This is a genomic window from Flammeovirga pacifica (assembly GCF_000807855.2).
GTDB classification, from domain to species: domain Bacteria; phylum Bacteroidota; class Bacteroidia; order Cytophagales; family Flammeovirgaceae; genus Flammeovirga; species Flammeovirga pacifica.
Genome location: NZ_JRYR02000001.1, coordinates 695805 through 753475 on the forward strand (window position 1 = coordinate 695805; position 57671 = coordinate 753475).

Here is a 57671-nt window from a genome sequence, read left to right on the forward strand (position 1 = left end):
TTAAAATTACCTGTAGCACCGCCAAATTTTGCAGAATAAGGAACGGCTTTTAAAGTATCTAATTGTTTCTTTAAACGGTAAGTAAATACTTTAAATTCTTTACCTAAACGTGAAGGTGAAGCAGGTTGACCATGTGTTAATGCCAATATTGGTTGATCTGACCAATCGTCTGCAAGAGTATCAATTAGAGCAATCACTTCTTCTAACATAGGGATCATTACTTCTTCATTTGCCACTTTAAGTGATAAAGGAATAGAAGTATTGTTTACGTCTTGAGAAGTCAAGCCAAAGTGAACAAATTCTTTTTGTTCTTTAATACCTAAAGCTTCGAATTTTTCTTTGATGAAATACTCAACAGATTTCACATCGTGATTGGTCACGCTTTCAAATTCCTTTACTTTAAGGGCATCTTCCATAGAGAAATCAGTGTAGATTTTTCTCATTGAAGAGTATAAAGAAGAATCAAAATCTTTTAATTGAGGAAGTGGTTTTTCACACAATGCAATAAAGTATTCAATTTCTACCCATACTCGGTAACGAATTAATGCAAATTCAGAAAAGTAGTTTGATAAAGATTCAGCTTTACTTCTGTAACGACCATCAATAGGAGAGACCGCTGTAAGTTGATTAAGCTCCATTTTTATATAGGAATTTGGTGATAAAAATAATCAAGTCGCAAATATAAGGTGAACGGTCTTATAAAAAAATATTTAATGATCTTTCACCAATCATCCCTTGTTAAATAATCTTCTAGTACTATTCAAAGATGTTAGATTAGGATCATAACTGGTCGTCTTTAGCCAGAGGTATATTTTAAAAAATCTTTTTGATCAATCTTGATTATTGTAATGCAATTATATTAGTTAATAATCAGAATCAACATCATCTGAATCAGAATTTTGTACCTTAACAGGTTTTAAATCAACTAAAGACCATTTAACTAAGGCACCACATAAAGCGGATAATCCTCCAGTTAAACCACCAATGATTGCAGTGATTAATCCAATAAAATCATTGGAAGGAACTTGGAACATGGTGGATATTCTTCTACTTAATTCTGAACCTGTATATAATTGAATAAAGGCTGCGTATAAACCCCAAAGTAAACCTAGAGCAATAAATGCGATACAAAATGTTTTAAAGAAATTGGACTTTTCATTAAGTATACCAAAGGTAAAACAAGGGATAGCAATAATCCACCAAGGAAAATAAAATTGTAAAAGTGCACATATAAAAAATAAAGTGGCACCGTATATTATTTCGTTTTTATTTATCATCACTTCTTTAGTATCTCGATTTTTATTAAACCTTCTGGTGGAGTAGCAGATATAAAGGTGTCTTTTTTGAAAAAGTCTACCTTGAATAACTCACCTTTATTAAATTTTTCTATTTGATTATCATAGAAAGGACTTCCTGCATTACCAGATTGTCCTCCAGGAATAACTTGATAAGCAAGAGGGCCATTTTTTGTCATTTCTACTACCATTCTAAAGCTTGGACCATGTCCTTCTTTAGTGGCATTAATAATTCCTTTATAACCACCGTTATCAATATTCAAAGCATGAAAGCCTGGCAATAGACCCATGTGTTTAATTTTTGTGCCTTTATATTTAGACCACAACAAGTTTTCTTCTTTATTTTCTTGTTTCCATTCTTCAACATAATTCACAGAAGAGTGAAAAGTGTTATTAATAATGTCAGAAATACTTTCGATTTTGGTGGTTTCTAAAGCATCAAAAAAGTAAAGAGAAGAATCATGTTGTAATAAATAAAAAGTGGTTTCTCTTGTAGGTAATCTATAATCTTTGGTTGGATGATTATGAAATTCATCCCATATATCTGCCATTAAGTGGTTTACCCATTCTTCAAGATAAATCGGAGCAACATCATCTTTGTTGTAGTGATAATCCCATTTTGATAAAAGATCATAGACCTCTTTCTCTGATGGGTTAAACTGCATTTGATCTAAATGATTTAATAAGAAATGAAGGTTTTCTTTGGCAAATAAACTGTAATTGTCATTTAATATTTTAGACATATCATTTACTGTGAAATTCTGACCGGAATCCAATAATTGATGTAAACGTCTATTTCTGTAATATTCATAATATTGTCCATAAGTATAATATGGATATTCTTTCCCTGCAGGATTTTCATTAGCTGAACTAACAAAACCTTTTTTCGGATTTAAGACATTGATATTATGATCTTGAGGTATATAACCCTGCCATTTCATATCTGATCGGGCACCATTCATCACAAACTTTCCTTGATCTACCCACTTATTTGGGAATCGCCCTTGAATATTCATGGCTATATCATTGTCACTTGATATGAACGCGAAGTTTAGAGAAGGACCAGAAAAGAATTTTAATGAATTACTGAATTGCTCATAATTCTGAGACTTATTCATTAAATAGATCGATTTTAATTCGCTAGAAGGATCATGTGCTGACCATCTTAATGCATATCCTGCTCTTTGTTTTTCATTTCCAAAAGATTGGTCATAAACAATAGGGCCCCAAATAGTATATCGTATTGTATCAAGAATAGATTCCCTTTCTCTAATTTTTATTTCTTCAATATTTAATTCAAAAGGTTCATATTTTCCATCTACTATATAGGTAGATAAATGGTCATGATCACTGTATAATATTTTATACCAATCTTTATCATCTCTTCTTGCACTTGTTACTCCCCAAGCAATTTTATCGTTATAGCCCGAAATGACACAAGGAATACCAGGGATACTCATCCCCATGACATTCATTAATGGAGTGGTAAGCTGATTAGAAAACCATATTGATGGCAGTGATAAATTTAAATGTGGGTCATTGCTTAAGATGGGGTTTCCATTTTTTGTTTTACTCCCTGCGACAGCCCAGTTGTTACTACCATTATCAGGGTCAGGTTTGTAGTATACATTTTTCTTTAAACCAGATAAAGGTTTGAAATCACTAGGTTTTTTTGGTTGAACTATATCATCCCATTCAGCCCAGATACTATCGTTATTGACAATAGGTTCTTGACCAGGTAATATGTTTGGGAATAATAAATCAAAGTTTTTCTGACCAATTTGCTTTAAGACATTAGTGTTTTCAAAATCATAGTCAGTGCCTGATAGTGAATATTGGATAAACTTAAAAATCAAACCTATTTTAAGTGGTGTCCATTCTTCAGGTTTATAATTGAAAAATTTATATTCTACAGGGTAGTCTTTAAATTCTAATTGATTAATGTAAGCATTGACACCTTCAGAATAAGACTCAATAACTTTGTATATTTTTTTATCTTTTTTAGTTTCTTCAATAAACTTCTCGGCAGCCATTCTTATTCCTAATCGTCGCATTTTTTTGTCGTAATCTACCGTAGCTTCTCCAAAAACTTCTGATAAACGACCACTAGCAGCCATAGCTTGAAACTCCATTTGCCACAGACGGTGTCTAGCAGTTATATATCCCTGTAAAAAATAAAGGTCATGCTCATTTTCTGCGTAGATATGAGGGATTAACAATGAATCATAAAAGATCTTTGCCTTATTATTAAGGTTTGTGGTATGAATCTGACTTTTTAGTTTGTCGTCATTTATTTCATTCTGCCAGAATCCATGAAAAGGATCCAAAAAACGACCAAAAGGAGGGAAGTTGTTTATTTTAGAGTCTAATGCAACAATACAGAAAAAAGTAAATGCACAGATTATTCCTGCTATGGATGACCTCATATTTATATTTTAATGCGAAGGAATTTTTTTCAATTAAAAAAGTATCGCAAATTAATTAACCTATTCTTCCAAATCAACACCTTAATGGGTTATTAATGGAATAATATCGTCTGGATGATGAATTAAATGAGTTGGATTTTCTTTTTTTAAAATCGAGGCATGATTGAAACCCCAACTTACAGCAATAATATTCATTTTTGCTTGATGACATGCAATGATATCCCTTACTTCATCTCCGATATAAATGCATGACCCGTGCTTCTTCATTATTCTTTTTAATGTTTTTTCTTTTTTGAAAAGTCTCGGAGCAGCATAAATTTCATCTATATAATTATTTAACTGCTGATGTTCTAAAAATAATTGAATATTCTGTTTAGAATTTGAACTTACTATGACCAAGTTAAAACCTAAATCATATAGTTTTTTAATGGCATTTTCAATCCCTTCTACTAATTGTTGATCAACTATCTGTTTGTTCATTCTTTTTTTAACCTCATAAATGAAAAATGGTAGTTTCCACTTTTTTATTTCTATGGCTTTAAGTAATTCTTTAGCCGAAAGTTTACTGACATCTCGACTATTTGTATCTATTTCTTTGAGTCTATATTTTTTACTTAATGACCGTACAATACTTTCAATTAAGTGGTATGATTGCACAATAGTGCCATCAAAATCAAAAACAATAGTTAAATTATTTTTCATCTGAATTAAATAATTTATGTTCGCAGTATGATTGAGAAAACAAAGTCAATTCCCTTTAGAATAGCTTTCTTAGGATTAGCAATAATACCTTTTTTTTTACTGAATATCAGTATTGGTTCTTCCGAGATTTCATTGAGCAGTATCATTAATGCTGTGATACACCCATCAGAAGAAACTAATGGAATATATACAATTTTTTCTTTAATAAGGTTACCTAAGGCAATAGTTGCTGTTTTGGCAGGTGTCGCATTATCTATTAGTGGGTTATTAATGCAAGCTTTATTTAGGAACCCTATGGCAGGACCCTCTGTTTTAGGGATTAATTCTGGAGCCTCCTTAGGTGTTGCTTTTGTGTCATTATCGGCAGGTTTAGGTATCGGTACTTCTGCTTATTTACAATCTTATGGTGCTTGGCTTACTATTTTAGCTTCTTCTATCGGAGCAGGTTTAGTCATGATGATCATTTTGATTATAGCACATAATTTAAAAGATAATATAGCATTACTTATAGTTGGTATTATGGTCGGAGCATTAGCATCTTCTCTTGTAGGAGTAGCTCAATACTTTTCTAGCCCAGATGCTTTACAAGAATATATACTTTGGACTTTTGGCAGTTTAGGAGGTATAGTGTACGATCAGATTATCGTGATGATGATTATCATATTTGTAGGCATAATTATAAGTGTGACATTATGTAAATCAATGAACCTGATGATCCTTGGAGAACATTATGCAATATCAATGGGGTTGTCATTAAAAAGGTATCGTTTTTTAACTATTTTGGCTGCTAGTTTATTGGCAGGAAGTGTCACAGGATTCTGTGGTCCAATTGGTTTTATAGGCATTGCAGCCCCACACTTAGCAAGAGTATTGGTAAGAACATCAGATCATTTTAAATTACTCCCATTGTCAGCATTTATTGGAGCGATAGCAATGCTTGGTTGTGACACAATTTCTCATATTAGTGAGTCAGGAATAGTATTGCCAATAAACTCAATAACATCCTTGATTGGTGCTCCAATTGTTATTTTAGCCATGTTAAAAGGTAGAAAGTCATCATGATTACTTTAAAGATAAACGATTTAATTACAGGGTATCATCAAAAAAATAAGGAGAGCCATAAAGTAGGGCATTATCCCTCTTTAAGTTTATCATCAGGAGATTTTGTGGCCTTAATTGGACGCAATGGTATTGGTAAATCAACCTTATTAAAAACGTTGTCTGGAGACCTTGAGCCGTTAAGTGGTGAAGTGTTAATCGACGATCAATTAGTGCATCAGATGTCGAATGTTGATCGCTCTAAATTGATTAGTTTTGTATTACCTAATGTTCAATTAAATGGTAGATTAACAGCCAAAGAAGTAGTGATGTTAGGGCGTTATCCCTATATAAATTGGTGGGGAAAATCCTCTGAAAAGGATCTTCAGAAAGTAAATGAATCTCTTGATAATGTAAATGCATCACATCTTAAAGATCGGGACGTGAATACGTTGAGTGATGGAGAAAGGCAAAAGGTCATGATAGCAAGAGCTTTGGCACAAGATACTCCAATCATTTTTTTAGATGAATCTACAGCTCATTTAGATTTACCTAATAGAGTTGAAATATTTCAACTTTTGAAACAGATAGCACGAAAACAGAATAAAACTATCTTACTTTCGACGCATGAAATAGAAATGTGCCTACAAGTAGCAGATTATTTATGGTTGCTTCAGGAAAGTAAGTGTATATACGGAACTCCAGATGTTATTATAGCAAATAACAATATTAATGAGGTATTCAACTCTAATTTTGTTGGTTTTGATACTAAAAGTGGAGTTTTTAATTTTTGTTCATTTGAAAAAAGGTTTTCTTTTGGCATAAAATTAGACGTAAGTAAAGCAGATTATATAGGAAGTCAAGATTTAGAAGTTAGAGTTCATTGGCTACATAAAAAATTGATATCGGAGGGATGTGTGGAAAATGATAATCCGATGATCCATATTACTTTAAAGCTAGCTGATAATAAAGAACTTCTAGAATGGCACGTGAATAATACGGGTAAAGAAATGGTGTATCAAGATCATAATAGTCTTAATTTACTTTCCTTAATTACTGAAGACTTTAATATTTGATATTAAATACTTCAGTAATAATTGATACTATATTTAATCAAAAAGTTTATATTTGCTTAGTAGCGAATAAGATATTTACAATTTTTTAATATTTAGATCTCAGAATGGAGGTTAATAAACTATTTAACAAATTATTCTTTTTTACTCTGATTTTTTTTGTTCCATACTTAGCTATTGCGCAAAATCAGACCATTAAAGGGGTAGTTCTCGATGAGGACCACAATGGAGTATCATCTGCAGTTGTATATGTGGATGGCCAGAAAGTGTCAACCTCAAATCTTAAAGGGCAATTCACTTTTGAAACTGCTGATAAGAATAAGATCAAAAATATTAATGTAATAAAGACAGGGTATAAAATGCAGACTTGGGCCACTAATGGACCTAACAAGATTACTGTCTTATTATCCTATGCTCCAGTTTATATAGAAGGTACTGTATTAAAAGGTAAAAAGCCTCTTAAAAATAAATTGGTAAAAGTAAGTGGAGCCCCATTTACAGCCGTAAAAACAAATATTGATGGTAAATTTAAACTTAAAGTAAGCCGTAAATTTATTGTTAAAACTTCTACTGTTTTTCTTGTAGATGGAGAACCTGTTTCTTCTAGTCAATTCTTTTTTAGTAAACAGCTAAATAATGTAACGATAAATCTTCCAGAAGATAAAAACTCTCCAGAAAAACCAACAGTAATTGCTAAAAATTCAACAAAGACAAAATTAAAAGCAACTACACTAGTAGAAGAGAAAGAAGAAGATATTTTTTTAGATCCAATTTTAGTAGTTGTAGTCTATGATGAAGATATATCCCCAGCAGATTCATTATTGGTCAATGTAGATCAACAAGAATTTGTTACAGATAGAAATGGTGAATTTGAAGTTTATGCTGATTCGTTAAATGAGAATACACTAACTATAGATAACTATGAGATTGTGAAAACAAAATATGATTATGAAGATAATTATATGTTTGTTTACATCAGTAATAATGATGAAAACGGCGGTCTCAAACAAGAACCTAATATTGAGTATTCAGAAAACTTCCAAACAGTTTTCAATACGTTAGAAGCTGAAAAGCAAATATTACAAGAAACAGGAGTGAGTCTTAGAAAAGAGATTCAAAAGATTTCTGAAAAACTGGAAAAAGATCAAGATTCAAGAAAGAAAGAGGCGGCCTTAAAAGCATATCTAGAACGATTAACTACCTCATTGATTGAAAATGAATTGGCTTATGAAGATGCACAATTCAAAACAAATCAAATGATGGAAAGAATGAGGTCTCAGATAAATCAGCAGACAACAACGATTGAGCAGATCGAGATAGAAAAGGAGTCGGTTGAAAAGGAAAGAATGCTATATTTTATTATTGCAGCCATTTCATTAATCCTCATCTTTATTTTCTATAAGAACCTTCAGAAATTAAAAGAACAACGTGATGATCTTAGAGAGGTGACCGAAAGATTACAAGAAGCAAAAGATGATGTGATTAAATCACATGAAGAAATGCTTTCGGTAAAAGATATTGGTCAAAAATTCACCTCTCAATTAGATTTTGAGAATCATATGGTAGAACTTCAAGAGAGTGTAAATGAATTATTACCTTCATCAACATTTGGTATTGGAGTCTATAATAAATTAGAAAGACGTATTGAGTTTAGAAACCAAGTATCGGATTTGGGTGTTGAAACATTCTATTCAGAATCAATCGATAATCCTTATAGTCTTGCATCTTGGTGTTTTAATAATGAAGTAGAGTTGATTATCAACAATTTCGATACAGAAACAAATCTTTATATACCACAATCAAAAGAGAGTTTAAGTAGTAGAAACAAGTCGGTAATTTACATGCCATTAATAATTGATTCTAAAGCGATTGGAGTGATAACAATTCAGGCTGTCAATGAAAATCAATATGAAGAATTAAATGTTTCTACATTAAAGTCATTGGCTTCTTATGCATCAATTGCGGTATCCAATAATATTGCATTTAAAGAATTAAAGGAGAAAAATAAGAGTATTTACGATAGTATGCGTTATGCTAAGACTCTCCAAAATGCGATTTTACCTTCAGATAAAATATTAAAACAAAGCTTTAACGACTTATTCTTACTTTATAGATCTAAAGAATTAGTATCAGGAGATTTCTATTGGTACAAAGAAAAGAATGTTGATGGTAAAGTTAGGAAGTTAGTGGCAGTTGTTGATTGTACAGGACATGGTGTTCCAGGTGCATTTATGTCTATGATTGGTAATGCATTACTAAATGATATTACTAACACTAAGACAAAAATTCCTACAGTAGATATCCTCAATGCACTGAATGAAGGTGTACAAGATTCTCTAAGACAAGAAGAGTCTTTAAATGATGACGGTATGGATTTAGCTTTAATCAGTATTGAAGAAGGGGAGAATGATGAGATGGATATTGAATTTACTGGAGCAAAACGTCCATTATATGTTTATCATCAAGATCAGCATGAGTTAAACGTAATGAATGGAGATAATAAATCTATTGGTTATTCAACTCGTCGAGTAAAAGAATTTACATCTACGAAATTCAAATTAAAGAAAAACGATATCATTTATCTTACTTCTGATGGGTTTGTAGATCAAAATAATATTGGTAGAGAAAAAATTGGTTCATTGAAGTTGAAAAACTTACTCAGTAATAATGCTAACCTGTCAATGGATGAGCAAAAGAAATTACTAGAATCAACTTTAGATCAACACCAACAAGGAGGGGTGGAACAAAGAGACGACATTACAATAATGGGCTTGAAATTGTAAAGCTTCCTTTTCAAAAAGTAAAAAGGCTATCTCAAAATTTTGAGATAGCCTTTTTATTTGATCTATTTTTTAAGATGATTTCCTTAAACTATAATATTCCAATTAGTGAAAAAAGAATATTTAAAGACCTAAGTTGTTGAACTAAGGTTAGTAAGAAAAGTTATGTAACATGATAGGCATCACTAACATAAGAACATCTTCTGTTTCTGGTTGATCTTCAGGAACAATAAGACCTGCCATACCTGGCTCAGATAGTCTTAATGTTACACGATCAGAAGAAATATTGTTCAATATTTCGATTAAAAACTTAGCGTTAAAACCAATTTCTAAATCTTCACCATCATGTTCACAGAATAAACGTTCTTTAGCTTCATTAGAAAAGTCTAAATCTTCCGCAGAAACAAATAATTCATTGTCTTGAACCTTAAAACGAACTTGATTAGTTGTTTTGTTAGCGTAAATAACAATACGTTTTAAACAACCTAATAAAGCTTGACGATCAAGTGTTACTAAATTATTGTTGTTTAAAGGAATTACATTTTCATAATCTGGGAATCTCTCATCAATTAATCTAGAGATTAGACGCATTGTACCAAAAGTAAATACAGCATATTGCTCATTAAACTCTAAAGATACATTTGTTTCATCTGCAGGTAAGATATTCTTTAATTGAGTCAGTGCTTTTTTTCCTAAAATGATAGGTTGCATCATTCCAGAAACCTCAATGTCATTTCTTCTGTATCTAACTAAACGATGTGAATCTGTAGCTACAAAATCAGAATGCTCTTCAGTTAAATTAAAGAAGACGCCATTCATGTTTGGTTTCATGTCATCGCTACTCGTTGCGAATAGAGTAAATCCAATGGCATCTAATAAAGTAATAGAAGACATTGATAATGCACTTGACATATCAATATTTGGATTTGAAGGATAATCTTCAGCGTTTTCACCTGCTAATTTATATCTACCGTTATCAGAGGCGATTTCAATAGTGTAGGTGTCAAAATCAATAGAGAAAGTAACTGGTTGCTCTGGTAAGTTTTTCAGGGTATCAGTTAACATTCTTGCAGGAATAGCTACATTTCCATCAGAGTCTGCTTCAACATTAATTTCAGAAATAATTGTTGTATGCATGTCAGATGCAGTAATTCTTAGTAAACCACCTGAGATCTCGAAAAGGAAATTTTCAAGAATAGGCATAGATGGATTATTAGGAATGACCCCATTTAGCATCTGAATTTGCTTCAGAATGGTAGATGTTGAGGCTGTAAATTTCATTTTAAATCTATTTTTAAATATTAGTAACCAACAATTGTTCGAACTTCAGCTAATTTTTTGTGAGCAATTCGTCTTGCTTTTTCTTCACCTACGCTAAGTTCTTTTTCTAATTCGTCTAAATTAGACATATAATAATCAAACTTTTCTCTAGCAGTTTCATACCTATCCAAGATCAAGTTTAATAAGGCTGTTTTAGCATGACCATAACCATAGTTACCGCCTTCATAATTAGCTCTCATTTCAGCAATTTGCCCTTCAGAGGCCATTAATTTATATAAAGCAAAAACATTACAAGTATCAGGATTTTTAGGTTCTTCTAAAGGAGTAGAATCTGTTTGGATTCCCATTACTTGTTTTTTCAATTGTTTTTTAGGTAGAAAAATGTCAATCACATTTCCATATGATTTACTCATTTTACTGCCATCTGTACCAGGAATAGTCATCAATTGTTCATTGATAACAGCTTCTGGACTAACAAATGTTTCTCCGTAAGTTCTATTAAATGCAGAAGTAATATCTCTAGTAATTTCTAAATGTTGCTTCTGGTCTTTTCCAACAGGCACTTTTTCGGCATCATATAAAATGATATCACATGCCATTAATACAGGATATGTAAATAAACCTGCATTCACATCACTTAATTTGTCTGATTTATCTTTAAATGAATGGGCATTAGCCAACATTGGAAAAGGAGTAAGACAACTTAAATACCACGTTAATTCACAAACTTCAGGAATTTTAGATTGACGATAAAAGATATTCTTATTAGTATCGAAACCTAAAGAAAGCCAAGCAGCAGCAGTTGCATATACATTTTCTTTTCTAGTTTCTGCATCCTTTATGGTTGTCATAGAATGTAGATCAGCGATAAAGAAGAATGCTTCGTTGTCACTTGATTTTGATAGTTCGATAGCAGGTTCGATTGCACCTAGAACATTTCCTAAATGTTGTCTGCCAGAACTTTGTACTCCTGTTAGAATTCTTGCCATTATTGTGTTATCTGACTTGTCTAATTAGTTAAATTTTCAATCTGTAAAATTAATAAAAAAAAGTGTTTTCATGAATAAAAAAGATAGAGTTTAAAAAATTTAATGATTAAGTGATTTAAAACTCAAACGTATGAAAACAATATATGATAAGTAGCCTTTTATTAAGTCTTCTTAAAGAGCTTATAAGGATATAACTTAATTTTAAAGTCATTAAAAATTTACAAGTTTAGTGATGAAAAACATTGATTTAAACAGTAGGCATTAATTACATTGTGTAAAAATTAAATTCAAAAATTTATAAATGATATATGGCACTAATTAAAAAAGTAAAAGGAGTTGCTCCCGAAATTGGAGAGAATTGTTTCTTAGCAGAAAATTGTACTGTTGTAGGAGATGTTACAATGGGGAAAGATTGTAGTGTGTGGTTTAGTGCAGTTGTAAGAGGGGATGTAAATACTATCAAAATTGGAGATAAATGTAACATTCAAGATGGTGCGGTTATCCATGCTACTTATCAAACGTCTGCTACTACCTTAGGTAATAATGTTTCAATTGGTCATAATGCTTTAGTACATGGCTGTACTATTCATGATAATGTACTAGTAGGAATGGGAGCAATTGTTATGGATGATGCTGTAGTAGAAGAAAACGTTTTGATTGCAGCAGGAGCAGTAGTTTTACAAAATGCTAGATTAGAATCAGGATATTTATATGCTGGAATACCAGCCAAAAAGATTAAACCATTAGATGATAAATTAAAGGCTGTTTTTGAAAGAACGGCAAATAATTATGTGATGTACAGTAGTTGGTTTGATGAAGAATAAATAAAAAAGGGAAGCAATTTGCTTCCCTTTATTTTTTTTGCTTGACTTATTCGTCATGCAGCCATTCTTTTTTTGCTGTAAGTTCTTCTTCAGACTCTCTGTAGTCAGGATCGTCTACACAACAATCTACAGGACATACAGCAGCACACTGTGGTTCTTCATGGAAACCGATACATTCAGTACACTTATCAGGAACGATGTAATAGAACTCATCAGAAACAGGTTCTTGATCTGCATCTCCTTCAATAGAGGTACCATCTTCTAATTCAATAGAAGTTAAACTTGTGCCGTCACCCCAAGTCCATTCAACTCCACCTTCATAGATGGCAGTGTTTGGGCATTCTGGTTCACAAGCTCCACAGTTAATACATTCGTCGGTGATAATGATCGCCATATTGAAATTTTATGTTTTAAAAAGCGTCTTTTGGTTAGTGGTTCGCTAACGATATGAGACGTTTTGTTTGTTACACAACTAAACTAAGATCATGAATAAAAGTTTATTTTGATCTTCTACTTTTACAAAGGTGTATACTTAAATATAAAAAATCAATACCCTACCACAATAAGGGACTAAAAAAGTTGAATAAATCACTACTTTATTATCATTTATTATACAGATATAACTTTTAGTTATAAAGAGAACCTTGAAATAGTTCAATTGAGGTTTGTATTATTATTATAACGTGTTGTATTTATTTGTCAAAAATGAACTTCACAAGATAAATGTTTTAGAAAATTAAAAATTATAGGTATTATTAAATAAACGTTAAAATATTTATCAATTAAACTCTTATATAATGTACAAACTCATTAGATATGCCCTAATTTTCAGCTTATCAATCTTAGCTTTCTCTTGTGATGAATCAGAAGATGAAAATGAGTTCTTCAATACATCTCCGATTACTGGAGATTGTAGTTTGTCTTCTTATACTTATGTTCAAAGTCTAGATAGTGCGAGTGTTAATTTTAGATATATTGAAATCAATAAAGATTATGAATATACAGAATCGCAGTTAACGTCATATACATATGATTTAGAATACACTGTTCTTGATACGAATTACGTAAGACAAAGTCAAACTAGAGCTTACAAAATTGATTTCTCTTACAATTCAGACGGAACTTTTTCAAATGTTTCATCGGGAACAGAAGAGCTTTTAGAAATTGTTAATGTTGATGGTAGATTATATTCTTTAAAAGGATCTTCAACAACAGGTTCGACATTTGAACTAGTATTTGAATATGATGCCCAAAATAGAGTAGAATATATAGTAAACGCTGAAGATGTTTCTTCACCAAAAGAAGATATAGATTACTTAAAAATGACTTATAATGACATGGGTGATGTGTCTAAAATGGCATATATGGATGGTGATTTTGAAGCTGCCTACAACGAGTTTAGATATAATGATGAAATGAGAAACCCTACTCAAGGTATGGTATTTTATATCATCTCTATAATAGAAGCTGGTTCATATGATATTTATGGTGACCCAAGTAAACTTAGTAGCAGTATCAGTGAATTTTTCAGATTGTATCAATATAATCCTCAAAGAGAAGATTATGATTATACTGATTGGATTCCTAAAGATTACATCATGGAATTTAATTATGAAGTAAATGATAAAAACTACCCTGTTTCATCAAGTTACAAAGAAGATTATACAGATGTGATTCGTGAGACTTATAGCGAAACATTCTCGTACACTAATTGTCAATAATTGTAAATAAGTAGTTTAAGTGTTATATTTACAAATACACTTAAACTACTTTTCTAATTATGGAATTAATTATTGGCATTATTCTCATCTCAATGCCGATTCTTTTTGCTCTAGGTCTTTTGGGGTTTATGATGACAGGTCCGAAAGAAGAGCCTAAAATGAATCATTTAAATGTTGAAGATAAAGAAGAAAATCACCCTTCATTTGAAGTAAAAAAAACGATCGCAAGTTAATGCAATCGTTTTTTTTTGTCGTAATAGATTTAGATTGAGCTTAATATAATCTTTCATATGAATCATCCCATAAGGAGTGATTCAATTATTTTTTCTTCTCTTTTTTATCCTTTTTTTGGTGAAGCGTATAAACTATACCAATATTTAAGGCGTGTTTAAATTGAATAGCTTGACCTGTTGTGTTATCGTCTTTATTAACTTGAACGTCTGGATCGTAAATTAATTGTGTTCCAAAATTACATGATAACCAATTGTTGACTTTCATATCGATTAGTAAGTCCCAATTGACTACCCATTCGCCTAAACGATCATATTGTGCAAACATGTTATATGTAGATGTTAAAGCAACATTTTTAACGATTTCCTTTTTGATGCCAAGTTTAAAATTCATACCTGTTTGATCTCTAAATTTCTCTCCAGCATTTAAACCGTATTTTTCAGAGAAAACAGTATCAGCAACAAACGTCATTCTATTTGCCACAGGAGAGTAGGTAGCATAAATCCATTTAGCAGGAGTATAGGTAATACCAATGTTAGCATTTAAATAACCTGGAGCCATAAATGCTGAAATTTGAGTCTCCGTTTCTTGTTTAATAGTTTTACTAGGGTCCGAAGGGTCAGGAATATCTTCTGTTTTGTATTCATAACCTTTATCAAATTGAGACCTGAAGTCTATAGCAGCTGTAAACAAGAACTTTTTTTTCCATTTATAACTATAATCGAATCCAATGATTAATTGGTCATCGGTTTTTTTCATTGGAAAAGTAGATTCCGATTGATTGATCATACCATAAGCCATGTCAGTATGTATTCTTGTGATAGCATTATCGGTTTCTCTAGATAATTTATAAATAAATGTACCACCGAAAGAATATGAACTAGTACCACCACCGGCCCAGTTCACTAGACCTACATTAGAAAGATTGGCACCAATTTTACCTTCTTTCTTCCATGGACCTTGTGGTTTAACTGCTGTAGAATCTTGAGCGAAAAGGTTTGATGTTGCAAAAGTGAAACTTGAAATCAAGCAAATGAATAGGATTTTCTGGATTTTCATTAAGGTTTTATTTTTGGAATTTTTTGTTTTCAGTGTAAACATGTGAAAAAAAATTAAAAAATAAAATGTATTTCATGAATGATTCCTTTTTGTAATTCATTATATCTACAAATAATTCTTTTTTTACGGATATAATAGGTTAAATGAATCTTAAAAAGATTTTATCCGTACTATTAAAGAGTGACTATTTTTTATTATTTTTGATATAAGACCCATTTCGATTTTAATATCAATGGAGTAAAGTCATTACTTATTCTTATCATATGAAATATTTATTATCCCTATTCATCATAACTCTTTTTTCATTTAGTTTTACTGCCAAAGAAATTATCGAATGGAAAAATATTAATACAGCTATAGATCAATCTGATAAAGATGATAAGCCAATTTTTGTAGATGTTTATACAGATTGGTGCGGTTGGTGTAAAGTTTTAGATAAAAAAACATTTCAACATGATGAAGTTGTTGAGTATGTAAACGAGCATTACCATGCTGTAAAATTAAATCCTGAAAAAGAAGGTTCATTTTCATTTAAAGGAAAAGATTATACCTATGATGAATACATGAAAAAGCATGAGATCAATAGTTATCCAGCTATCATTGTATTACATCCAGATGGTAAAGAAAAAGTTTTTATGGGTTATAGAGACTCAAAAAGCTTCTTAGAAATATTGAAAAAGTATAAAAAACAAGTGGATTAATTCGTAATTCAATATTTCTCTATATATTAGTATATCATAGATTAAATTAATTATATATGTCAAAAAGAAAAAAGGCACTTTTCTTACCTGTGCTACTTGTAGGGTTGGGGTTATTTGGATTTTCAATTTTAGCTAGAATTGATGCACCCGAAAATAGCAATAAGAATATCATTAAGAGAAGTCTGATTTTTACAGCTTTAGAAAGAATACACTATAATTCTATAGAGATAGACGATACTTTTAGTAAAAATGCTTTTCAACAATACTTAAAGATATTAGATCCTAATAAAAGGTATTTTTTAAACTCTGATATAAAAAAGTTTGCAAAATCTGAGGATAAACTAGATGATGAGGTAATCAATAGCGGAGAAACAGATCTTTATGAGTTATCTGTAAAAGTTTTTGATGAAAGAAGAGAAGAAGTAAAAAAGATTACTGAAGAGATTCTTGCCAAACCTTTCGATTTTAACAAAAAAGAAACTATTCAGTTTGATGCTGATGAAATGAAGTTTCCAAAAAATGAGAAAGAACGTTATACTCGTTGGAGAAAAACATTAAAATATGCTGCTCTTTTAAGAATGAACTCTAAGCTAAAAGCGGAAGAAAGTAAAAAGAAAGATGCAGAGGAAAAAGGAGAAGAGTACAAGGCAACTTCTTACGACGAAATTGAAGCTGATGTAAGAGAAAAAGTTCTTTCTAACTATAGAGATGTATTTGATTACATGGAAAAGCAAGATGAAGAAGATCATTATGCTAATTACCTAAATTCAATGATTTCTATTTATGGCCCACATACAGAATATTTTGCGCCAGAAAAGAAAGAACAATTTGATACCGAAATCTCAGGTCATTTTGAAGGAATTGGAGCACGTCTTCAACAAACAGGAGGAGAAGTGAAAGTAGTGAATATTATTACTGGATCAGCTTCTTGGAAACAAGGCGATTTAGAAGCAAATGATATCATCCTTAAAGTTGCTCAAGCTGAAGAAGAGCCTGTTGATATCAGCTCTATGTCTTTAAAAAATGCTATTAAGTTAATCAAAGGACCAAAAGGAACGGAAGTTAGATTAACAGTAAGAAAGCCAGATGGTAGAATTACTGTTGTTCCAATTATTCGTGATGTGGTTGTCATCGAAGAATCTTATGCAAAATCAGCAATTATTGTTGATGAAAATTCTGGCAAAAAGATTGGTTTAATTGACTTACCAAGCTTCTATGTTGATTTCAATGATAGAAATGGTAGAAACTGTGGAAACGATATTAAGCAAGAGATCATCAAATTAAAAAATCAAAATGTTGATGGTATCGTTTTCGATTTAAGAAATAATGGTGGTGGTTCTTTAGGGGATGCTGTTCAAATTGTAGGTCATTTTGTTGGTAAATCACCTGTAGTACAAGTGAAATCAAAAGGAGCTGGCCAAAAAACTTTAAAACCTGAGGACAATAATATTCTATATGATGGTCCATTAGTAGTAATGATCAATAGAATGTCCGCTTCGGCATCAGAAATTGTTTCAGCTGCCTTACAAGATCATGGTAGAGCTGTTATTTTAGGTTCTAGATCTTTTGGTAAAGGTACCGTTCAAAGATTTATTGATTTAGATAGAATGACTAGATCGGAAGATTTAAAACCATTAGGTTCTTTAAAATTAACGATCCAAAAATTCTATAGAATTAATGGTGAAGCCACTCAAGTAGATGGTGTAACTCCAGACTTATTATTGCCTGATACTTATGGTTATTTAAAAGTAGGAGAAGAGGATCTTCCTTTTGTTCTTCCTCATGATAGCATTGAAAAGGCAAAATACAATATGTGGGCTGAGCAATTACCAATAGCAGATCTTAAGGCTAAATCAGAAGTTCGTGTGGAAAAAGATAAAGTTTTCCAAATCATCGAAGCCAATGCGAAACGTCTGAAACGTCAAGAAGAAAAGAAATTCTTTACATTAAATTTAGAGGAGTTTAAAGCTGAGCAAAAGAAATTAGACGAAGAGTCTAAGAAGCTTAGAGAAGCTGAATCTGTTCATGAAGAATTTGATGTAAAAGTAATGAAAGATCATTACCCATCTTCGAAACCTGATTCTGTAATTCAAAAATCAGAAAGCAAATGGGCTGAAATCATCCAAAAAGATGCTTACATTAAGGAAGCAACAATGATTATTTCTGATATGATGATTCAATAAGAATTGAGTATAAAAAATAAAAAGGCCTGTTACATTGATAGATGTAGCAGGCCTTTTTTTGTCATTACCTTAACTATTATAAATAAAAAAAGGTTGTCTTAATGAAAAGACAACCTAATTATTGTAGCGAGAACGAGAGTTGAACTCGTGACCTCCGGGTTATGAATCCGACGCTCTAACCAACTGAGCTACCTCGCCGAGTCGTGCGGACAAATGCACTTATTTAAGTCATCGTAGCGAGAACGAGAGTTGAACTCGTGCCCTCCGGGTTATGAATCCGACGCTCTAACCAACTGCGCTACCACGCCAAGTAGTGCGGACAAATGCACTTATTGATGTCATCGTAGCGAGAACGAGAGTTGAACTCGTGCCCTCCGGGTTATGAATCCGACGCTCTAACCAACTGCGCTACCACGCCAAGTAGTGCGGACAAATGCACTTATTGATGTCATCGTAGCGAGAACGAGAGTTGAACTCGTGCCCTCCGGGTTATGAATCCGACGCTCTAACCAACTGCGCTACCACGCCAAGTAGTGCGGACAAATGCACTTATTTAAGTCATTGTAGCGAGAACGAGAGTTGAACTCGTGACCTCCGGGTTATGAATCCGACGCTCTAACCAACTGAGCTACCTCGCCATTTCGGTGTGCAAATATGGGGTGATTATTCTAAAAAAGCAACATTCAAAAACCTTAAATTTTTAAATTATTGTAAAGAGCTTTATAAGTCATTAATCTTGAAGTAAATAAAAGTGCACTTTGAAATACAAAATTAGTATGTTTTGATATAAATCTATTTAAACCAGCATAAAATGAAGATGAATCTATTTTTCCTTTCATAAAAAGGAGAAGTGTTTGAAAATTATTCTTTATTATCTGTTTTAGGGTTGTTACTTAATGACATTTTTAGGATAATTGTAAACCATAAAAATATCATCTAATATATACCTAATATCGAGTTATGGCAAAATTCAAATATCAAGCAGAATATGAGTTTAGGGTACCATTACATAAGCTATACCCTTATTTTATCATGCCTAATTTATTGAAAGATTGGTTTGCTGATAAAGTTATTGAAGACGCTGAACAAAAGACGATTACTTTTGATTGGGGGAATGACCATAAAGTGGGAAAAATAGCGGTTAGAAGACAAAATCAGCATATTAAGTTTGTATTTAAAAGTGATGAAGAAGAAAAAGCTTCTTATTTAGATTTTAAATTTGAATTTAGTGAATTAGCACAATCATCTTTTATCACTGTAACAGACTTTTCGGATATGGATGATATTGATGAGTTGAAAGAATTGTGGGATGAGTTTTTTGGTCGCCTACATGAAATAATAGGTGGCTAATTAAAGATTGAATAGAGAAAATCTATTTCGATCGATAACAGAAGAAGGAATATATGTCATTTGAATTTTCAAATAAATATTTAAAACAATTAACTCGTGCTGTTGAGCAAAATGAAGATGAGTATATCATTAATGAATTTGATGGTATGCACTCTGCAGATATATCAACAGTAATGGAGGGGCTTAATGCCGAGGATTGTAAATATATTTTAGAATTACTTCACCCAGAAGTAGGTGCTGATGTAATTTCTGAGATAGAGGATGATACAAGAAATAATTTCTTAACCTTATTTACTCCACAAGAGTTGTCCAAATATATGGACAATACTGACTCTGATGATGCGGCCGATATTCTTAACGATATGCCTGTTAAGGTAAGAGAAGAGGTATTGGCAAGTATGAATAATAATGAAAAGGTGCAATATATTATTGATCTTTTACATTATGAGGAAGATTGTGCAGGTGGGTTAATGGCCAAAGAATTAGTGAAGGCCAATATTAATTGGAACGTTTCTCAATGTATTGAAGAAGTAAGACGACAAGGGCAAAATGTAGATAAAATTTACACTGTTTATGTGGTTGATGATCATGATATCCTTTTAGGAAGAATATCAATGAAGAAACTTCTTATTGCAAATGATGACACTAAAGTGTCGGATTTGTATGAGCCAGAGATTGTGAAGATATATTCCTACCTCGATGAAGAAGAAGTGGCTGATATCATGCAGCACTATGATTTAGAGGTTATTCCTGTAATTAATGTCCAAGGACGTTTATTGGGCAGAATTACAATTGATGATGTTGTCGATGTAATTACTGAACAGGCAGAAAAGGATCAACAGGCCATGTCTGGTTTATCCGAAGATGTAGAAGAAACGGATAGTTTGATTGCAATGGCAAGGGCAAGATTGCCTTGGTTAATTGTTGGAATGTCTGGTGGTCTTTTAGGAGCAAATTTCTTAGGAGGATTTGAAGAAGAGTTAAGTAGAATTCCTGCCATGGCTTTCTTTATTCCTCTAATCACAGCTACAGGAGGTAATGTAGGTATTCAATCCTCTACTATTGTCGTACAGAGTTTAGCAAGTGGTGGCTTCCAAGGGTCTTCTTTTAATCGTTACTTAAGAGTTTTAGTAATTGCCATTTTAAATGGTTTGACTTTAGCTTTATTAGTATATGGTTTCAATATGATCTTTTCCGATAATCATCAATTAGCGTTAGTGGTATCCTTTGCTTTATTCAGTGTAATTATGATTGCCTCCTTTATGGGGACAATAACACCTTTAGTATTAAGTAAATTCGGAATAAATCCAGCTTTAGCCTCAGGGCCATTTATCACTACATGTAATGACCTTATTGGTCTTGGTGTTTATTTCATGGTAGCTAAAGCACTGCTTCATTAATTGTAAATGACGGCTACTTATTTCAAGAAAAAATTACTTATTCCAATTCAGGTTTATACCTTTGTAATATGTCAGAAAAAAATAGAACAGAAGTAGATCAACTAGGAGAGTTTGGTCTTATTGAGCGTATATCAAAAGACGTTGAAATTAATCATCCAACTACTATCAAAGGTATTGGTGATGATGCAGCAGTTATTGATTGTGGAGAGGATTATATGGTGGTATCTACCGATATGTTATTGGAAGGTATACATTTTGATTTGAGTTTTATGCCATTACAGCATTTAGGTTACAAAGCCATTGCTGTTAATGTTTCAGATATTGCGGCAATGAATGCATTGCCAGAACAAGTTACAGTTAGTATTGCGATTACTAATAGATTCTCAGTAGAGGCTATTGATATGATATATCAAGGTATTAAAGCAGCTTGTAAAAATTATAATGTTGATTTAGTAGGAGGAGATACAACTTCTTCTCGAGCAGGGTTAGTAATTTCTGTTTCAGTTACTGGTAGAGTAGCAAAAGATAAAATCGTTTACAGATCGGGAGCTAAGAAAGGTGATATTCTTTGTTTATCGGGTGATATTGGTGGTGCTTACATGGGACTTCAAGTATTATTAAGAGAAAAGAAAGTTTATGAAGCCAATCCAGAAATGCAACCTAAATTAGATGATTATGAATACATCGTAGGCCGTCAGCTAAGACCTGAGGCCAGAACAGATGTGATTCATGATTTGAAAGAAATTGGTATTGTACCTACTTCTATGATTGATGTTTCTGATGGAGTAGCATCAGAGATTATGCACCTTTGTAAGGCATCTGGAGTTGGAGCGGCTATCTATGAGCAAAAACTACCAGTAGACCAAAGAACATTTGATGCTTGCCACGAGTTTAAAATTCCATCTGTTACACCTGGATTGAACGGCGGAGAAGATTATGAACTTCTATTTACTATTGATCAAGAAGATTTCAAAAAAGTAGAAAAGAACCCTAATATTTATTTCATTGGATATATAGATGAAGCTGAAAATGGTGCTAGAATGGTTACAGTAGGTGATCAGGTAGTTCCTATTTCTGCACAAGGATTCAAACATTTCTAATTTATGGCAGGACATAGTAAATGGGCCAATATAAAACATAGAAAAGGAGCTCAAGATAAAAAGCGAAATAAGTTATTTACAAAGTTAGGTAGGGAAATAACAGTAGCGGCTAAAGAAGGCGGTGCTGACCCAGAAATGAACCCAAGGTTGCGTCTTGCAATACAAAATGCCAAAGGTTCTAATATGCCTAAAGACACTATAGAAAGAGCCATAAAGAAAACTCAAGGTAATGATGATATTACTTTTGAGGAGTTAACTTACGAGGGCTATTCTAAAGGTGGTATCGCTATTTATGTAGAATGTAGTACGGATAATACAAGACGTACAGTACAGAATGTAAAGAGTTATTTTGCAAAACTTGAAGGTTCTTTAGCAAAGAACGGTTCTCTTGAATTCCTTTTTGATAGAAAAGGAGTGTTTACTTTTGAAATCTCTGAAGAGTGGGATAAAGAAGACCTAGAGTTAGAACTTATTGATGCTGGAGCAGATGAAATTGAATTTGAGGATAACTTAGTTCAAGTATTATCTGCAATGGAGGATTTTGGTACAGTCAATAAAAAGTTAGAAGAACTGAATATTGAAGTGTCAAGTGCGAATCTTCAACGTATACCTCATACCACTAAAGAAGTAGATAATGATACTTTTGATTTGGTCATGAAATTAATCGATAGACTAGAAGATGACGATGATGTTCAACAAGTATTTCATGATCTTGAAATGACTGAAGATCAAGCAGAACGTCACTTTTTAGAATAAAATCTTAGATTTGATAAGTCTAATAAACACCTCATGAAATAAAAATTTGTGAGGTGTTTTTTTGTGTCAAAAACAAACAGTTTCAATCATCCAATTTTGACTAAATATTAGATCTAATTTAGATCATGAACTTATAAATGCAGTATAGAAATAAAAAAAACTCCTGAGAAATAATCACTTCTCAGGAGTTTTTTAATGGAGTAATTTATCAATTACTTTTTATTGACATTGATTCTATGTAAATCAATTTCTTCATCTTCATCTTCAAAGTAGAATGCATCTGTACCTTCAATTACAGGTTGCATTGCATCTTTGTTGACATCAAATGTATATAATAAACAAGGCAATAATGTAAGGTTAGTACTCATGGCAACAATTAATGTGACAGAGGTAAGTAAACCTAACGCTTGAGTTGCTCCAAAAGTAGATCCCATAAATATGGCAAAACCACAGAACAATACAATTGATGTATAAAGCATCGATGCTCCTGTTTCTCTCAGCGCCATGATAATGGCACGTTTCATATCATAGTTATGCAAGATGATCTCTTGTCGATATTTTGCTAAGAAGTGAATCGAATCATCTACAGAAATACCAAAGGCAATAGAGAATACAATGGCAGTACTTGGTTTAAGTGGAATTCCCAAGAATCCCATCATTCCCAATGTAAACAATAAAGGAATCATATTCGGAATTAACGAAATAACGATAATTCTAAGGTTGCCAAATAATGTACCCATGATAATTGCAATTAGTATAAAGGCAATTACCATACTTTGTTTCAAGTTCTTAATCAAGAAATCATTTCCTTTGATAAAAATGAGTGTCGAACCTGTAACCGTTGCTTCTATATCCGTTTTTCCTTGGATTTCTTTTAATTTAGGACGAATCACATTATCCACCAATTCATCCATTTTTAATGATCCAACATCAGCCATAGATGTGGTTAAACGAATGTATCTTCCGGTAGAATCCATCATGGCATTGGCCATTTTTGACGTTTCACTATCAGTACTATTTCTAGCATACTTCATAATGTAAGTCATTTCACTTCTAGATGGAATTTTGAAATACGCAGAGTCTCCACCATGGAAAGATTGATTTGCGGCTTTCAAGAATGTAGTCATAGAAATAGGAGGAGACACTTCATCTAATGATCCGATGAATTCTTGCATCTCATCTATTTTCTCTAAATATCCTTTTTTCATATACCCTTTTTTACGTTGGGTATCAATAAGGATTTCTAAAGGCATTACACCACTGAACTCACTTTCAAAAAACTTTAAATCTTGTTTTACATGGTAATCTTCAGGAAGATCATCTACCATATAAGACTCAGCAGTTACTTTATACGAGCCATAGATAGACAAAGCTATCATTGCAGCAGTAAAGAAATAAACTACTTTTCTATAATGTAAAACTAGAATTTCTAACTGATGGATTAACCAATTAGTTGGCTTAAATTCTAGATGTTTTAAGTGTCTTACATCTGGGGCAGGTAAATAAGAAAATACAATTGGAATAAAGGTAATAGAAATGATAAAAGTGACAGCAATGTTAATTCCTGCTACAATACCGAATTCCATCATGGCTTTAATACCTGTTGTAATCAATACCATAAATCCAATAGCTGTAGTTGTATTTGTAATTAAAGTAACTACACCTATTTTTTTAATAATAAGTCCAAGAGCATCTACTTTTGATAATCCATTGGCATAAGCCTGATGGTATTTATTGAGTAGATATATACAGTTCGGAATACCTATTACCACCAGAACAGGCGGAAGTAAACCAGTAAGAATAGTAATTTCATAATTGAATAAGGATAGGGTACCCATAATCCATACAATCACAATTACAATTACTAAAAGAGGGTAGAATACAGGAGAAAAAGATCTAAAGAAAAGGAACAATACCAAGGCTACTACACCAATTGATATGCCCAAAAAGATCATTGTTTCACTCTTTACTTTACTAGCCATAATAGAACGAACATATGGCATACCTGCATAGTACAGTTGGATATCAGCTTCTTTTGAAAAAACTTCCGCTTTTTCTTCCAACTTCATCATTACAGCAGTTCTGTTTTTGGAGTTCAATACTACTGGGTCCATATTAATGACCATAGCTGTAGCGCCTCCTTTAGAGATTAATCTATTTTCATAGGCTTTAATCTCTTTCACTTTAGATAGGATACTATCTAATTCTGCTTGCGACGTAGGTTTCTTTTTGAAAAATTGCTCAATTTCAAATTTTTGATCTTGCCTGTTGGCAATCAAGTTAGGAACATCAGCGATAGAAAGTACATTTGTGATACCTTCCAACTCTCTAATCTCCTCACATAAATCAATAAACTTATTGAAATTTTCTAACTGAAATAATTTGGGGTCTTTCACACCGATGACAAAAGAAGAAGCATCTTCACCGAACTTCTCTTGAAAATCGTTAAAAGCAATCATATCAGGATCGTCATCAGGTATAATTCTGATGTATTGATAAGACCACTTTACATCTTTGGCTTGATACCCCATAAATACTGTAGTCAATGCAATGACTACTAAAATTGGAATACGGTTACCAAGTATAAAACTTGCAATTTTTTTCCACATAAGTACAGAACAAAAAAAGTGAGGGAAACCCCTCACTATTATATTTTTTTATTGATTGAAACCTAACATTTTAATGGCCGCAACTGCAGCCTCAACTCCTTTGTTTCCATGCTTACCACCAGCACGGTCAAAAGCTTGTTGTTCTGTATTTGGTGTTAAAAGACCAAATACAACAGGCTTATTGTATTTTAAAGATACATTAGTTACACCATGTGCAACAGCATCACAAATAAAATCAAAGTGTTTTGTTTCTCCTTGAATCACACAACCTAAACAAATAACAGCATCAACTTCTTCGATTTGAGCCATTAATTGAGCTCCAAAAGTTAATTCAAATGCACCAGGAACATCTTCTCTATAAATATTTCTTTCAGAAGCACCTTCTTTAAGAAGAGTTTCTACTACTGCACCATGTAACGAATCTGTAATCTTTGGATTGTATTCAGAAACTACAATAGCAAATTTTTTATTAGAGATGTCTATATTTTTCTTCTTAGAATATTCACTAAGACTTTTTAAAGCAGTGGCCATTTTTTGATAATTTTTAAATATAAATTTACAAGCTTACAAAGTTATCAAATTTTATGGCTTATAATAATGTCTTTCAGAAATTATATGACCAAAAATTCAAATAATTGTAAGCTTGTAAAATAACTTAAATTACCTTTTAAATTAATCCAATTTTTCTAATTTTTTTTGAGGTTGAATTAATTGAATGATGTAAGCGATGATAATCACTGATAGACAACCAATCACATTGAACCATAAATAGGGCACTTCTGTGAATTTAAATAGATAAATGATGATTCCTTCAGAAATTAATCCGCCAATGAAAGTGGCATTTGATCCAATTTTTTTGAAAAAGAAAGCAATCATAAAAACTCCAAGAATTACACCATATACTAGAGAACCCAAAATATTTACCGCTTCAATTAATGATCCTAATTGATTCGCAAAAGTGGCAAACAGAATGGCGTAAATACCCCAGCCAATACTTACTAATTTAGATACTTTTAAGTAATGCTTTTCATCGGCCTCTGGTTTTATCATCCTTTTATAAATGTCAATGATAGAAGTAGAAGCCAAAGCATTAATTTCAGAAGAAGTAGAAGACATACTTGCCGATAAGATCACTGCTATGAGTAAACCAATTAACCCTGCAGGTAAATAATTAATGACAAAGCTTAGGAAAATGTAATTGGTATCTTTAGTATCGATACTTTCATCAGTTGCAGCAATTTTGGAAATGATTTCAGCTTTTTGACTTTCGACTAATTCGTTACTATTGATCAATTGATTTTTAGTTGAATTGATTAGTCCATCATTACCGTTATTCAAAGCATCAGCGTAAGCAATAGCTGCTTTTTGTCTTTCTTTTTGAACCTGTTGATAATCTGATTCGTATTTTGAAAAGTTCTCTACTTTATTTTTAGCATCCTCTAAAGCTACTTTATTAAATAGAACAGGAGAGGTTTGGAATAGATAGAAAACATAGACCATTGCACCAATGAATAAGATCAAAAACTGCATTGGAATTTTGATCATACCATTAAACAGAAGTGCCAATCTACTTTGTGCAATTGATGCTCCACTTAAATAACGTTGTACTTGTGATTGATCAGTGCCAAAGTATGACATGGCTAAAAAGAAGCCTCCAATTAAACCAGACCATACATTGTATTTTGAAGTGGGATCAAATTTAAAGTCAATTGCATTTAATTTTCCTGATGCTCCAGCAATATGCAAAGCATTATTAAATGAGATGGAATCCGGCATCATGACCACTACAAGAATACCAGCTAACAGCATGCCTATAAATATTACTGCCATTTGTAGCTTTTGTGTTTGGTTTACTGCTTTTGTACCACCAATAACAGTATATGCGGTTACAATCACACCAATACCAATATTTGTATAATTGATGTTCCAACCCATTAAGGAAGATAAAATTAGGGAAGGAGCGAAGATGGTAAAACCTGCAGCTAAACCTCTTTGTGTTAAGAAGAGAATTGCAGCGAGTGTTCTTGTTTTAAGGTCAAACCTTTTCTCTAAATACTCATATGCCGTATAGACATTCATTTTATGATAAATGGGGACGACAACTATAGAGAGCACCACCATGGCTAAAGGTAAACCAAAGTAAAACTGAACAAAACGCATCCCATCAACAAATGCTTGTCCTGGAGCAGATAAAAAAGTAATTGCACTTGCCTGTGTAGCCATAATTGATAAGGCTACTGTAAACCATTTTGCTTCTTTGTTTCCAAGAAGATAGCTATTCATGTCTTTTTGAGCACGTGTTTTCCAAATGCCGTAGATAACAATAAAAGCTAAAGTACCCGTAAGTACGATCCAATCTATATAACTCACAATAGTTTAGTTAAATGCGTTAGAAAACCAAGAAAATAAGGTAATTAAGCCAATTAATTCAGCAATGACTACAATGTACAATTGCTTCCAACTTTTACCAACAGGAGGTTTTTTTTCATCTTCCATAATTATTTTCCTTTTTTCGGATGAGGTTTATAGTTTAACATATTAGCAAAGATTCTATAGGCTCCAGAAACACCTGCTGGTAATTCTCTAAACCAAGAAATTCCACTGTAAATAAATGCCCCCTGACCATAATCAGCGACAAGTAAAGCACCATCAACAGGATCTTCATTTGGATCTTGCATTCTCAGAATTGGTGTGTATTCTTCTCCCCATTCATTAGGGAAATACAAACCTCTTTCTTGTACCCATCCATCAAAATCATTTTGATTAATTTTGTTAGGATACACCATCAAAGGATGTTTTTTAGCCAGAATTTCAACTTTACTTTCTTCAACAGTGATTCTATCTCTTGAAAGCTTTAATTCTTTATATGGACCAATTTGTTTTGTTTTTAATCGATGAGAAGTATTGTATTGTACAATAACACTTCCACCATCATATACATAATCCATTAGAATAGGCTGTAGATATCTCATGTTTTCTAAAACATTATACGCCCTAATTCCAATCACCACCGCATCGTAGTTTTTCAGGTGATCTTTAGTGATATGATCATGATCTAAAATATTTACCTGATAACCTGCAGTAATAAGAGCTTGAGGTACTACATCGCCAGCACCCATTACATAAGCAACAGATTGCACATTACCTCTATCAATATTTAATCTGATTAATTTGATATTTGCATCAACAAAATAATATTGTCTGCTAATGTGTTCGTAATCAATAATATTTAACCCTTTGTCTATTTTCTGCTCTTTATCAGTCGTTAGGTAAATATTGAAAATTTCATCACCTTCTTTTTTGGAAGGAGTGACTATAAATTCGATTTCAGTTTTATCACCTCTTTTTTCTAAGTCAACTTCTAAAGATGCCTTTGTTTCAATTTTCCATCCTTTAGGAAGATTATAATTGACCTTTCCTTTTACTTGATCTGTTTTGGCAGTAAAACTGACTTTCACTTTTTTAGTAGCTTGATCTCCAAAGATTAATGTATTCTGATCAATATCAATAGTAGCAGGAGGGACGATTCCTAATGGAATATAAACTTCACCTAAAGCAGGGTTTATTTTTTTCTGCCAAATATTTAATGTTTGTTTGATCTTGATTCCTCCAATCAATAGTTCAGCTTCAACAGGAATAGCATAATTATTTTCTGGTTGACCGATCATTTTTTGATTATCCACCCTGTACATACCTTTTGATGCTTTTTGAGCTAACCAATAAGGTTGTGATACAGGATAATCAGAAGGAATAGACACCTTGATATTGGTTTTGATATTTTTATTGTAAGTTAAATCAGTAGATAAAGCTTCCTCTTTTAACTGTCCAACTTTGACATGAGTTAATTTGATGTCTTGTTTTGATCTATTGATAGTTCTTAATTCTATTTTAAGACTATCGCCTTGTGCTACTTGAGCGTCTGTAACTAATGCTTCAAAGAAAATACCGCTACACTGTAAAATTAGTTGATCAATTTTTTTAGATTTCTTGATGACCCAATAATCGTTTTGATCGAGTAGTTGTAGTTCTTTTTTGATTTTTATTAATTGATTGATAGAAGCGGAAGGATTAGAAGGAGTAAAGTTGTCTTGTAATTCCTTGATTAGGCTTTCAACTTTAGATGCATTGTCCACTCTTTTCCAAGAGGTATCCACACCTTCCATTGGTGAGGTACTCATTTGTGCACCATCAAGTAGTTCGAAATATTCTTTATTTTCACCTCTTTGTAAAGCAGCTCCAAAACCCTGACATCTGTGTTTTGAACGAGCAGCCATGGCAATTTCTCCTACATTTTTACCTAATACAGGGATGTAATCACCTGTTTCTAAGCTTACAAATTGAGAGGCATCAAAAGATTCTCCTTTACCTCGGAAAAACCATGAGTTGGTGTTCCACATAATTCTTTTGGGTTGCCAAGGAGATACATATTTTAATTGCTCCGGGTATTTAGTAGAATCGCCTGCAATTTTATACGCTTCTAATGCGATAATTGCAGAAGTAGTATGATGTCCATGAGTTCTTCCACCACGATTAGGTGAAAAACGAGTGATAATAATATCAGGTCTAAATCGACGGATATTCCAAACAGCATCTGCTAGTACTTGATCTTTATCCCAAACCGAAAGAGTTTCTTGAGGGTTTTTAGAATAGCCAAAATCGTTAGCTCGGCTAAACATTTGTTGTCCGCCATCCACTTTACGGGCTTCAATTAATTCTTGAGAGCGTAAAATGCCTAATTCTTCTCTAATTTCAGTACCAATCAAATTTTGTCCTCCATCACCTCTAGTTAAAGAAGTATAAGCAGTTTCATAGCCTTTTGCTCTTGCGAAGAAGGCAATTACTCTTTGGTTTTCATCATCAGGATGTGCCGCAAAATACATTACAGCACCTAATGTGTTTAAATGATTTATTTCCTGAAGAATATTAGATACGTTTTCTTGCTGGGATGTCTTAGGTGTTTGGCCAAAACATATAGCATTTAAAAGAATAAGGAATAAAGTGGCGGTTAATCTCATTATTGAGGTTAGTAAGTGGTAGGTTTGAATGAAAAATGAGGTTGTCTCATAAATTAATCATATTATAATTAACATGATTTGTAAGACAACCTCATAAGATATGTTTAAAGATTAAATCTCGTCTTTATGAGATTTTTTCCATTTCTTAGAAGCATTAGGTAACCAAGCTTCTATGTCTTTGTTTAATTGACCTTTAAAGTAGTTGTAAGCACCATCAGGTTTTGCCTCACCAAAATTACGGGCAGCAAAAGCAGCTGTTAAAGCATCATCATACTTTTCTTGTTTTGCAAGAATTTGAGCTTTTACCCAGTTATTCCAGAAATAATTAGGACGTACGCTGATTGAGTTTTCAATTAATTCTAATGCTTTTTCAGGATTAGATGAAGCATAGAAGTTAGCTGAGTTTTGGTAAGTTCTCCAAATGTTTTTAGTACTTGCAGCAATATTTTCTTCAGCTAATTTATCTGTAGGAACACCAACAGTGAAGCTTACCATTGTCTTGTCCCACCATAAAGTAACTTTTGCTTCATCTTGCTTTACAGCTTCGATCAAGTAAGTTAATCTCTCTTTAAATGGAGCAGCTTCAGGCTTTGTTTTGAAAGAAGCAACATCGTCTGCTTCAATACCTGCAATATCTTGTTTTCCTTCTTTATTATAAGCGAAAATACTTTTATTTGCACCGTTGAAGTGGAAAGTCCACTCAGCATTTTCTTCTAAAGATAAGAAGATATTGTAAGTGCCTGCTTTTACTTCTTTACCACTAATTTTAACATCAGTAGAGAAAGTGATAGCAGTTGGTCCGTTAGCACCTGCTCTCCAAGTAGTTCCAAATTTTTCTAATTCTCCAAATACTTTTCTTCCTTTTACTGCAGGAGCAGAGTAGTTAACTGAGATTTCAGAAACGCCTACAGTTTGTTTTACTTCAGCAGCAGGAGATGGAACTGGAAGTTGTTGTGCAAAGGCACTCGTTACACCTAGTAATAGTGTAATGATTAGTGAAAGAGTTGATCTTTTCAACATAGTGTATTAATGTTTTATGAAATTAAATGAAAGTTTAAAAAGTGTCGAAAGATTGAAAATTGAATTCAGAAATTCAAGTTTATTATCTTAAATATTGTTTAAACAATTATTGTGAGGAATGTTGTTGGAGAGGTGAATTTTTAGAATTGCTATAAAAGAACAAAAAGGTCCCGTAAAACGAAACCTTTTTGCAACCCAAAAACTAACTATTTCTCATAGCAATCTTGAATGATTGCTGAGACAAATGTAATAAAATATTTATAAATAATATTGCAATATTAATATATTAACATGCTTTAAGGAATGTACTTTAGGGGTGAATTTGGACCTATTGGGAAATCAAAGATTAACCATATTGCCATTAAAACGACCCAAACAATAAGAAAAGCAATAGAATATGGTAACATGGTAGCGATAACAGTACCTATACCAGCTTTCTTATCATAACGTTGGATGAATGCAACAATTAACGCAAAATAAGACATCATAGGTGAAATAATGTTAGTAACACTATCTCCAATTCTATAAGCAACTTGTGTTAATTCAGGAGAAATCCCTAATAACATAAACATTGGGATAAAAACAGGAGCCATTAATGTCCATTTTGCTGAAGCACTACCCATTACAAGATTAATAAGTGCAGCTAATAAAATAAAGCAGATAAGCAATGGAATTTCATGTAATCCTAAAGCCTCTAAAAACTCAGCACCTTTAATAGCCGATATTAAACCGATATTTGTCCATTTAAAATAGGCTACAAATTGAGCAGCAAAGAAAACAAGAACAATATATGAACTCATTGTTTTCATAGACTCACCCATGCCTTTCATGATATCAGCATCAGATTTAAATGTACCCGAACCTTTTCCGTAAGCAATACCACAAACAGCTGCAATAATAAAAATCCATGAAACAATACCTTTCATTAACGCAGAACTGAAAATATTAGTAGGGTCGGATGATTTTCTTAGAAATCCAGATTCAGGAATAATACCCACCATGATGATGGTAAATAAGATCAGAGCGGCAATTCCAGCATATATTAATCCTTTTCTTTCTTCTTTGGTAAGATCATGCATTTTTTCTGCAACTTCATCTCCTTTATATTCTCCTAATCTTGGGATGACAATTTTTTCTGTGACAAAGGTGCCTGCAATACCAATAAAGAAGGTAGACACAAACATGAAATAATAATTACAAGCAGCATTGATTTGATAACCGCCATCAATAATTTGAGCAGCTTCTTGGGAGATTCCTTGTAAAAGTGGGTCGATTGTTCCCAAAAGTAAATTTGCAGAATAACCACCAGAGACACCTGCAAAAGCAGCCGCTAAACCTGCGATAGGATGCTTACCAAAAGCTAGAAATATCACAGCTGATAAAGGAACTAGTAATACATAACCAACCTCACTAGCTGTATTTGATAAAACACCGGCAAAAACCACGACAAAAGTGATGATCTTTTTAGGCGATTTTAATACTAGAATTCTAATAAGTGTACCAATTAATCCAGAACCTTCAGCAATACCAATACCTAGCATTGCAACTAAAACTACACCTAATGGTGCGAAATCAGTGAAGTTTTTCACCAATTTGGTAAGGATTAAATACATGCCATCTTGTGAAAGTAGGTTCACGACAGTAATCATTTCGTCTTTGCCGGGGTGTTTAACACTTAGACCGATAAGAGAAAATATCCATGATAAAATAATAACAGCAAAAGCAAAACCTGCAAATAGTGTCGCAGGGTGAGGTAATGCGTTACCTACTTTTTCGATAAAGCTTAAAAATTTATCAATAGGGTTTTTTTTAACAGAATTATTTGATTCGTTCATTTAGATAAGATGTAATAAATTCATTATGATGGAGTATCTCCCAAAAAATTGGTGCAATTTAATTAATGCTATTGCTACTAACAACCAATTAATTACCGATTAATATTTATTGTATCAATTTACATTTAGGTCGTCTTAGATAATTATTAAATTATAATAATGGTTTTATAGAATTATTATCATTTGATAAATTAAGTACGTCAAAATATTTTTTTTCCATATCTATTCTTAATTTGACCATTGATTAACGAACTATATACCTATTTATGGGATTAAATTTAGATAAAAGTAATCAGCAGGGCTTTGGAACGGCTCCTGTATTTTTTACATCAATTAGTACCATACTTGGTGCGATCTTATTCTTAAGATTTGGTTACGCTGTAGCTAACCTTGGCTTACTCTCTACACTTTCAATGGTTTTGGTTGGGCATTTGGTAACAATACCAACTGCAATGGCAATTTCTGAAATTGCTACTAATCAAAAAGTACAAGGAGGGGGTGTCTATTATATTATTTCAAGGTCATTTGGAATAACAATTGGAGGTTCAATAGGTATTTCATTGTATCTATCTCAAGCTATAAGTACTGCTTTTTATATCATTGCTTTTGCAGAAGCATTTCGTCCTTTGTTTCCACTGCTAGAACAATATGGTATCGTCAATCTAAATTTAAGATGGATTACAATACCAATGTCTATTGGATTAATAAGCTTAGTGATGTACAAAGGTGCCGAACTTGGTATGAAAACTTTGTATATAGTAGTGGCTATTTTATTCATTTCATTAGTATCCTTTTTTATAGGTAAAACAGATTTTTCTGAATCACTTGAGGTGATCAACTGGAGTGGGCATATAGCAGATGGCGATAATTTCTTTAAAGTATTAGCAATATGTTTCCCTGCATTTACGGGTATTGCGGCCGGGGTAGGTTTATCAGGTGATTTAAAATCACCAGAGAAATCTATACCGATAGGTACTATGTTGGCAGGGATATTTGGAATGGTTATTTATTTATTAGTAGCCTACAAATTATCCATCTCAGCATCTTTAGAGGACTTAGCAGGAGATCCATTGATAATGACGGATATATCATTTTGGGGACCACTAATTCCGATAGGATTAGCAGCAGCGGCATTATCGTCTGCAATTGGATCAATTCTAGTGGCACCGAGAACATTACAAGCCATAGCTGAAGATAAAGTACTACCCAATGGTGCTGTAAATAATTGGTTGTCAAAAATTAAAAAAGGATCAAATGAACCAATTAATTCTTCTTTAATCACCTCTGTGATTACTTTGATATTTGTTTTAATTGGAGATATTGATGTGGTAGCTCAAATTATTACCATGTTTTTTATGGTGACTTATGGTGCGATCTGTTTAATTAGTTTCTTAGAACATTTTGCTTCTGATCCAGCTTATAGACCTGTATTTAAATCAAGACCAATTATATCTTTAGTAGGTGCTTTAATGTGTGGGTATTTAATGTTTAAGATATCGGCAACTTATACATTTATCGCATTAATATTCATGGCGTTATTGTATCAAATGGTGCGTCAGTTTACACCAAATAAAGAGGGATTAAAAGCAATTTTCCAAGGTGTACTATTTCAGTTAAGTAGGCAATTCCAAATTTTTCTACAAAAAACAGAGAAAAATGATGTGGAAGATCACTGGAGACCGGCAGTTGTTTGTGTAAGTAGAAATACATTCAAACGTTTTTCAGCTTTTAATTTAGTAAGATGGATTGCACACAAATATGGTTTCGCTACTTACATTCACTTAATAGATGGGTACTTATCAAAAGAAACGAATAAGAATGCAGAAAAAGATTTAATGCGTTTGATTAAGATTTCTGAAGCAAGCAAAAGTAAAGTCTATTTAGACACGATGATTAGTCCATCGATGACATCAGTAATTGCACAGGTGATACAATTACCTTCTGTTGCAGGTAAAGAAAATAACATGCTGATGTTTGAATTTGCCAAAAAGGATCCAGATAATGGGTTAAAACAACTGATAGATAATTTTAAATTAATGTCTGTTACTGGTAATGATATATGTGTTTTAGGTTCTGATGAAAGAAACTTTGGAGTCAAAACGGAAATACATATTTGGCTAACTCCTAAGGATTTAGAAAATGCCAATCTGATGATCTTGCTAGGCTTCATTATTATCGGTCACCCAGAGTGGAAAAAAGCGAAAATTACTTTATTGGCTTGTTTCCCAGAACCGGAGTTAGAAGATAGACGAAATCAAATTCTAGATTTAATCAAGACAGGTAGATTACCTATCTCAAAAAATAATGTTCGATTGCTTACTCGAGCGGATAATACAGATATGAAAACAATGATCAATCAAGAATCTCGTGATGCAGATTTAACGATTATCGGAATCCGTTTAGAAGCAGCTAAGAAAATTAACGAACAAGTTTTTTACGGTTACGATGATATCGGAGATGTATTATTTATTCATACAGCTAAGAGAAAAGATATTTCTTAACGATACGATTTTAGACTGATAAAAAAGGAATTCACATACGTGTTATGTGAATTCCTTTTTTTATGATTTTGGCTTTCGAAATTATAGTCAATAGCTACTATTCATGCATTTTTTTGGATTGAACTCACTGAAAATAATTAAGAATTTATCTGATTTATTTTGGGCTTAGTACTTAATTAAAAAATAATCAATATATTGATTGTAATAACACCATTTTTTAAACACACATATAAACACAATCATGACTTACTATTATCGATTAGGGAATATTCCCCCTAAGCGTCATACACAATTCCGTGATCCTAAAGGAGAACTCTTTCATGAAGAATTGGTGAGTTCATTGGGGTTTTCTGGTATTTATTCTAACATCTATCATAAGAATTCACCAACAAAAGTAAAACGTATTGGAGAGTCACAACCTTATGGTTTTAAGAAACTTGAGAAATACGGTCTAAAAATGACTCATTTGATGACATCAAAATTCCAAAGTAAAGGGAGTGATTTTCTTTCGGCAAGAGTACCACTAATGTTTAATTCTACATGTTGTATATCATTATGTTACCCTAAGAGTTTTAGCATGCCTTATTCTTTTAAAAATGCTGATGGCGATGAAATGATATATGTTTATGAAGGAGTAGGGGTTTTACACTCTCAGTTCGGTGCATTAAATTTTAAAAAAGGAGATTATATCGTCATCCCAAGAACAACCATCTATCAGATTGAAATGGAGAATGAACAACCTCCTAAATTTTTAATTGTTGAGTCTAAATCACCTATAGAAACGGTTGGTCGATATAGAAATGAACTTGGTCAATTATTGGAACACTCTCCTTATTGTGAAAGAGATCTACATCCTCCAACATCATTAAATGATTACAGTAATCATAAAGGAGATGTAGAAGTGAAAATAAAGAAAGAGAATGAATTGCATAGTTATTTCTATGGGCATCATCCTTTTGATGTAGAAGGATGGGATGGTTTTCTTTATCCTTATACTTTTTCAATTTATGATTTTGAACCAATTACAGGTCGTATTCATCAACCTCCTCCTGTGCATCAAACGTTTCAAGCAAGAGGTGCTTTTGTAGTCTGTTCTTTTGTCCCTAGGTTATTTGATTACCATCCTTTGAGCATACCTGCACCTTACAATCATTCTAATATAGATTCGGATGAGTTATTGTTTTATACAGAAGGGGAGTTTATGAGTAGAAAGGGTATTGAACAAGGTGCTTTTACATTGCATCCCGGAGGTATTCCTCACGGACCACATCCTGGTACTGTTGAAAAAAGTATTGGTAAAAAAGAGACAAAAGAATATGCCGTTATGATAGATACGTTTGCTCCTTTGTACCTAACAGAAAACTGTTTGCCCTACATTGATGAGAATTATCCATATACTTGGCAATAATAAAAAAAGGTGGCTATTTATTAGCCACCTTAATTGTTTAATATTCTTCTTCCTTTTTGGAGTACTGAGTAATTGCAGATAAGTCGTTTTCGTTAATGTAGTTATACAATCTTGTATAACCGATATTCAATAAACGACTGATTTTAGCAATACTTTTTCCTTCGTCAAGGTATTTTTTAATTAGATCTTTTTTACGCTGAGCAATCTCTTTTCTGTGTGATTGTCCCATTTTTCGAATACGATCTAACTGTAATGGTCTTTGTTCTAATAAACGTGTTGATTTATCAGCCTGTGTTTCCCAAAATAAATTAACCTTATTAAGGTTTTTATAGTCCCAATCCCTGTAAGCCAATTTATGTGCATTCGAGGGTTTAAGTTTTCCAATATCTCTAAGGATGATTTCAGCAATAGCTAAAGATTTCCATTTGCCATCTTCGTTAACACGAATGAATAGGCAAGAACCATTATCCGAAATGCGATGATATTTCTCTTTGTACATGAAATAATCATGACCATCTTGAGGCTTATTCCCAGTTTTCTTTGAAGCTTTACAGCTTTTGACAAATTTTTCGGAATAGTCAGGTATATATTTCCTTTTAGTGGCAAACCTTGTTTTTAAAGTACACCACTCTAGGTTGTTAACATTGTTATTCGATTTGTCTCCATCCTTATGGATAACAATTTCGTCTTCTACCTTAGGCTTGTCGAGAAATAATTCGGCAACTAATCTATGGACATAGTAAGATTTCTTTTTGCCATTCACCTTACAGTCAATAGACAAATAGCCACCTCCAATATCACGTCCTTTGATAATTTCACCTTTTTGAGAACGAGCATATGATTTTACTTTCCCATTATTACTGATTTCATATTTTTTATCAGTAAACGGAAGTTCCAACCAAGTTTCTTCTTTATTTGTTTCGGGCGAAGTCTTACTCATAATTAATTTTGATAAGTGGTTAGTAAAAAATGAAGTGTGTTCACGTTGTTGAAAGAGTAAAAGTTTATTTCTTAGTTTTTAGTTTTTAACTTTTTTCTTTGTATTTGTATGCTAGATATGATAACACATCACCAAATGTGTCTAGGATTTGTTTAGTATTATCATCTATTTTTTTTCCTCTAGTTCTTAGTAATAATAACCCAAATATTCCATTTATACAAATTTGTATTGGATTTGTAATTAAACCATCTGCAAATTTTAGGTTCTCATCAATATGGGGAAGTGCCTTATTGTAAACCTTTTGGTAATCTTGGTCTTCTTCTAATAGTTGCTGATGAATTTTGGTAATATTATCAACTTCATCTTGTGCCCATGAACAATGTCCTTCTTTTGTAACGTCTTCTTTCTGCATTAACTCAAGTAATTCTTTGTGCCATTGAATGACATCTTTTCGTTCTTGATCAGAAAGTTTTGTAATATGATTGACAACATATTCGCTGATGTTATCAAAGTTAAAATCAAATGCTCTTAATAATTCTTCTGATTGATATATGTAAATGATATATTCACATATATTCTGTTCTTTCTTTTGCTGAGCGATTAACATTTTAGTCGTATAAATAAAAAAATCGTACAAATCTATTTTTACAAATATAAAAAAGGGAAAAGAAGTTACATCATCTTATCCCTTTTAATCATAAAATATTTTGTATTATTTCTTTCTTTTAAGGCTTAATACTTCTTGGTCTAATCTCCAGATTGCCTCTTGCATATCATTAATGCCTAAGCTTTGTTCCTCCTCTGGGAAGTCTCTTTGTATATGAGCGACTAATTTCCACATTTCACTGATTTCATTCACCTCAACTTCATAAGGAGAATATCTCAGGTTAGTAGATTTTAGAATGTAGGTATTATTAGCGTCAATATTATCGTATACCTTTTTAAGAACGAAACCTTCGGATCTAGTAGTGACAATACATACTTGTCCGTCTTTAATGGCGTTCCAATCTTCAATAAATTCACCAATAATAATTGCACCTTCTTCTAATGGAGGCATAGAATCTCCACTAATTTCAAATGCTCTATATGTTTTGCCTTTTGGTAAGAAAGGAAGACTATATCTATCTAATTTACTAATAAAGTTTCTATCAGAATAACCTGTAGCATATCCGGCTCTTGCTTTTTCCGGCACCATTTGAATATTTTCCTCCCCTTGTTGGTCGGTAGATATTGTAAGGATACGTAGGTTGTCTCCTGATATATGATCTTTTGTATTTTCTTTTTTCTCTAGTTCTAAAGGATCCAATTTGGTTAAATCTTCCTTTAAAATTTGATCAATAGTTACATTAAAGAAATCACAAATTTTTTCTAATCTAGTGTAATTGGGTTCTGCTCTTCCATCTTCATAGGAAGATATTGCACTTCTTGAAACTTGGTCTTCTCCTGTACTTAGTCTTTCTCCTAAGTCAGTTTGACTCAATTTACCATCTTTCTTTTGTCTTAGGTGTCTCAAGTTGGCACCAAATAATGAGGTGTTTTTCGACATTTGGTATTATTTTAACCTATGAATACTTAAATTTTTATCAATTTATGATTTTGAACATTTAATGTCAAATAATTTAGCTAAAAAAGAAGATTTAGTGTGTTTGTTAACAAATTGTATATGATTTTAGCACTATTTGGGGTGGGAAAGCTGTCTGAAAGTAGATTTTACTATTAAAGTATTGACATTTTCTTATACGTTTCTTTTGTCTTACAAATTGAATTATCGATTTATTCTTGTATTACTTATGAAATGTTACATCAATGTAGTAATTTGAAGTTACAAAACATTCATTGTTATTGATAACATAATTGTGAACTCAAAAGACTATAAAGTAAGCTTCTCAATTTCAATAAACCCGATTTGTTTTATTAATTGTTCTATTAACTAATTAAAAGGCAGTTGTATTGCCAAATATAAACTTCATTTACATATATGAAAGGTTTTTTCAAGACAACATTAGCAGTAATTGTTGGTTTTTTTATTTCATCAGCCATCATTTTTGCTTTTTCAATGGTGTTTTTCATTGGATTAATTGCAGCATCAAGTTCAAGTGAGCCTACCAATGTCGACCCTCAAACAGTTTTGGTTCTAGATATATCAAAATCAATTAAAGAAATAGGAGAGGTAGATCCTTTTGAAAAACTGAATTCTAGTTATTTCCCATCAAATGCAGCTATTGGGTTGCACGATTTATTGGATATAATAGACAAAGCATCAAAGGATGATAATATCGTTGGTATTTATTTAAAAGGAGGTACTTTCGGAGGTTCAATGCCTATGGCTATTGAAGTGAGAGAAGCACTTGAAGAATTTAAGGCAAAAGAAAAATTTGTTTATGCTTACGCTGATGGTATTTCTGAAGCTGGTTATTATGTGATTTCAGAATCAGATAAAATATATTTAAATCCTCATGGAGCATTAGAATTTAACGGACTCTCTTCTGAGATGATGTACTACAAAAAGTTCTTTGAGAAAATTGGAGTAGAGCCAGAGGTATTTAGAGTAGGTAAATACAAGTCAGCGGTAGAACCTTTCATTACTGATAAAATGAGTGATGCCAATCGTGAGCAAATCACTTCTTACTTAAATAATTTATACAATCATTACTTAGAAGGAGTTGCAGCTTCAAGAAGCTTAGACTTAGAAGAGATTCGTGATATTTCTAATAATATGAGAATTAGAAATGCAAAAGATGCTTTGAAATATCGTTTTGTTGATGAATTAGTATATGTTGATCAAGTAAAACAATACATTGCTGATGAATTATCTTTAGAAACCCCTTCTGATTTATCTACAATTTCTTATACGACATATAAAGGTGCTTTAGATCCAAGGTCTCGTCAAAAAGGAAGTGGTAAAATTGCTATTCTTTCTGCTGAAGGAGAAATTATTTATGGACCTAAGCAAAACGGTCAAAGCGCTATTAGTAATAAAGACCTTATTTCTGATATTAACGATCTAGCTGAAGACGATGATATTAGTGCAGTAGTTTTAAGAGTTAACTCTCCAGGTGGTAGCGCTTTATCTTCTGATTTAATCTGGAGAGCTATTCAGAAACTAAAAGAGAAAAAACCTGTTGTAGCTTCGATGTCTACTTATGCAGCTTCTGGAGGATATTACATCTCAGTTGCTTGTGATAAAATTGTAGCTTATCCAAATACAATTACAGGATCAATAGGAATATTTGGTCTTGCTTTTAATCCTTCAGAACTTATTAATAAAAAGATGGGATTAAAAACGTATGCTGTTTCTACGGGTAAATTCTCTAATTTCCAATCTGTATTAGACGACTTTAATGATGCAGATAGAGCTATTATTCAACAAAGTGTGGAAGAAGGATATGAAACTTTTACAACAAAAGTAGCACAAGGGAGAAACATGAAAGTAGAAGAAATTCTTAAAATTGCTCAGGGTAGAGTTTGGACAGGAGAACAAGCAAAAGAAGTAAATCTAGTTGATGAACTAGGAGGAATTGATAAAGCTATTGAAATGGCTGCTTCTTTAGCAGATTTAGAAGAAGGAGATTATAAAGTGAAATACTTACCGGGTGAAAAAGACTTTTTCCAAGACTTGTTATCGGAGTTAGATAACTCTGCTAAGGTGAGTATCAAGAATTACCTTTATGGAGATTATTCTTCTTACTTGGATAAAACTTTATTTTGGATGAAAAATAAAAAAGGAGTTCAAGCAAGTTTACCTTTCTATCAAGAAATTGAAGGTTTTGAAAGACCTTAATTATATTATATATCAAGAGATTTTTTTTGATTGAACTATTAATAATACAAAAAGCTTCTACTTAATTGTGGAAGCTTTTTATATTTTTCAGATATAAGTATTGATTTTTTTTCTAATTCTAAACTATCATTCTTTTATTTCAGTTATTAAAATAGCTGTTGCATTATTGTAACTTTCAAAGAATTCATTTGATTCATATGACATCTTTTGCACTGAAAGTTTCAATACATTTTTACAATGTTTATCTTAAGTATAATAAGAATACCCAACTACTACAGTATGAAAACGTTGCCCACCAAAGATCATTTGTCTAGGTTTATCGAAAGACTCTACGAAATAAAAGAAAGTAATTCGAACAAAGTTACTCAAGCAGATTTAAAGTCTATGGCTCTTGAAATGGGCTTGACTGATTTGGATTGGGTGAGAATGCAAGATTTATTTTCTTCTCATTTAGCTAGAGCTATCGGATACCATAAATATAAAAATTGGGACGATTCTATATACGAATTGGATCAAGCACTTACCATCAATCCATTTGACAGTAAATGCTTTTTTCTGACGGCTTCATGCTATGCTAATAAATATTACGAAGAAGAAAGGAAAACAGATAGGGAACAAGCCATTCATTTCGCAAATAAAGTTTTAGAAATAAATCCATTAGACGAAAAGTCATTACAACTACTAAGTTCTTTAAAGAAAGAGGCAAGGCAACGAAAAATTATTGAAAGAGAATCAATTAAAACACTATTAGTAGCATGTTCTTTTGGGGCAGTAATATTTACTTCATTAGCCTATCTGACGCTATTCGATATGGTACCTACAGTATCGGTTCCTTATTCAGCTGAAGTCACTCAGAATTTCAGTAAAATAAATCCAGATGTACAATATTTTAGTGAGGATAACCAAGAAGGGCACTTTTTTCACCTTACTAGTAAAGTAGTTAAAGTCTTTGAGAAAAAATCAGCATTAGAACTTCAGGGTAAGATCATGTTTAATAATAATGATAACTCTATTATTAATTTTAATTGGAAAGATAATGATGACAATGTAGTCCATAAGAAAAGCTATTCATCTAATCATTTACATAATATCAAAGATCTCAACGGAAAATTTAAAATAACCGAAATAATTGACTCCGAAATCGCTAGAGATATTTCAACCATAGAGGTAGTGATGGATTAAGTGATTCATTATTAATTATTTGCATGTATTAAGAACTTGATAGGAATGAGTGTCTTGAGGTAAAAATCAAGGACTTATTCTTTTTTTTTATAACAGATAAATCACATTAACTTATTTTTTAAGGATGTTTTTGAATTAAATATGAAGAAATAATAAAATTAACCTTACTTTTGGGGGCATATTCAAGCAGTTGAAATCATATACGCACAATGGTACTCTTTTTTCGAGGCAATACAGACAATGTATTCGCAGTACACGCCGGTAAGGCATTAACTCAAGATAATCTTGAAAAACTATCTTGGTTATTCGGAAATGCTCAAATTCTTGAGCAAAATTCACTAGAAGGATGGTTTATTGGTCCACGTAAAGAAATGTTGACTCCTTGGAGTACTAACGCTGTGGAAATCACTCAAAACATGGGTATTGAAGGTTTGATCCGTATTGAAGAATTTCTTCAAGTTGAATCGGAAAAAGCCGCTGAATTCGACCCAATGTTGCAAGCACTTTATGAAGGATTGGATGGTTCGATCTACACAATTGATGTGTCGCCAGAACCTATTCAATTAATTGATGATATAGCTGCTTATAACGCTGAGGAAGGTTTAGCATTAAGTGAAGAGGAAGTAACTTACTTAAAAGAAGTAAGTGAAAAACTTGACAGAAAACTAACTGATTCAGAAGTGTATGGATTTGCTCAGGTAAATTCAGAACACTGTCGCCATAAAATCTTTAATGGTATTTTTGAAATTGATGGAGAAGAAAAACCAACTTCTTTATTCAAGTTAATCAAAAAGACTTCTCAAGAAGCACCTGATAATATAGTGTCGGCTTATTCTGATAATGTAGCTTTTATCCAAGGACCTAAAGCAGAGCAATTTGCTCCAAAAACTCAGGATAAACCAGATTACTTCGAAACTTCAGATTACGAATCTGTAATTTCATTAAAAGCAGAAACACATAATTTCCCAACAACTGTAGAGCCATTTAATGGTGCTGCAACAGGTTCTGGTGGTGAAATTCGTGACCGTGTAGCCGGTGGTACAGGTTCTATGCCTTTAGCTGGTACAGCAGTATATATGACTTCTTACTCTCGTCTTGATAAAGATAGAAAGTGGGAGGATGGAATGAAAGAACGTCCTTGGTTGTATCAAACACCAATGGAAATCTTAATTAAAGCTTCTAATGGAGCATCTGATTTTGGTAACAAATTCGGTATGCCTCTAATCGCAGGATCAGTATTAACTTTCGAGCACGAAGAATCTGACAAGAAACATGGTTTCGATAAGGTGATTATGCTTGCTGGTGGTGTTGGTTACGCTAAGAAAAGAGACGCTTTAAAAAATAAACCTGCAAAGGGAGATAAAGTGGTTGTCATGGGTGGTGATAACTATAGAATTGGAATGGGCGGTGGCGCTGTTTCTTCAGTGGCTACTGGCGAGTTCTCTAATTCTATTGAGTTAAACGCTATTCAACGTTCTAACCCTGAAATGCAGAAGCGTGTGTACAATGCTGTACGTGCAATGGCAGAATCAGAGGAGAACCCAATTGTTTCAATTCACGATCACGGTGCAGGTGGACACTTGAACTGTTTATCTGAACTTGTTGAAGAAACAGGTGGTAGAATTGATTTGGATAAATTACCAGTAGGTGATCCAACTTTATCAGCAAAAGAAATTTGTGGTAACGAGTCTCAAGAAAGAATGGGATTAGTTATCAATGAAAAACATATTGATACTTTACAGAAAGTTGCAGAGCGTGAACGTTCTCCATTCTACGTTGTAGGTGAGACAACAGGCGATATGCAATTTACTTTTAAAGATTCAAAAACAGGAGAGGCACCAATCGATATGCCATTGGACTTAATGTTTGGTAGTGCTCCTAAAACCATCTTAAAAGATACGACTATTGACCCTAACTTCTCTCAAGTAGAAGCTGATGCAGTTAAGGTACATGAGTATTTAAATGATGTTCTTCAGTTAGAAGCTGTAGCATCTAAAGATTGGTTAACAAACAAAGTAGACCGTTCTGTAACAGGGCGTGTTGCTAAACAACAAACAGCTGGTGAATTACAGTTACCATTGAACAACGTTTCAGTGATGGCTTGTGATTACAGAGGTAAGGCAGGTATTGCTACTTCAATTGGACACGCTCCAGTTGCTGCTTTAATTGATCCTGCTGCAGGTTCAAGAAATGCTATCTCTGAAGCATTAACAAACTTGGTTTGGGCACCATTAGAAGGTGGTTTAAAATCAGTTTCACTTTCTGCTAACTGGATGTGGCCTTGTAAAAATGAAGGTGAAGACGCTCGTTTATATAGAGCAGTTGAAGCTTGTTCAGACTTTGCTATTCAATTAGGAGTGAATATCCCAACAGGTAAAGATTCACTTTCTATGACGCAAAAATACGGCGATGAGAAAGTATATTCTCCAGGTACAGTAATTATTTCTTCTGTAGGTGAGGTATCTGATTTAAAGCAAGTAGTTGAGCCAGTAGCAAAAGTTGGTAAGAAATTAATTTATGTTGATTTGGCTAAAGATGGATATGCATTAGGCGGTTCTTCATTAGCACAAATTTTAAATAAAGTAGGTAAAAGAGTTTCATCTGTTCAAGATGCGAACTATTTCGCCAAAGGTTTTGAAGCAATTCAAACTTTGATCAAGCAAGGAAGAATTGTTTCTGGTCATGACGTTTCTGCAGGTGGTTTAATTACTGCTTTATTAGAAATGACATTTGCTTCAAAAGGTGTAGCTTATAACGTAGATATCTCTGAGCTTTCTCAAGAAGGTTTAGTAAATATCTTGTTCTCTGAAACTCCATCGGTTATCTTCCAAGTAGAAGACGAAAGAGCTTATTCTAAATTAGATGAAGCTGGAGTAAATTATAAAGTAATCGGTACGGCAGTAGAAGGCGATGCAACTACAGTGAAGTTCCAAGAAACTACTTTAGAATTTAATACAGAAGAACTTCGTGATGTATGGATGAAAACATCTTATTTATTAGACAGACAACAGGCAGGTGCTGAATGTGCTACTGAACGTTATGAGTCTTATAAGATCACACCATTACATTACACTTACCCTGAAAACTTTACAGGTCAACTTTCTGCTTATGGAATTGATGCTGACCGTAAAGAAAGATCAGGTGTTAAAGCAGCAATCATCCGTGAAAAAGGGGTGAATGGTGATAGAGAAATGGCTTACTCTATGCACTTAGCTGGATTTGACGTGAAGGACGTTCATATGACTGACCTTATTGCTGGTAGAGAAGATCTTTCTGATGTTAACTTTATTGTTTTCGTAGGTGGATTCTCTAACTCAGACGTTTTAGGTTCTGCTAAAGGATGGGCAGGTGCTTTCCTTTACAACGAAAAAGCGAAACAAGCATTGGACAACTTCTACGCAAGAGAAGATACATTGTCATTAGGTGTTTGTAATGGTTGTCAGTTAATGATTGAATTAGGTCTTGTAACAAAAGGACATGACCAAAATCCGAAGATGTTACATAATAACTCTCACAAATTCGAGTCTGGTTTTGTAAACATGCAAATCCCAGAAAATAACTCGGTAATGTTGAAGTCATTATCAAATACTCGTTTAGGCGTTTGGGTAGCTCACGGTGAAGGTAAATTCGATCTTCCTTATGCTGAAGAAAAGTATAATATTGTAGGTAAATATGGATATGAAACATATCCTGCTAATCCTAACGGTTCTGCATACAATACAGCAGCTTTAGCTTCAGAAGATGGTAGACACTTAGTAATGATGCCTCACTTGGAAAGAGCAATCTTCCCTTGGAACTGGCCACATTACCCAGAAAGAAACGACGAAGTTTCTCCATGGATCGAAGCATTTGTAAATGCTAAGAATTGGGTTGCCGAGAAAACGAAATAATCAATAAAATTGATATATTTAGCCTCCACATTAGTTTGTGGAGGCTTTTTTTATTTTAGAAAACACTATGAAAGGATTTAAAACAGTTGATGCCTATATCAACGGGTCAGATCAGTGGGGGAATGCCTTAGACTTTCTTCGACAATTATTACGGAATACTGAGTTAGAAGAAGGTGTAAAATGGGGAGCTCCAATTTATATGATTAACGGAAAGAATGTAATTGGAATGGCTGCTTTCAAAAATTATGTAGGACTTTGGTTTCATCATGGGGCACTTTTAAAGGATACAGATAAAGTCTTATTCAATGCACAAGAAGGAAAAACGAAAGGACTAAGACAGTGGCGTTTTCATGATTTTGAAGAATTACAATCTGCTAAGGAATTAATTATGAGTTATGTAGATGAAGCAATTAAAAATCAAAAAGAAGGGAGAGAAGTGGTGATGAGTAGAAAAATAACTTCATTTTCACTTCCAGAGGTACTTGAATTGACTTTAAAAGAAGATCCTTTATTAGATGAGGCTTTCAATTCATTTACTCCAGGTAAACGAAAAGAGTTTGCTGAATATATTACATCAGCTAAAAGAGATACCACAAAAATATCAAGAATTGAAAAGATTAAGCCTATGATATTAAACGGTGTTGGATTAAATGATAAGTATAAAAAGTAAATAACTTTTCATTGATTAATTTTTCTAATACAATATTTGTTTAAACAAATAAAATACATAAATTTGTTTAAACAATTATGACAAATCATGAAAAAGATACATCAAATAGTGACAATAGGAGCACAATGGCCCACATTAGATCCATTTTTATTTACGGCACATCACAAAGAAATTTATCCGAAAGGGAATGAAGATATGAGTATTTCAGCTTCATTAGAAGGTCGAAATATTGGAAGCGATTTTTCTAGTAAAGATGGTTGGAGCATGTATCATGGTAGAAAAATACCCGGTTTTCCTTATCATCCTCATAGAGGATTTGAAACGATTACAGTAGTAGAAGAAGGTTTTGCGGATCATTCTGATTCTCTTGGTGCTTATGGTCGTTTTGGCAATGGCGATGTTCAATGGATGACGGCAGGGAAAGGAGTACAACATTCAGAAATGTTTCCTTTGCTTTCAACAGACAATGATAATCCATTAGAGTTATTTCAGATTTGGTTAAATCTACCTGCAAAAAGTAAAATGGTAGATCCTGATTACCGTATGTTATGGTCTGAGGATATTCCGTTGATTAAAGAAAATAACGATCAGGTGAGTATTAAAGTAATTGCAGGTAATTACAAAGAAACAATAGGTGTCGGCACTACAAAAGATTCTTGGGCGAGTAACTCAGAGCATAATGTAGCAGTCTGGAAAATACATTTAAAAGCAAATACTACTTATCAATTACCTGCAACAGAAGAAGGAACAAATAGAACAGTGTATTTTTATAGAGGAGATGAGGTACAAGTCGAAGATCAATTGATCAATGAAAATTCATGTATTCATGTCAACGAAACAGAAGAGATTACGCTAAGAACAAATTCTTCGGAAGCTTACTTCTTAATCTTACAAGGGAAACCGATCAATGAGGCTGTGGCACAACATGGTCCTTTTGTGATGAATACCAAGGAAGAACTTCAAGAAGCATTTAATGATTATCAAAGAACAGAATTTGGAGGTTGGCCTTGGGAAGCGAAAGAAAAGGTACATGATAAATCAAAAGGACGATTTGCAGTCTATCCAAATGGGAAAATTGAAGAAAAATTGAAATAGTTGAAGATTTTATTGTCTAATAATAAGAGTTAATTGTTATTTTTGTATGAACGATTTTTTTTAATATGAAAATATACAAACTACTGTTGTCCTTTTTCTTCTTCCTCTTTTCTTTTTCTTGTAGTCTAGAAAATGATGGGTTAGACGATGAATCTTCTATACCGAATCAAGAGGTGAAACAATTATTGAATTATAATAATATTCAAAATAATGATGAAAGGGCATTAAATCAATTATTAATTTCTGATGAGTTTGGAGAGACTTTGAAAAATCAAAGAACTACTATTCAAACTAAAGAAGGCTTTGAGTTGGTGAAGGATGGATTAACCTACACGTATACATTCACTGATTATACAGACGAATGGAATAATAATTATGATGGTGAATTAGTCACCCTTTATAATACAGAAGCGAGTAAGGTGAATAGAATTGTAAAATATAATGATCTTACCATCAATGGAAATACCTATAATGGTGAAAAAATTATTGAAGGCAATCAGAAACAATATTTTAGTGAAGACCTCACACAATTTACGATTGAAAGAAGTGAAACGGTCAACTTAATTTTTGGGACAATTGATTTTAAAGACAACAATAAAATCACAAATAGAGAAGGACGTTGGGGTACTGAAACCTTCATTCAATATAATGTAGCCTCTCAGTCTTTTAACTGGACGGTAGAAAGAGCTGGAGTAACTGCAGGCGTATTAAATGATAATAGATCATACAATACGCAAATCATAACACCTTTGCTGCTGACTAGTGAGTGTGAGTATTCTTATAATGGTATTCCATTAAGTGGTTCAATAGATTATTCGTTTAATGTTGCAGACGAAGATTTATTAGCCAATATAGATTTTGGAACCGAATGTTCTCGTGAGGTGACGGTGAAGTTTTCGTCGTCTGAGGAAAGCTACAACGTGAATTTTTAAAGAGGTGAGTGAAGTTGACTAAAGCTTAGGTCAGTTATTGAGCAACAGGTCTCTATACAATATAAAATGAAAGGGTCAACTTCAATAATAGAAGTTGACCCTTTCATTTTTAATCTTGATTGGCCATATAAGTTTTCAGATAATTGGGTGGTAATATCTTCAATTTTGCTCTAATTTTTTTTCTGTATTCTACTAACTCAGGAAATTGATGAAAGAAAATAACTTTATCTTCTTTTAGATTAGTAGGTACGTTAATATCATCCAAAATAAAGAAGGTCCAAGATTCTGCAAAATCTTCTTCCGGACTTTCACAAGCATAATCACTTACAAAGTCTTCCTCATGATCAAAATAGAAATCGACTAATTTCTTACCCTTTCTGTTTTGACTTTTTATAGCATCAATTTTATCCCATTTGTTTAAGAGATCAATCGGCCAAAAAGCAGTGATATACTTATCTAAATAACTTCCTTTAATTGCATATCCTTCAGAAGTGAGGTAGCCTTTGGAATCGTCTTGGTATTCATCATCTGAGGGTTGCATCTGAGAGGCATTTAAACAAATCAGATGGCCAAATTCGTGGATTAAAGTATGCTGATACTCCTGAATGTATAAAGGGTCTTGATTACTGAAATCCATATCAGCCACATCAAATTCTACCGTCCAATGTTTATTGGATTCATCCATAGAGTTAAATCCGCCTAGATCTTCTTGTATGCCGTCTGTGTACAATCTAAATCTCACGACATATTTATTGATGAGATCATTAGGGAGTACTGTTGTGAAATAATTCCAGTAAACAGTTCCTTTGTCATCATTATAAGAATTGTTTGTTTTTAATGCTCCGTTTTGGATTTCCCAAATACCAACAGTTTCACCTACTTCATCCTCTAATTCATTTTGGGCATAGGTATAGTTAGTGATGTAAAGAATCAATAATATGAAATAGGTCTTTTTCATAGGTGATTAGAAATGGTCATAACTTTAAATTAAAAAAGCCTATGAGATATCCCATAGGCTTCTTATAATAGTACAATATTTTATTAGTGTAAACTACATCCACACTTCGGAACTGTAAAATTATTGGTTTGTTCGTGCCATTCAAACTGAGGATTATAGCCTTCTTCTTCCCAATAGAATTTCTTTCTTTCCTTACCGTTAGGTAAAGCTTCATTCATTGTTTTAGAATCGTAAACTACTCCATTGATCATTACTTGATGGATACTTTCTGAGTGACGAATGTCTTCCAATGGGTTTTTATCAAGGATAATTAGATCGGCTAATTTTCCTTTTTCTAAAGATCCAATGTCGTCATCAAGTCCTAAGTAATGCGCACCATTATAGGTAGCAGAACGAATAGCTTCCATAGAAGTCATTCCACCTTGAGCTAACATCCATAATTCCCAATGTGCACCAATACCTTGTATTTGACCATGTGCACCAAGGTTAACTTTCACTCCTTTATCAGAAAGCATTTTAGCCGATGCTGAAGTAGCAATGTGACCAATTTCATACTCTTCTTCAGGAACCATAGTTCTATGTCTTGAGCGACTGTCAATAATTGCTCTTGGAGTAAAATTGAGTAGTGTTTCTTTCTCCCAAACGTTAGTGTGTTGGTACCAATAATATTCACCATTCACACCACCGTAGTTCACAATTAAAGTAGGAGTATAGCCTACATTAGTTTGCGACCAAAGTTCTTGAACGTCATTAAATACTGGGGTAACAGGTATATTATGTTCGATACCTGTATGACCATCCAAAATCATAGACATATTATGATAGAAAGTGGATCCTCCTTCAGGAACAACCATGATCTCATTTTCTTCTGCGGCTTTAATTACCTGCTGACGTTGATCTCTTCTTGGTTGATTGTACGATTTAACCGAAATCGCTCCCCAAGCCTTAGTTCTACGAATGGCAGATCGAGCATCTTCAAGAGAATTAATTTTTGCTTTAAAATCTCCATCAGCTCCATATAAGATCACTCCTGTAGAATAAATTCTTGGTCCTACCATTGCACCTGTTCTTACCATTTCTGATTGATTGAATACCATTTCAGAATTTGCTGAAGGATCATGAGTAGTAGTTACCCCATAAGCCAAGTTAGCGTAGTAAGGCCAATTTTGTTGCGCTGATAGTCCTAAACGGAAAGCACCAAGGTGAGCGTGTGCATCAACAATACCCGGCATAATTGTTTTACCTGTACAGTCGATGATTTCAACATCTTTATTAACCGATAAGTTTTTACCGATTTCGACAATTTTATTTTCTTTGATTAAAATGTCAGTACCTTCCAATACATCATCTTTTTGATTGACTGTAATGATACGAGCATTTTTTAATAGGATAGAAGTACTTGGTTTAGAAGAAGCCAAAGTTAATCCAATTTCAACCCCTTCAGATAGAGGCTCAACGGGTTTCTTACCTTCCACAAACTCAAAGCTATTGGCCAAATTAGTAGTATAATATTCATCGCCTAACGACCAATGTAAAGATTGACTATCGTCTGACCAATGGATATTATAACCTGCATCTCTAGCTACTTGTGCCACGGGTACGGCTTTCGTAGAAGACGACAAATCTATTGGCTTGCCTGTTAATGGCATAGGAGCGATGTACACTTTAAACAACTCTGTAAAAGCAATCCATTTGTTATCCGGCGAGGGTACAAATTGATTGGTGTATTTTGTAGTGAAATGTGTTTTTAAATCTTGACCGTTTAAGTCTACACTTTTGAATGCTTTCTTTAATGATCCGAAGAAGAATCCTCCCGATTGGAAGAAAACACGATCTCCCTCTGGGTTAAATCTTGGGAAATCTCCATTCTCACTAATTCTTTTGCTATTGGATAAATCATCTAACTGAACTACATAAATACCGGCTTCACCTGTATATACATACCCTTGCTGATTGTTACCACTTTCTTTTACAAATACAATTGATTGGCCATCAGGAGAAAACTGTGGTCTTCTGTAAATCCCTTTAGGTAAATCGAGTAGTTGTTCTTTTTTTGATTTGATATCTCTAATGATGATATGTCCTTTTTCTTGATCATTCCAAGTCACATAAATCATTTTATCCCCTTTAGGAGATAAGCTAGGCTCGTATTCAAAAGCTGTATTTTGTGATGTTAGACGTTGAGGTTTCCCTTTAGGTAACTTCTTACTGTATAAATAACCGGCGGCATGGAAATAGATCGTTTTTCCATCTTTAGAAGTAGTGACATTTCTTAAAGCTTTGGCTTTGAAATCACTTGGTGCTACTTCGTGTTTAAAACGTAAAGCTTCTGAGACTTTTTGATTTACCTCTGCTTCAAAAGGAATGATTTCGCCTTTTCCGGTAGTGGTATCGACTTTCCAGATTTTACCTCCTTTACCCCAAATAATAATATGTTGGTCGTCTGGTGTCCAAGCATATTTAGGAGATGGACCAAAGATAGCCCAAGCTTCTTGCTGGTCTTTTTCTAATTGATCAAAAAGTGGTTTCTGAGAATTGGTTTCAAAATCATGAATGTATAAAACTGATTTTGTTCTTACTCTTCTTATAAAAGATAGTTTCTTACCATCATGAGAAACTTTAGGTCCGATAGCTCCACCTGGGCCGCTCACCACCGTTTTTATTTCACCATTCTCTCTATTATAAGATTTGATAACATAAATCTGATTATTAGGGTCTTTATTGTATTGGAAGAACCCTCCAGGGTACATATCTTCTACAAAGTAAAGTAGTTCGCCATCAGGAGACAATTCAGGTTGGTTAATATCCTGTTGCTCATTTTTACGAGGAACCAATTCAATACCATCGCCTCCTGAGATATGATACATATACATGGCTCCAGCACCCAAAGAACGTGTAAAAGTAAAGTGTTTACGAGCAATAATGTACTGACTGTCTTCCGTCCAAGTAGGGTTGTTTAAGAGTCTAAAAGATTCTTTAGTAACTTGTTTTACATTGGATCCATCAGCATTCATCATCCAAATGTTGTCACCACCGCCAGCATCAGAAGTGAAGGCGATTTTTGTACCATCGGGAGAGAATTTTGGTTGTACTTCCCAAGCCATTCCTGAACGGATAACTTTTGCTTTTCCACCTGAAATGGGCATCGTATAAATATCACCTAATAGGTCGAATACGATAGTTTTACCATCAGGGCTAACGTCAAGGTTTAACCAAGTACCTTCATCAGTTGTAAAACTGATTTCTTTTGTAGTACGTTGAGGGTCATTGACATTCCATTTGTCTTCTTTGTCTTGTGCTTGTGATAAGTTGAAAACAAATAAGCTGCTGAGTACAATAAAAAAAGTATGCTTATTTATCATATTAGAAGTTTTATAAAATATTGAAATTGTTGCACACAAGATCATGACCTAAACTTCATTATCAAAACATTCGATAGCAGATCCACAGAGAATTATAAAATAATAACAAACTTTATTCTTAACATTGTCTTTACCATAAAATGATGAAGTAATGCTTTTGTAAGGAGTGGGAGATGTGTGGATGGTTTAGCTCTCTTGATCTGGATTGTTTTCTAATTCTTCTTCAGAAAAAACCTTATTTAATTGATCGTTTACCCAATAGCCAATGATCACTTTATCTGTTTTTACCCACTTTCCTTTACCGTTTTTCATTCCTTTTTTAAATGAACCAGTATAATAGGTACCGTCTTGCTCAATTAAAGTACCTTCCCCTTTGAAAAAGCCTTTGTTGAAATTACCTACATATTTTCGTCCATCTTTATAATAGTAGACTCCTTTGCCTTGAGGTTTCCCTTTTGTGAAGTTTCCGCGGTATTCATCCCCATTAGAATAGTATAAAATACCGTTGCCATTTAAAGCACCGTCAGAAAAATGGCCTTCATATCGAGAACCATTGGCCCATAATAGAATACCTTCACCATCAAATTCATTTTTTTCAAAACTACCTTGATAGATGGTACCATCTTCCCATTTTAATTCTCCCTTGCCTTCAAAATTACCATTTAGAAATTCACCTTTATAAACGGAATGGGCATAAGTAAATGTACCCTTACCATTGGGGTAGCCATTTGACCAATCTCCTTCATATACATCTTGATTTTTATATAGCATTTTACCAACACCATCATTACAGTCTCCAGAAATACATTGGGCTGCAGTGATATGATAAATACCAAAAAGAAAAGCGAGAAGTGATAGTATATTCTTCATAAGTGGATTTGTTTCCTAATTTCAACATAACGGGTTCTAATCAAAGAACATTATTAAGGTGAGAATTTGAAAATTGATCACATCTGTTAAGAGATAGAAAAGTTTGTTAACATTTTTAGCTTAATAAAATAAAAGGAAAAACTGAATAATACCTGCACAACCACCTAAAATGGCACCCACTACAATAAGTATCCATTCATCTTCTTGAAAGGCAGGGCGTAGAAGTCCTTCGAAATCATCGTAGGGGAGATCCTCAATTTTCTGTTGAATTTTATTCTGTAAATCAAAGACTTTTTCGGCGTAGGGAAAAGCATCTCTTATACAAATATGAAATTCAGACATGAAAGTAAAGTGCGCAATGTTTTTGATAATATCAAGGTGTTTTTTTGTTAGTTTTTCATCGACAAAACTACTAATAGGCAATTTGATTTCCTCATAGGTTTCGTCTACCAATTCAGAAATTCTATGTTTAAAGATTTCAGAAAGCTTATCCTTACCAGTATTTCGTAAAGTATACCTAAAGATTCTTTCAATAGTTAGTATCCTTGTCGTAATTAGATGGGCATATTCATAGGCCACTGTTTTCTGACGTTGTAGAAAGAGCCCTTGAAACTTCATACCGAAAAAGTAAATAGGTTCTTTGGGTTGGAATATTAATTTTAACGCTACCCAATTGGTTAAGTAACCGGTAAGAATTCCGAATAGAGGTAAAAGCCACCAAGGGTTATAAAAGTAGGCAATCACCATTTGGATTAAGCCAAAAAGGAAACCGAAGATTAATCCAGACTTTTCAATAAACTTGAACTCATCTTTACCACACTTCCAAAAAATAGTATTCAATAAATCAGGGTGCGTTACAACAGTATCAAGAGTCAATTCTTTCAAGTCTAACATTTCTCGAATGTTCTGACCTATGTCATGTAACACTCTGTCCGTAACCTTAGGCACACGTTGTTCTATTGATTCATAAATCTTTTCCCTCACCGTTAATGGAGCTTTTTCCCAAACGTTAGGCATTTCAGATCTCATCACTAAATCGACCGCATTTCTAGTAACAAGAGAAACAGAATCTTTAATTTCTTCGTTGACAATATCTGGGTCTAATAAAGCAAATTGCTCTTCAATTTTAAGAAGTTTACTTGTAATTAACTCTACAGCTTTAGAAGCAATAGATAAAGATTTAGCAGGAATGATACCCTGCCACCCAAAAGGTTTAATTCCCCAGAATTGGACAGGGTAGAACATCATCTTAATGGCTGCCGCATTGGTAAACCATCCTACAAACCCACTTATTAGAGGGATAGAGATATATAATAAAATATGTGATGTTGTGAAGTTGTCCATACCACAAAGTTATTGAAATCTTCATGAGTTGGCAATGAAAAAACATAAATCATGTATCGTCTATATTGAATTCATCAATAATATAAATGAAACAACATAAGTGTAAAAATAAGAAGTCTCCTAATAGAAGAATTTTATTGTGTTACTAAAATTCTTGCTGTTCCAAAATATCCAGTCCACTATAATAAATAAATACTCGAGTTAAACGTGTATACTCGTGTAAAACACGACTAGTAAATTTATTTTCGATAGTTTATAATTAATGGGGAGTGCTATACTCTCACAAAGATTTATGATCAACATTTGTGTGGTAGGATATAGTCAATCAATAAGATAGATTACTTTTTTGAGTACCAAACTTTAGAATTAAAATAAATAAGTTAGATGTTATAGGTTATTTGTATTATAAATTAGAATAGTGAATAATTGGGTTTGAATATTTAAAGTTGTGTGGTAAATTAGAATCATTAATTTATACTATTGGGTACATGTCATGTGGCGTATATTCTTAAAATTTAAGGGATAAACGCCATTGCGTTTATCCAATGTTGTGTGGCATAAAAAACAGCACCCTAAAACTTGAAAATACAACCTTATGAAAAGAAATATATTATACTATCCGACAATTAACATTCCCAATGAAGATTGGATAAGAAACGCACTGATATATTGGGATGAGATTAGTTCAATCGTACCTATGGACTACAATGATAATCCCGTAATAGAATTAAATGGAAACATGCGATTCTTAAAAGATGAAGGCTTTTTTCGTCCGATTTCACCTAATACTTTGATTAGGAATGCGAATGTATTTAATACTATTGACGACTTTGAAATTGAATTTCTTGAAATTATTGAAAGCCGTGAATTTGGGAGAGTACGATTTCCTTACTCTGGTTCTCATAGAATTCATAATACTAAAATGCGACCTCCTGAGAATTATGACATACATAATGATAAAGTAAGTCATAATGTTTTACATGCATTGGCAGACAGAGGATTATTGGAGCGTGATTCAATGAATTCTGAATGGATTAAAGTTGAGCCAAAAACAGCATTGCTTTACATGTCACTGCTTGCAAAATATATTGCAGAGCTTGATACTGAATCAACAACTATTGGGACAGATAACTATTCTTATGAGATTTTGAATTTTAATGCAAATAGTAGACATGATAATGTTTCATGTTTTAGTAGTAATCTAAATAAAGTATTACCGACCCCAACTCCAAATGTTTCATTTGAGAAGATTTTAGATTTTAAAAAGGATAGAAAAGATGAATTGTTGAAATTCCGTCAAGAAATTTCGAATTTTGAAGAGAAGGTCTCTAACTCAGAATCAATTAAGGA

General features: G+C 33.0%; 42 protein-coding genes and 5 tRNA genes (2 of these 47 cut by a window edge). 21 read left to right on the plus strand and 26 right to left on the minus strand.

Features of this window, described 5'->3' with window-relative positions; genetic code table 11:
* From purB to NH26_RS02830, 4 genes are all read right to left on the minus strand, one after another.
* Positions 1 to 638 carry the start of an adenylosuccinate lyase gene (gene purB / locus NH26_RS02815; RefSeq protein ID WP_044223942.1) on the minus strand. 706 nt of this gene lie to the left of the window's left edge, so the window shows 638 of its 1344 coding nt (coding positions 1-638); its start codon is at positions 636 to 638; its stop codon lies beyond the left edge, outside the window.
* A gap of 225 nt (positions 639 to 863) precedes the next feature.
* Positions 864 to 1277 carry a hypothetical protein gene (locus tag NH26_RS02820; RefSeq protein WP_052432027.1) on the minus strand — a complete coding sequence of 138 codons (414 nt, stop codon included), beginning with the start codon at positions 1275 to 1277 and terminating at the stop codon, positions 864 to 866.
* A complete protein-coding gene (locus NH26_RS02825) occupies positions 1277 to 3721 on the minus strand; it encodes a penicillin acylase family protein (RefSeq protein WP_044223943.1) in 2445 nt (814 codons plus the stop codon). The genes NH26_RS02820 and NH26_RS02825 overlap by 1 nt, the downstream gene beginning before the upstream one ends.
* 81 nt (positions 3722 to 3802) lie before the next feature.
* A complete protein-coding gene (locus NH26_RS02830) occupies positions 3803 to 4423 on the minus strand; it encodes an HAD-IA family hydrolase (protein ID WP_044223945.1) in 621 nt (206 codons plus the stop codon).
* Positions 4424 to 4450: 27 nt separating this feature from the next.
* Between NH26_RS02830 and NH26_RS02835 the strand changes: the two genes are divergently transcribed.
* From NH26_RS02835 to NH26_RS02845, 3 genes are all read left to right on the plus strand, one after another.
* Positions 4451 to 5485: an iron ABC transporter permease gene (locus NH26_RS02835; RefSeq protein ID WP_044223946.1), complete on the plus strand. Its 1035-nt coding sequence runs from the start codon at positions 4451 to 4453 to the stop codon at positions 5483 to 5485.
* Positions 5482 to 6537: an ABC transporter ATP-binding protein gene (locus NH26_RS02840; RefSeq protein ID WP_052432028.1), complete on the plus strand. Its 1056-nt coding sequence runs from the start codon at positions 5482 to 5484 to the stop codon at positions 6535 to 6537. The genes NH26_RS02835 and NH26_RS02840 overlap by 4 nt, the downstream gene beginning before the upstream one ends.
* Before the next feature lie 104 nt (positions 6538 to 6641).
* Positions 6642 to 9317, plus strand: coding sequence for a SpoIIE family protein phosphatase (locus NH26_RS02845; RefSeq protein WP_044223947.1), 2676 nt, complete (start codon positions 6642 to 6644; stop codon positions 9315 to 9317).
* Between the two features lie 147 nt (positions 9318 to 9464).
* On the opposite strand, the gene dnaN is transcribed toward NH26_RS02845, so the two are convergent.
* Positions 9465 to 10595, minus strand: coding sequence for a DNA polymerase III subunit beta (gene dnaN, locus NH26_RS02850; protein WP_044223949.1), 1131 nt, complete (start codon positions 10593 to 10595; stop codon positions 9465 to 9467).
* A gap of 20 nt (positions 10596 to 10615) precedes the next feature.
* Complete coding sequence (trpS, locus tag NH26_RS02855; protein WP_044223950.1) at positions 10616 to 11584, minus strand: tryptophan--tRNA ligase; 969 nt, start codon at positions 11582 to 11584, stop codon at positions 10616 to 10618.
* A 308-nt stretch (positions 11585 to 11892) separates the two neighbouring features.
* Between trpS and NH26_RS02860 the strand changes: the two genes are divergently transcribed.
* Positions 11893 to 12408, plus strand: coding sequence for a gamma carbonic anhydrase family protein (locus NH26_RS02860; protein WP_044223952.1), 516 nt, complete (start codon positions 11893 to 11895; stop codon positions 12406 to 12408).
* Positions 12409 to 12454: 46 nt separating this feature from the next.
* Here the strand turns inward: NH26_RS02860 and NH26_RS02865 are convergent, their stop codons facing one another.
* On the minus strand, positions 12455 to 12802 hold the full coding sequence (locus tag NH26_RS02865) for a 4Fe-4S dicluster domain-containing protein (RefSeq protein WP_044223953.1): 348 nt from the start codon (positions 12800 to 12802) through the stop codon (positions 12455 to 12457).
* Positions 12803 to 13205: 403 nt separating this feature from the next.
* Here NH26_RS02865 and NH26_RS02870 point away from each other — a divergent pair, with 403 nt between their 5' ends.
* On the plus strand, positions 13206 to 14129 hold the full coding sequence (locus tag NH26_RS02870; RefSeq protein ID WP_044223954.1) for a hypothetical protein: 924 nt from the start codon (positions 13206 to 13208) through the stop codon (positions 14127 to 14129).
* 59 nt (positions 14130 to 14188) lie between these two features.
* The gene (locus NH26_RS25355; protein ID WP_158021871.1) at positions 14189 to 14362 is read left to right on the plus strand and encodes a hypothetical protein; all 174 of its coding nucleotides are present in this window, start codon (positions 14189 to 14191) and stop codon (positions 14360 to 14362) included.
* Between the two features lie 85 nt (positions 14363 to 14447).
* Here NH26_RS25355 and NH26_RS02875 read toward each other — a convergent pair whose 3' ends face one another.
* The gene (locus NH26_RS02875; RefSeq protein ID WP_158021872.1) at positions 14448 to 15419 is read right to left on the minus strand and encodes a DUF3078 domain-containing protein; all 972 of its coding nucleotides are present in this window, start codon (positions 15417 to 15419) and stop codon (positions 14448 to 14450) included.
* Positions 15420 to 15682: 263 nt separating this feature from the next.
* On the opposite strand from NH26_RS02875, the gene NH26_RS02880 reads away from it, so the two are divergent.
* Together NH26_RS02880 and NH26_RS02885 are read left to right on the plus strand one after the other, a co-directional pair.
* Positions 15683 to 16120: a thioredoxin family protein gene (locus NH26_RS02880; protein WP_044223956.1), complete on the plus strand. Its 438-nt coding sequence runs from the start codon at positions 15683 to 15685 to the stop codon at positions 16118 to 16120.
* 56 nt (positions 16121 to 16176) lie between these two features.
* Positions 16177 to 18303, plus strand: coding sequence for a carboxy terminal-processing peptidase (locus tag NH26_RS02885; protein ID WP_071397062.1), 2127 nt, complete (start codon positions 16177 to 16179; stop codon positions 18301 to 18303).
* Positions 18304 to 18427: 124 nt separating this feature from the next.
* On the opposite strand, the gene NH26_RS02890 is transcribed toward NH26_RS02885, so the two are convergent.
* From NH26_RS02890 to NH26_RS02910, 5 genes are all read right to left on the minus strand, one after another.
* Positions 18428 to 18501 (minus strand) — tRNA-Met (locus NH26_RS02890).
* 36 nt (positions 18502 to 18537) lie between these two features.
* Positions 18538 to 18611: transfer RNA gene (locus NH26_RS02895), tRNA-Met, on the minus strand.
* Positions 18612 to 18647: 36 nt separating this feature from the next.
* A tRNA-Met gene (locus tag NH26_RS02900) sits at positions 18648 to 18721 on the minus strand.
* A gap of 36 nt (positions 18722 to 18757) precedes the next feature.
* A tRNA-Met gene (locus NH26_RS02905) sits at positions 18758 to 18831 on the minus strand.
* 36 nt (positions 18832 to 18867) lie between these two features.
* Positions 18868 to 18941 (minus strand) — tRNA-Met (locus tag NH26_RS02910).
* A gap of 322 nt (positions 18942 to 19263) precedes the next feature.
* Here NH26_RS02910 and NH26_RS02915 point away from each other — a divergent pair.
* The 4 genes from NH26_RS02915 to NH26_RS02930 all read left to right on the plus strand — a co-directional run bounded on the left by NH26_RS02915 (position 19264) and on the right by NH26_RS02930 (position 22909).
* A complete protein-coding gene (locus NH26_RS02915) occupies positions 19264 to 19653 on the plus strand; it encodes an START-like domain-containing protein (protein ID WP_044228843.1) in 390 nt (129 codons plus the stop codon).
* 53 nt (positions 19654 to 19706) lie between these two features.
* Positions 19707 to 21053, plus strand: coding sequence for a magnesium transporter (mgtE, locus tag NH26_RS02920; protein ID WP_044228847.1), 1347 nt, complete (start codon positions 19707 to 19709; stop codon positions 21051 to 21053).
* A gap of 68 nt (positions 21054 to 21121) precedes the next feature.
* The gene (gene thiL, locus NH26_RS02925; protein ID WP_044228849.1) at positions 21122 to 22153 is read left to right on the plus strand and encodes a thiamine-phosphate kinase; all 1032 of its coding nucleotides are present in this window, start codon (positions 21122 to 21124) and stop codon (positions 22151 to 22153) included.
* A 3-nt stretch (positions 22154 to 22156) separates the two neighbouring features.
* A complete protein-coding gene (locus NH26_RS02930) occupies positions 22157 to 22909 on the plus strand; it encodes a YebC/PmpR family DNA-binding transcriptional regulator (protein ID WP_044228853.1) in 753 nt (250 codons plus the stop codon).
* Between the two features lie 212 nt (positions 22910 to 23121).
* On the opposite strand, the gene NH26_RS02935 is transcribed toward NH26_RS02930, so the two are convergent.
* The 6 genes from NH26_RS02935 to NH26_RS02960 all read right to left on the minus strand — a co-directional run bounded on the left by NH26_RS02935 (position 23122) and on the right by NH26_RS02960 (position 33388).
* A complete protein-coding gene (locus NH26_RS02935) occupies positions 23122 to 25518 on the minus strand; it encodes an efflux RND transporter permease subunit (RefSeq protein ID WP_044228856.1) in 2397 nt (798 codons plus the stop codon).
* A gap of 48 nt (positions 25519 to 25566) precedes the next feature.
* Entirely contained in the window at positions 25567 to 26049 is a 483-nt protein-coding gene (ribH, locus tag NH26_RS02940; protein WP_044228859.1) for a 6,7-dimethyl-8-ribityllumazine synthase, read from the minus strand.
* 141 nt (positions 26050 to 26190) lie between these two features.
* A complete protein-coding gene (locus NH26_RS02945) occupies positions 26191 to 27888 on the minus strand; it encodes a sodium:solute symporter (protein WP_044228862.1) in 1698 nt (565 codons plus the stop codon).
* 128 nt (positions 27889 to 28016) lie between these two features.
* The gene (locus tag NH26_RS02950) at positions 28017 to 30533 is read right to left on the minus strand and encodes a PIG-L family deacetylase (protein WP_044228866.1); all 2517 of its coding nucleotides are present in this window, start codon (positions 30531 to 30533) and stop codon (positions 28017 to 28019) included.
* 111 nt (positions 30534 to 30644) lie between these two features.
* Positions 30645 to 31553 carry a DUF2911 domain-containing protein gene (locus NH26_RS02955; RefSeq protein WP_071397063.1) on the minus strand — a complete coding sequence of 303 codons (909 nt, stop codon included), beginning with the start codon at positions 31551 to 31553 and terminating at the stop codon, positions 30645 to 30647.
* Between the two features lie 296 nt (positions 31554 to 31849).
* Entirely contained in the window at positions 31850 to 33388 is a 1539-nt protein-coding gene (locus NH26_RS02960; RefSeq protein WP_044228869.1) for an AbgT family transporter, read from the minus strand.
* Between the two features lie 266 nt (positions 33389 to 33654).
* On the opposite strand from NH26_RS02960, the gene NH26_RS02965 reads away from it, so the two are divergent.
* A complete protein-coding gene (locus NH26_RS02965; protein ID WP_044228871.1) occupies positions 33655 to 35889 on the plus strand; it encodes an APC family permease in 2235 nt (744 codons plus the stop codon).
* Between the two features lie 241 nt (positions 35890 to 36130).
* Positions 36131 to 37297: a homogentisate 1,2-dioxygenase gene (locus tag NH26_RS02970; protein WP_044228874.1), complete on the plus strand. Its 1167-nt coding sequence runs from the start codon at positions 36131 to 36133 to the stop codon at positions 37295 to 37297.
* 37 nt (positions 37298 to 37334) lie between these two features.
* On the opposite strand, the gene NH26_RS02975 is transcribed toward NH26_RS02970, so the two are convergent.
* From NH26_RS02975 to NH26_RS02985, 3 genes are all read right to left on the minus strand, one after another.
* Complete coding sequence (locus NH26_RS02975) at positions 37335 to 38237, minus strand: NUMOD4 motif-containing HNH endonuclease (protein ID WP_052432297.1); 903 nt, start codon at positions 38235 to 38237, stop codon at positions 37335 to 37337.
* Positions 38238 to 38322: 85 nt separating this feature from the next.
* Positions 38323 to 38844, minus strand: a complete 522-nt coding sequence (locus NH26_RS02980) for a DUF4924 family protein (protein WP_044228877.1) — start codon at positions 38842 to 38844, stop codon at positions 38323 to 38325.
* 105 nt (positions 38845 to 38949) lie between these two features.
* Entirely contained in the window at positions 38950 to 39783 is an 834-nt protein-coding gene (locus NH26_RS02985) for an XRE family transcriptional regulator (protein ID WP_044228880.1), read from the minus strand.
* 432 nt (positions 39784 to 40215) lie between these two features.
* Here NH26_RS02985 and sppA point away from each other — a divergent pair, with 432 nt between their 5' ends.
* The 6 genes from sppA to NH26_RS03015 all read left to right on the plus strand — a co-directional run bounded on the left by sppA (position 40216) and on the right by NH26_RS03015 (position 49787).
* Entirely contained in the window at positions 40216 to 42018 is a 1803-nt protein-coding gene (gene sppA, locus NH26_RS02990; RefSeq protein ID WP_044228883.1) for a signal peptide peptidase SppA, read from the plus strand.
* Positions 42019 to 42297: 279 nt separating this feature from the next.
* Entirely contained in the window at positions 42298 to 43200 is a 903-nt protein-coding gene (locus tag NH26_RS02995) for a hypothetical protein (RefSeq protein WP_044228886.1), read from the plus strand.
* 209 nt (positions 43201 to 43409) lie between these two features.
* On the plus strand, positions 43410 to 47090 hold the full coding sequence (gene purL, locus NH26_RS03000) for a phosphoribosylformylglycinamidine synthase (protein WP_044228889.1): 3681 nt from the start codon (positions 43410 to 43412) through the stop codon (positions 47088 to 47090).
* Positions 47091 to 47157: 67 nt separating this feature from the next.
* Positions 47158 to 47760 carry a YdeI/OmpD-associated family protein gene (locus tag NH26_RS03005; protein WP_044228892.1) on the plus strand — a complete coding sequence of 201 codons (603 nt, stop codon included), beginning with the start codon at positions 47158 to 47160 and terminating at the stop codon, positions 47758 to 47760.
* Positions 47761 to 47847: 87 nt separating this feature from the next.
* A complete protein-coding gene (locus NH26_RS03010; protein ID WP_044228896.1) occupies positions 47848 to 48855 on the plus strand; it encodes a pirin family protein in 1008 nt (335 codons plus the stop codon).
* Positions 48856 to 48920: 65 nt separating this feature from the next.
* A complete protein-coding gene (locus tag NH26_RS03015) occupies positions 48921 to 49787 on the plus strand; it encodes a hypothetical protein (protein WP_044228901.1) in 867 nt (288 codons plus the stop codon).
* A 109-nt stretch (positions 49788 to 49896) separates the two neighbouring features.
* Here NH26_RS03015 and NH26_RS03020 read toward each other — a convergent pair whose 3' ends face one another.
* The 4 genes from NH26_RS03020 to NH26_RS03035 all read right to left on the minus strand — a co-directional run bounded on the left by NH26_RS03020 (position 49897) and on the right by NH26_RS03035 (position 56321).
* Positions 49897 to 50745, minus strand: coding sequence for a putative zinc-binding metallopeptidase (locus NH26_RS03020; protein WP_044228904.1), 849 nt, complete (start codon positions 50743 to 50745; stop codon positions 49897 to 49899).
* 83 nt (positions 50746 to 50828) lie between these two features.
* On the minus strand, positions 50829 to 54107 hold the full coding sequence (locus NH26_RS03025) for an amidohydrolase family protein (RefSeq protein ID WP_044228909.1): 3279 nt from the start codon (positions 54105 to 54107) through the stop codon (positions 50829 to 50831).
* 186 nt (positions 54108 to 54293) lie between these two features.
* Positions 54294 to 54977: an MORN repeat-containing protein gene (locus NH26_RS03030; RefSeq protein ID WP_052432298.1), complete on the minus strand. Its 684-nt coding sequence runs from the start codon at positions 54975 to 54977 to the stop codon at positions 54294 to 54296.
* A 120-nt stretch (positions 54978 to 55097) separates the two neighbouring features.
* A complete protein-coding gene (locus NH26_RS03035) occupies positions 55098 to 56321 on the minus strand; it encodes a DUF445 domain-containing protein (protein ID WP_044228913.1) in 1224 nt (407 codons plus the stop codon).
* A 739-nt stretch (positions 56322 to 57060) separates the two neighbouring features.
* On the opposite strand from NH26_RS03035, the gene NH26_RS03040 reads away from it, so the two are divergent.
* Positions 57061 to 57671 carry the 5' portion of a DUF6236 family protein gene (locus NH26_RS03040; protein WP_158021873.1) on the plus strand. The gene runs 385 nt beyond the window's last position, so 611 of the gene's 996 nt are visible here — the first part of the coding sequence; its start codon is at positions 57061 to 57063; the stop codon falls past the right edge of the window.

Coding starts and splice junctions, on each gene's coding strand:
- thiL (WP_044228849.1), top strand. CDS start 21,122: ATGTCAGAAAAAAATAGAACAGAAGTAGATCAACTAGGAGAGTTTGGT.
- NH26_RS02970 (WP_044228874.1), top strand. CDS start 36,131: ATGACTTACTATTATCGATTAGGGAATATTCCCCCTAAGCGTCATACA.
- NH26_RS03035 (WP_044228913.1), bottom strand. CDS start 56,321: ATGGACAACTTCACAACATCACATATTTTATTATATATCTCTATCCCT.
- NH26_RS02875 (WP_158021872.1), bottom strand. CDS start 15,419: ATGAAAATCCAGAAAATCCTATTCATTTGCTTGATTTCAAGTTTCACT.
- NH26_RS02915 (WP_044228843.1), top strand. CDS start 19,264: ATGGCAAAATTCAAATATCAAGCAGAATATGAGTTTAGGGTACCATTA.
- NH26_RS03005 (WP_044228892.1), top strand. CDS start 47,158: ATGAAAGGATTTAAAACAGTTGATGCCTATATCAACGGGTCAGATCAG.
- NH26_RS02845 (WP_044223947.1), top strand. CDS start 6,642: ATGGAGGTTAATAAACTATTTAACAAATTATTCTTTTTTACTCTGATT.
- NH26_RS02840 (WP_052432028.1), top strand. CDS start 5,482: ATGATTACTTTAAAGATAAACGATTTAATTACAGGGTATCATCAAAAA.
- NH26_RS02830 (WP_044223945.1), bottom strand. CDS start 4,423: ATGAAAAATAATTTAACTATTGTTTTTGATTTTGATGGCACTATTGTG.
- NH26_RS03010 (WP_044228896.1), top strand. CDS start 47,848: ATGAAAAAGATACATCAAATAGTGACAATAGGAGCACAATGGCCCACA.
- NH26_RS25355 (WP_158021871.1), top strand. CDS start 14,189: ATGGAATTAATTATTGGCATTATTCTCATCTCAATGCCGATTCTTTTT.
- ribH (WP_044228859.1), bottom strand. CDS start 26,049: ATGGCCACTGCTTTAAAAAGTCTTAGTGAATATTCTAAGAAGAAAAAT.
- NH26_RS02965 (WP_044228871.1), top strand. CDS start 33,655: ATGGGATTAAATTTAGATAAAAGTAATCAGCAGGGCTTTGGAACGGCT.
- NH26_RS02825 (WP_044223943.1), bottom strand. CDS start 3,721: ATGAGGTCATCCATAGCAGGAATAATCTGTGCATTTACTTTTTTCTGT.
- NH26_RS02975 (WP_052432297.1), bottom strand. CDS start 38,237: ATGAGTAAGACTTCGCCCGAAACAAATAAAGAAGAAACTTGGTTGGAA.
- purL (WP_044228889.1), top strand. CDS start 43,410: ATGGTACTCTTTTTTCGAGGCAATACAGACAATGTATTCGCAGTACAC.
- NH26_RS02935 (WP_044228856.1), bottom strand. CDS start 25,518: ATGTGGAAAAAAATTGCAAGTTTTATACTTGGTAACCGTATTCCAATT.
- dnaN (WP_044223949.1), bottom strand. CDS start 10,595: ATGAAATTTACAGCCTCAACATCTACCATTCTGAAGCAAATTCAGATG.
- NH26_RS02820 (WP_052432027.1), bottom strand. CDS start 1,277: ATGATAAATAAAAACGAAATAATATACGGTGCCACTTTATTTTTTATA.
- NH26_RS02985 (WP_044228880.1), bottom strand. CDS start 39,783: ATGTCGAAAAACACCTCATTATTTGGTGCCAACTTGAGACACCTAAGA.
- NH26_RS03020 (WP_044228904.1), bottom strand. CDS start 50,745: ATGAAAAAGACCTATTTCATATTATTGATTCTTTACATCACTAACTAT.
- NH26_RS02955 (WP_071397063.1), bottom strand. CDS start 31,553: ATGTTGAAAAGATCAACTCTTTCACTAATCATTACACTATTACTAGGT.
- NH26_RS02980 (WP_044228877.1), bottom strand. CDS start 38,844: ATGTTAATCGCTCAGCAAAAGAAAGAACAGAATATATGTGAATATATC.
- NH26_RS02870 (WP_044223954.1), top strand. CDS start 13,206: ATGTACAAACTCATTAGATATGCCCTAATTTTCAGCTTATCAATCTTA.
- NH26_RS02995 (WP_044228886.1), top strand. CDS start 42,298: ATGAAAACGTTGCCCACCAAAGATCATTTGTCTAGGTTTATCGAAAGA.
- mgtE (WP_044228847.1), top strand. CDS start 19,707: ATGTCATTTGAATTTTCAAATAAATATTTAAAACAATTAACTCGTGCT.
- NH26_RS03015 (WP_044228901.1), top strand. CDS start 48,921: ATGAAAATATACAAACTACTGTTGTCCTTTTTCTTCTTCCTCTTTTCT.
- NH26_RS02860 (WP_044223952.1), top strand. CDS start 11,893: ATGGCACTAATTAAAAAAGTAAAAGGAGTTGCTCCCGAAATTGGAGAG.
- trpS (WP_044223950.1), bottom strand. CDS start 11,584: ATGGCAAGAATTCTAACAGGAGTACAAAGTTCTGGCAGACAACATTTA.
- NH26_RS02865 (WP_044223953.1), bottom strand. CDS start 12,802: ATGGCGATCATTATCACCGACGAATGTATTAACTGTGGAGCTTGTGAA.
- NH26_RS03030 (WP_052432298.1), bottom strand. CDS start 54,977: ATGAAGAATATACTATCACTTCTCGCTTTTCTTTTTGGTATTTATCAT.
- NH26_RS02960 (WP_044228869.1), bottom strand. CDS start 33,388: ATGAACGAATCAAATAATTCTGTTAAAAAAAACCCTATTGATAAATTT.
- sppA (WP_044228883.1), top strand. CDS start 40,216: ATGAAAGGTTTTTTCAAGACAACATTAGCAGTAATTGTTGGTTTTTTT.
- NH26_RS02930 (WP_044228853.1), top strand. CDS start 22,157: ATGGCAGGACATAGTAAATGGGCCAATATAAAACATAGAAAAGGAGCT.
- NH26_RS02950 (WP_044228866.1), bottom strand. CDS start 30,533: ATGAGATTAACCGCCACTTTATTCCTTATTCTTTTAAATGCTATATGT.
- NH26_RS03025 (WP_044228909.1), bottom strand. CDS start 54,107: ATGATAAATAAGCATACTTTTTTTATTGTACTCAGCAGCTTATTTGTT.
- NH26_RS02835 (WP_044223946.1), top strand. CDS start 4,451: ATGATTGAGAAAACAAAGTCAATTCCCTTTAGAATAGCTTTCTTAGGA.
- NH26_RS02885 (WP_071397062.1), top strand. CDS start 16,177: ATGTCAAAAAGAAAAAAGGCACTTTTCTTACCTGTGCTACTTGTAGGG.
- NH26_RS02880 (WP_044223956.1), top strand. CDS start 15,683: ATGAAATATTTATTATCCCTATTCATCATAACTCTTTTTTCATTTAGT.